Source organism: Ruminococcoides intestinale (assembly GCF_040095935.1).
Taxonomy (GTDB): Bacteria; Bacillota; Clostridia; order Oscillospirales; family Acutalibacteraceae; genus Ruminococcoides; species Ruminococcoides intestinale.
Window position 1 is genome coordinate 115343 of record NZ_JBBMFQ010000002.1, and the last position, 57671, is coordinate 173013.

51 protein-coding genes and 1 other annotated feature (2 of these 52 running past the window's edge) are annotated in these 57671 nt (G+C 42.7%); of the genes, 41 read left to right on the plus strand and 10 right to left on the minus strand.

Annotated features, from left to right (window positions below):
- The 4 genes from gyrB to WMO31_RS04310 all read left to right on the plus strand — a co-directional run.
- On the plus strand, positions 1-1763 hold the 3' portion of the coding sequence (gene gyrB / locus WMO31_RS04295) for a DNA topoisomerase (ATP-hydrolyzing) subunit B (RefSeq protein ID WP_242956377.1). It extends 169 nt beyond the left edge of the window; only the last 1763 of its 1932 coding nucleotides appear in the window; its start codon lies beyond the left edge, outside the window; its stop codon occupies positions 1761-1763.
- A gap of 41 nt (positions 1764-1804) precedes the next feature.
- Positions 1805-2236 (plus strand): acyl-CoA thioesterase, encoded by a 432-nt coding sequence (locus tag WMO31_RS04300; protein ID WP_021883881.1) that lies wholly within the window; start codon positions 1805-1807, stop codon positions 2234-2236.
- 96 nt (positions 2237-2332) lie between these two features.
- Entirely contained in the window at positions 2333-4903 is a 2571-nt protein-coding gene (gene gyrA, locus WMO31_RS04305; RefSeq protein ID WP_367999268.1) for a DNA gyrase subunit A, read from the plus strand.
- A gap of 69 nt (positions 4904-4972) precedes the next feature.
- Positions 4973-5728, plus strand: a complete 756-nt coding sequence (locus WMO31_RS04310) for a hypothetical protein (protein WP_367999269.1) — start codon at positions 4973-4975, stop codon at positions 5726-5728.
- 78 nt (positions 5729-5806) lie between these two features.
- Here WMO31_RS04310 and WMO31_RS04315 read toward each other — a convergent pair whose 3' ends face one another.
- On the minus strand, positions 5807-8620 hold the full coding sequence (locus tag WMO31_RS04315) for a hypothetical protein (RefSeq protein WP_367999270.1): 2814 nt from the start codon (positions 8618-8620) through the stop codon (positions 5807-5809).
- A 268-nt stretch (positions 8621-8888) separates the two neighbouring features.
- On the opposite strand from WMO31_RS04315, the gene WMO31_RS04320 reads away from it, so the two are divergent.
- Both WMO31_RS04320 and WMO31_RS04325 read left to right on the plus strand, forming a co-directional pair.
- A complete protein-coding gene (locus tag WMO31_RS04320; protein ID WP_367999271.1) occupies positions 8889-9122 on the plus strand; it encodes a hypothetical protein in 234 nt (77 codons plus the stop codon).
- Between the two features lie 89 nt (positions 9123-9211).
- Entirely contained in the window at positions 9212-10630 is a 1419-nt protein-coding gene (locus WMO31_RS04325) for a hypothetical protein (RefSeq protein WP_367999272.1), read from the plus strand.
- Positions 10631-10736: 106 nt separating this feature from the next.
- Here WMO31_RS04325 and WMO31_RS04330 read toward each other — a convergent pair whose 3' ends face one another.
- Entirely contained in the window at positions 10737-12626 is a 1890-nt protein-coding gene (locus tag WMO31_RS04330) for a glycoside hydrolase family 13 protein (RefSeq protein ID WP_367999273.1), read from the minus strand.
- A gap of 289 nt (positions 12627-12915) precedes the next feature.
- Between WMO31_RS04330 and WMO31_RS04335 the strand changes: the two genes are divergently transcribed.
- The 18 genes from WMO31_RS04335 to hydF all read left to right on the plus strand — a co-directional run bounded on the left by WMO31_RS04335 (position 12916) and on the right by hydF (position 33581).
- Positions 12916-13560 (plus strand): cell division protein ZapA, encoded by a 645-nt coding sequence (locus WMO31_RS04335; protein ID WP_367999274.1) that lies wholly within the window; start codon positions 12916-12918, stop codon positions 13558-13560.
- Positions 13557-15620 (plus strand): U32 family peptidase, encoded by a 2064-nt coding sequence (locus WMO31_RS04340; RefSeq protein ID WP_367999275.1) that lies wholly within the window; start codon positions 13557-13559, stop codon positions 15618-15620. Before WMO31_RS04335 ends, WMO31_RS04340 begins: the two co-directional genes overlap by 4 nt.
- Positions 15621-15789: 169 nt before the next feature.
- Positions 15790-16230 (plus strand): dUTP diphosphatase, encoded by a 441-nt coding sequence (gene dut, locus WMO31_RS04345; protein ID WP_015523026.1) that lies wholly within the window; start codon positions 15790-15792, stop codon positions 16228-16230.
- 110 nt (positions 16231-16340) lie between these two features.
- The gene (locus WMO31_RS04350; RefSeq protein ID WP_015523027.1) at positions 16341-17351 is read left to right on the plus strand and encodes a rod shape-determining protein; all 1011 of its coding nucleotides are present in this window, start codon (positions 16341-16343) and stop codon (positions 17349-17351) included.
- A gap of 74 nt (positions 17352-17425) precedes the next feature.
- Positions 17426-18247: a rod shape-determining protein MreC gene (gene mreC / locus WMO31_RS04355; protein WP_304013129.1), complete on the plus strand. Its 822-nt coding sequence runs from the start codon at positions 17426-17428 to the stop codon at positions 18245-18247.
- Positions 18244-18747: a hypothetical protein gene (locus WMO31_RS04360; protein ID WP_303675296.1), complete on the plus strand. Its 504-nt coding sequence runs from the start codon at positions 18244-18246 to the stop codon at positions 18745-18747. Before mreC ends, WMO31_RS04360 begins: the two co-directional genes overlap by 4 nt.
- A gap of 23 nt (positions 18748-18770) precedes the next feature.
- Entirely contained in the window at positions 18771-20792 is a 2022-nt protein-coding gene (locus WMO31_RS04365) for a peptidoglycan D,D-transpeptidase FtsI family protein (RefSeq protein WP_303675295.1), read from the plus strand.
- A 297-nt stretch (positions 20793-21089) separates the two neighbouring features.
- The gene (locus WMO31_RS04370; RefSeq protein WP_015523031.1) at positions 21090-21830 is read left to right on the plus strand and encodes a septum site-determining protein MinD; all 741 of its coding nucleotides are present in this window, start codon (positions 21090-21092) and stop codon (positions 21828-21830) included.
- A 72-nt stretch (positions 21831-21902) separates the two neighbouring features.
- Positions 21903-22298, plus strand: a complete 396-nt coding sequence (gene mgsA / locus WMO31_RS04375) for a methylglyoxal synthase (protein ID WP_015523032.1) — start codon at positions 21903-21905, stop codon at positions 22296-22298.
- Positions 22299-22414: 116 nt separating this feature from the next.
- Complete coding sequence (hisS, locus tag WMO31_RS04380) at positions 22415-23707, plus strand: histidine--tRNA ligase (RefSeq protein WP_117519533.1); 1293 nt, start codon at positions 22415-22417, stop codon at positions 23705-23707.
- Between the two features lie 68 nt (positions 23708-23775).
- Positions 23776-25554: an aspartate--tRNA ligase gene (gene aspS / locus WMO31_RS04385; RefSeq protein WP_367999276.1), complete on the plus strand. Its 1779-nt coding sequence runs from the start codon at positions 23776-23778 to the stop codon at positions 25552-25554.
- A 16-nt stretch (positions 25555-25570) separates the two neighbouring features.
- Positions 25571-26356, plus strand: coding sequence for a zinc ribbon domain-containing protein (locus tag WMO31_RS04390; protein WP_367999277.1), 786 nt, complete (start codon positions 25571-25573; stop codon positions 26354-26356).
- Between the two features lie 217 nt (positions 26357-26573).
- A complete protein-coding gene (locus WMO31_RS04395) occupies positions 26574-27815 on the plus strand; it encodes an SPFH domain-containing protein (RefSeq protein WP_304005100.1) in 1242 nt (413 codons plus the stop codon).
- A gap of 77 nt (positions 27816-27892) precedes the next feature.
- On the plus strand, positions 27893-29017 hold the full coding sequence (locus tag WMO31_RS04400) for a TFIIB-type zinc ribbon-containing protein (protein WP_367999278.1): 1125 nt from the start codon (positions 27893-27895) through the stop codon (positions 29015-29017).
- Positions 29014-29832 (plus strand): TPM domain-containing protein, encoded by an 819-nt coding sequence (locus WMO31_RS04405; protein WP_294440362.1) that lies wholly within the window; start codon positions 29014-29016, stop codon positions 29830-29832. Before WMO31_RS04400 ends, WMO31_RS04405 begins: the two co-directional genes overlap by 4 nt.
- Before the next feature lie 89 nt (positions 29833-29921).
- Positions 29922-30974, plus strand: coding sequence for a [FeFe] hydrogenase H-cluster radical SAM maturase HydE (hydE, locus tag WMO31_RS04410; RefSeq protein ID WP_367999279.1), 1053 nt, complete (start codon positions 29922-29924; stop codon positions 30972-30974).
- On the plus strand, positions 30967-32394 hold the full coding sequence (gene hydG, locus WMO31_RS04415) for a [FeFe] hydrogenase H-cluster radical SAM maturase HydG (RefSeq protein WP_367999280.1): 1428 nt from the start codon (positions 30967-30969) through the stop codon (positions 32392-32394). Before hydE ends, hydG begins: the two co-directional genes overlap by 8 nt.
- 11 nt (positions 32395-32405) lie before the next feature.
- On the plus strand, positions 32406-33581 hold the full coding sequence (gene hydF / locus WMO31_RS04420; protein ID WP_367999281.1) for a [FeFe] hydrogenase H-cluster maturation GTPase HydF: 1176 nt from the start codon (positions 32406-32408) through the stop codon (positions 33579-33581).
- 834 nt (positions 33582-34415) lie between these two features.
- On the opposite strand, the gene WMO31_RS04425 is transcribed toward hydF, so the two are convergent.
- Positions 34416-36062, minus strand: a complete 1647-nt coding sequence (locus WMO31_RS04425; protein WP_367999282.1) for an AMP-binding protein — start codon at positions 36060-36062, stop codon at positions 34416-34418.
- Positions 36063-36521: 459 nt separating this feature from the next.
- On the opposite strand from WMO31_RS04425, the gene WMO31_RS04430 reads away from it, so the two are divergent.
- The 13 genes from WMO31_RS04430 to fliB all read left to right on the plus strand — a co-directional run bounded on the left by WMO31_RS04430 (position 36522) and on the right by fliB (position 48143).
- Complete coding sequence (locus WMO31_RS04430) at positions 36522-37589, plus strand: D-alanine--D-alanine ligase family protein (protein ID WP_046431080.1); 1068 nt, start codon at positions 36522-36524, stop codon at positions 37587-37589.
- 12 nt (positions 37590-37601) lie between these two features.
- A complete protein-coding gene (locus tag WMO31_RS04435; RefSeq protein ID WP_367999283.1) occupies positions 37602-38954 on the plus strand; it encodes a UDP-N-acetylmuramoyl-tripeptide--D-alanyl-D-alanine ligase in 1353 nt (450 codons plus the stop codon).
- 58 nt (positions 38955-39012) lie between these two features.
- Positions 39013-39262: a binding site (T-box leader), on the plus strand.
- Positions 39263-39322: 60 nt separating this feature from the next.
- Positions 39323-40783 carry an anthranilate synthase component I gene (gene trpE, locus WMO31_RS04440; RefSeq protein WP_117846962.1) on the plus strand — a complete coding sequence of 487 codons (1461 nt, stop codon included), beginning with the start codon at positions 39323-39325 and terminating at the stop codon, positions 40781-40783.
- On the plus strand, positions 40780-41352 hold the full coding sequence (locus tag WMO31_RS04445; RefSeq protein WP_117846963.1) for an anthranilate synthase component II: 573 nt from the start codon (positions 40780-40782) through the stop codon (positions 41350-41352). The genes trpE and WMO31_RS04445 overlap by 4 nt, the downstream gene beginning before the upstream one ends.
- 21 nt (positions 41353-41373) lie before the next feature.
- Positions 41374-42384, plus strand: coding sequence for an anthranilate phosphoribosyltransferase (gene trpD / locus WMO31_RS04450; protein ID WP_101028288.1), 1011 nt, complete (start codon positions 41374-41376; stop codon positions 42382-42384).
- Positions 42385-42394: 10 nt separating this feature from the next.
- Positions 42395-43177 carry an indole-3-glycerol phosphate synthase TrpC gene (gene trpC / locus WMO31_RS04455; RefSeq protein WP_367999284.1) on the plus strand — a complete coding sequence of 261 codons (783 nt, stop codon included), beginning with the start codon at positions 42395-42397 and terminating at the stop codon, positions 43175-43177.
- A 116-nt stretch (positions 43178-43293) separates the two neighbouring features.
- On the plus strand, positions 43294-44478 hold the full coding sequence (gene trpB, locus WMO31_RS04460; protein ID WP_021883852.1) for a tryptophan synthase subunit beta: 1185 nt from the start codon (positions 43294-43296) through the stop codon (positions 44476-44478).
- On the plus strand, positions 44471-45241 hold the full coding sequence (gene trpA, locus WMO31_RS04465) for a tryptophan synthase subunit alpha (protein ID WP_117522397.1): 771 nt from the start codon (positions 44471-44473) through the stop codon (positions 45239-45241). The genes trpB and trpA overlap by 8 nt, the downstream gene beginning before the upstream one ends.
- Complete coding sequence (locus WMO31_RS04470) at positions 45238-45963, plus strand: NAD-dependent protein deacylase (RefSeq protein ID WP_021883850.1); 726 nt, start codon at positions 45238-45240, stop codon at positions 45961-45963. Before trpA ends, WMO31_RS04470 begins: the two co-directional genes overlap by 4 nt.
- A 206-nt stretch (positions 45964-46169) precedes the next feature.
- Positions 46170-46430: a 30S ribosomal protein S20 gene (gene rpsT / locus WMO31_RS04475; protein WP_015523051.1), complete on the plus strand. Its 261-nt coding sequence runs from the start codon at positions 46170-46172 to the stop codon at positions 46428-46430.
- Between the two features lie 152 nt (positions 46431-46582).
- Positions 46583-46738 (plus strand): hypothetical protein, encoded by a 156-nt coding sequence (locus WMO31_RS04480; protein ID WP_015523052.1) that lies wholly within the window; start codon positions 46583-46585, stop codon positions 46736-46738.
- 92 nt (positions 46739-46830) lie between these two features.
- Positions 46831-47109, plus strand: a complete 279-nt coding sequence (locus WMO31_RS04485; RefSeq protein ID WP_367999285.1) for a hypothetical protein — start codon at positions 46831-46833, stop codon at positions 47107-47109.
- Positions 47110-47111: 2 nt separating this feature from the next.
- Entirely contained in the window at positions 47112-48143 is a 1032-nt protein-coding gene (gene fliB, locus WMO31_RS04490; protein WP_367999286.1) for a flagellin lysine-N-methylase, read from the plus strand.
- Positions 48144-48184: 41 nt separating this feature from the next.
- On the opposite strand, the gene WMO31_RS04495 is transcribed toward fliB, so the two are convergent.
- Both WMO31_RS04495 and WMO31_RS04500 read right to left on the minus strand, forming a co-directional pair.
- On the minus strand, positions 48185-49756 hold the full coding sequence (locus WMO31_RS04495) for a sensor histidine kinase (protein ID WP_117882540.1): 1572 nt from the start codon (positions 49754-49756) through the stop codon (positions 48185-48187).
- Positions 49743-50426: a response regulator transcription factor gene (locus tag WMO31_RS04500; RefSeq protein WP_015523055.1), complete on the minus strand. Its 684-nt coding sequence runs from the start codon at positions 50424-50426 to the stop codon at positions 49743-49745. Before WMO31_RS04500 ends, WMO31_RS04495 begins: the two co-directional genes overlap by 14 nt.
- A 388-nt stretch (positions 50427-50814) precedes the next feature.
- Between WMO31_RS04500 and WMO31_RS04505 the strand changes: the two genes are divergently transcribed.
- Positions 50815-51660, plus strand: a complete 846-nt coding sequence (locus WMO31_RS04505) for a fumarate hydratase (RefSeq protein WP_412567497.1) — start codon at positions 50815-50817, stop codon at positions 51658-51660.
- Positions 51661-51672: 12 nt separating this feature from the next.
- On the plus strand, positions 51673-52224 hold the full coding sequence (locus WMO31_RS04510) for a Fe-S-containing hydro-lyase (protein ID WP_367999287.1): 552 nt from the start codon (positions 51673-51675) through the stop codon (positions 52222-52224).
- Between the two features lie 122 nt (positions 52225-52346).
- On the opposite strand, the gene WMO31_RS04515 is transcribed toward WMO31_RS04510, so the two are convergent.
- The 4 genes from WMO31_RS04515 to lexA all read right to left on the minus strand — a co-directional run bounded on the left by WMO31_RS04515 (position 52347) and on the right by lexA (position 55196).
- Positions 52347-53252 carry a DNA-methyltransferase gene (locus WMO31_RS04515; protein WP_296665812.1) on the minus strand — a complete coding sequence of 302 codons (906 nt, stop codon included), beginning with the start codon at positions 53250-53252 and terminating at the stop codon, positions 52347-52349.
- A gap of 9 nt (positions 53253-53261) precedes the next feature.
- Positions 53262-54146: a HindIII family type II restriction endonuclease gene (locus tag WMO31_RS04520; RefSeq protein WP_367999288.1), complete on the minus strand. Its 885-nt coding sequence runs from the start codon at positions 54144-54146 to the stop codon at positions 53262-53264.
- Between the two features lie 186 nt (positions 54147-54332).
- Complete coding sequence (locus tag WMO31_RS04525) at positions 54333-54569, minus strand: hypothetical protein (RefSeq protein WP_296665815.1); 237 nt, start codon at positions 54567-54569, stop codon at positions 54333-54335.
- 36 nt (positions 54570-54605) lie between these two features.
- The gene (gene lexA / locus WMO31_RS04530) at positions 54606-55196 is read right to left on the minus strand and encodes a transcriptional repressor LexA (protein WP_118128484.1); all 591 of its coding nucleotides are present in this window, start codon (positions 55194-55196) and stop codon (positions 54606-54608) included.
- A 702-nt stretch (positions 55197-55898) separates the two neighbouring features.
- On the opposite strand from lexA, the gene fic reads away from it, so the two are divergent.
- Positions 55899-56501: a protein adenylyltransferase Fic gene (gene fic, locus WMO31_RS04535; protein WP_367999289.1), complete on the plus strand. Its 603-nt coding sequence runs from the start codon at positions 55899-55901 to the stop codon at positions 56499-56501.
- 381 nt (positions 56502-56882) lie between these two features.
- On the opposite strand, the gene WMO31_RS04540 is transcribed toward fic, so the two are convergent.
- The gene (locus WMO31_RS04540) at positions 56883-57158 is read right to left on the minus strand and encodes a hypothetical protein (RefSeq protein ID WP_015523061.1); all 276 of its coding nucleotides are present in this window, start codon (positions 57156-57158) and stop codon (positions 56883-56885) included.
- A 140-nt stretch (positions 57159-57298) separates the two neighbouring features.
- Here WMO31_RS04540 and hrcA point away from each other — a divergent pair, with 140 nt between their 5' ends.
- Positions 57299-57671: the 5' end (the start) of a heat-inducible transcriptional repressor HrcA gene (gene hrcA, locus WMO31_RS04545; RefSeq protein WP_295182339.1), read on the plus strand. Its footprint extends 731 nt past the window's final position; 373 of the gene's 1104 nt are visible here — the first part of the coding sequence; the start codon lies at positions 57299-57301; its stop codon lies beyond the right edge, outside the window.

Genomic DNA, 57671 nt, shown 5'->3' on the forward strand with positions numbered 1-57671 from the left:
CAGGTTATTGTACAAAAATTGATGTTGTCATCGAAAAGGGCGATATAATCAGAGTAACCGATAACGGCCGTGGTATTCCTGTCGGTGTCAACAGCAAAACAGGACTCCCTGCCGTAACGGTTGTATTCACAGTTCTCCACGCCGGCGGAAAATTCGGCGGAGGCGGTTACAAGGTTTCGGGCGGTTTGCACGGCGTAGGTGCGTCTGTTGTAAACGCACTTTCCGAGTGGCTCGAAGTCAAGGTTTGTGACGGCGAGGATGTTTACTTCCAGCGTTATGAAAGAGGAAAAATTGTAACCGACCTTCAAAAAATCGGCAAGTCTGATGTTAAGGGTACGGAAGTACGCTTTAAAGCCGACCCTGAAATTTTTAAAGAAACCACGGTTTACGATTACAGCGTTTTGGAAAGAAGACTTCGTGAACAGGCATTTCTCAATGCAGGTGTTCACATTGAGCTTCGTGACGAGCGTGACCTTGAAAATATTATTCAGAATAACTTTGTCTATGAGGGCGGTATCAAGAGCTTTGTTGAGTATATTCACAAAAAGCGTTCTCTTGAAGTTATTCATCCCGATGTAATTTACTTTGCGTCAAGAAACGCAGATGATACGATTGCGGTTGAAATTGCACTCCAGTACAACGAAAGCTACAACGAAAATCTGCTCACTTTTGCAAACAACATTCATACAACCGACGGCGGTACTCATGAAGAAGGCTTCAAAAGAGCACTCACCTATGTTATGAATGACTATGCAAGAAAGTTCGGAAAATTGAAGGACAATGATAAGAACCTCAGCGGTGAAGATGTCCGTGAAGGACTTACCGCAATTGTCAGTGTAAAGCTCAAAGAGGCTCAGTTTGAAGGACAGACCAAGGCAAAACTCGGTAATACCGAGGTAAGAGCTATGGTTGACCGCCTTATGAGGGATAAGCTTTCTGTTTATCTCGAAGAAAATCCTGCTGTTGCAAAGGTAATTTTTGAAAAGGCGCTTGCGTCGTCAAGAGCAAGAGAGGCTGCAAGAAAAGCAAGGGAAAATGCAAGAAGAAAATCTCCGCTTGACTCCGCACAGCTTCCGGGTAAGCTTGCCGACTGCCAGTCAAAAGACAGCAGCGAAACAGAAATCTTCATAGTCGAGGGTGATTCTGCGGGCGGTTCAGCAAAAGGCGGCCGTGACAGAAGAATTCAGGCTATCCTCCCTCTTTGGGGTAAAATGCTCAATGTTGAAAAAGCAAGAATTGACAGAGTTTACGGAAATGACAAGCTTATGCCCGTTATCACTGCGCTCGGCACAGGCATAGGTGATGAATTTGATATTGCAAAGCTCAGATACGACAAGGTTATCATTATGGCGGATGCCGATGTTGACGGTTCGCACATCAGAACCCTTCTTTTAACTTTCTTTTTCAGATATATGCGTCCGCTTATCGAAGAGGGCCATGTTTACATTGCTCAGCCGCCTCTCTTTAGAATTTCAAAGGGCAAAGAGCATAAATATGCGTATTCGGACCTTGAGCGTGACCAAATTCTGGCTCAAATTGAGGGTAAAACCGAAGTTCAGCGATACAAAGGTCTTGGTGAGATGGACTCCGAGCAGCTTTGGGAAACAACAATGAATCCCGAAACAAGACTTATGCTCCGTGTTGATCTCAGCGATGCAGAACAGGCAGACGAAACCTTCACAATTCTTATGGGTGACAAGGTTGAGCCGAGAAGAGATTTCATTGAGAAAAATGCAAAGTATGTACAGAATCTCGATGTTTGATATATTACGATAAACCAAAATTTTAAAAACGGGGTGATTTTATGCACGCAAGAACAAAAGTTACAGTTCGTTACGCAGAAACGGATAGAATGGGAATTGTACACCACTCAAATTATCCGATTTGGTACGAAATAGCTAGAAATGACTATATCAAAATGTTCGGAATCAGCTACACAGACATGGAAAATGCAGGTGTAATGACTCCCCTTTTGAACCTGAGTTGTCATTTTGGAATTCCTGCTCTTTATGAGGACGAGCTGATTATCCGCACTTGGGTGCAGACTATCACAGCCGCAAGAATTATTTTTACATACACGGTAAAGCGTATTGAAAAGGACGGTTCGGAAACCGAACTTGGCTACGGTACAACCGAACACGGTTTTGTAGATTCCAAAACATTCCGTCCCACAAGCATCAAAAAACGCTTTCCAAAACTCTACGAAGATATTTCAGCCGCAGTAAAACACTTCTAACAGCGAGTTGACAGCAGCGTGTCGCTGCACCCAAAATAACATTATTATAAATTATTGAACAGACAGTAACAAGAGCTTGAAAAGCGAGGAAAGAATATGGATAACGAACAGAATCAGAACAAGAATTCGAGAATTATTGATGTCGATCTGCAAAATGAAATGAGAAAAAGCTTTTTGGACTACTCCATGAGCGTTATTGTTTCCCGTGCGTTGCCCGATGTCAGAGACGGTTTGAAACCTGTTCACAGAAGAATACTCTATACAATGAATCAAATCGGTCTTGATCCGTCAAAGCCGTACCACAAGTGTGCCGACACGGTAGGTCAGGTGCTTGGTTCGTATCACCCTCACGGTGACGCCTCGGTTTATGACGCAATGGTTCGTCTTGCACAGGACTTTTCCATGAGATATATGCTTGTTGACGGTCACGGTAACTTCGGTTCGGTGGACGGTGATCCGCCTGCCGCTTACCGTTATACAGAGGCAAGAATGAGTAAAATTTCTCTTGAAATGCTCACGGATATCGAGAAAAACACGGTTGACTTTATGTCAAACTACGATGACCGTCTTAAAGAACCGACTGTTCTTCCAAGCCGTTTTCCAAACCTTCTCGTAAACGGTTCAAGCGGTATTGCCGTTGGTATGGCAACCGAAATTCCGCCCCATAACCTCGGTGAAACAATTGATGCAGTTTGTACTCTCATTGACAATCCCGATGCCGAGCTTGCAGAGATTATGGAGTGTATGCCCGGACCCGACTTCCCGACAGGCGGTATTATCATGGGCAGAAGCGGTATTCGTGCCGCCTATGCAACAGGTCGAGGAAAAATTACCGTAAGAGCCAAGACTGAAATTATCGAAGCTAAAAACGGCAGATATAAAATTATCGTTACGGAGCTTCCGTACAAGGTCAACAAGGCAAGACTTATTGAAAACATTGCCGACCTCGTAAAGGATAAGAGAATTGAGGGAATTTCAAATATCGAGGATCATTCCGACCGTAAGGGTATGCACATTGAAATTGACATCAAGAGAGATGCCTCACCTCAGATTGTTCTTAACCAGCTGTTCTCATACACGCAGTTGCAGACAACCTTCGGTGCAATTATGCTTTCTATCGTTGACGGCGAGCCTAAAATTCTTTCACTCAAGGAAATGCTCCAATGCTATATTGAATTCCAGGCTGAGGTTATTCGCCGCCGTACTGATTTTGACCTCAAAAAAGCCCGTGACAGAGCCCACATTCTTGAGGGCTTGAAGATTGCTCTTGACTTCATTGACGAGGTAATCAAAATTATCAGAAACAGCAAGGATACTGCAAGCGCAAAAGCAGGTCTTATGGAGCGTTTCGGTCTTGATGATGTTCAGGCTCAGGCTATCGTTCAGATGCGTCTCGGACAGCTCACAAATATGGAGCAGACTAAGATTGAGGATGAAATTGCAGCCCTCCACGCAAAGATTGAAGAATATCTCGAAATTCTTGCAAGCGAGCCAAGACAGCTTGAAATCGTAAAAGAAGAAATTATGCAGATTCGTAATAAATATGCCGACCCGAGAAGAACTGAAATTTGTGCTGTCAGCGGTGAGGTTGATATTGAGGATCTTATTCCGCAGGAGGAGTGCGTTCTTACACTTACACAGTTTGGATATGTAAAGCGTCTTTCTGCCGATACCTACAAAATTCAGCGCAGAGGAGGTCGTGGTGTATCGGGTATGTCACGCCGTGAAGAAGATATTGCTGCTGAAATGTTCGTTATCAATTCACACGATTATGTTCTGTTCTTTACCGACAAGGGCAGAGTTTATCGTCTTAAATGCTATGAAGTTCCCGAGGGAAGCCGTCAGTCAAAGGGTGTGAATATTGCAAATCTGATCCCGATTTCACCTGATGAAAAGGTAACCTCAATGATAAGAGTGCCTGAATTTGACGAGGAAAAATACCTTGTTATGGTCACTCGTCAGGGCATTATCAAGCGTATTGAACTCAATGCATACAATACCTCAAGAAAGGGCGGTCTTATTGCTCTTGAACTTAACGAGGGTGACGAACTTGCGTGGGTAAGAATGACCGACGGCAACAGTCAGGTTATTATTGCTACCAAGAAAGGTATGGCTATCCGCTTTAACGAAACCGATATTCGTGCAATGGGCAGACAGGCTCGAGGTGTTAAGGCAATGGCTCTCAAAGAGGGCGACTGCGTAGTCGGAATGAGTGTTGTCCGTGAGGGCGGTCTTGTTCTCACAGTTTCCGAAACAGGCTACGGCAGACTTTCAAGTCCCGATGATTACCGTGTTCAGAGCCGTGGAGGTAAAGGTCTTACAAACTACCACACAGAAAAATACGGCGATGTTGCCGCTATCAAGGTGGTTAACCTTGACGATGATATTATTATCATCTCGGAAGAAGGCATTATTATCAGAATTGCCGCCGAATCAATCCGTGTTTGTGCCCGTCCTTCAAAGGGTGTAACCGTAATGAAAGTAAACGGTGACGACAGGGTTGTAACAATCGCCCGTGTTCCTCACATTGACGGTGAAGATGATGAATCAGCCGAGAGCGAAGATAACGCAGAAAACGGCGAACCGTCAGAAGCGGCTACAGAAGAAGTTTCCGAAAATAACGAGGGTGAAACTTCTGATTCAACCGAAGAAAATACGGAAGAATAATTGATAAAAATAAGAAAACTCCACTTTTTTAAGTGGAGTTTTTGACACATATGAAAATCTGGTGATTTGATGAAAAAATCTTTAGTTCTGATTGTAGCGGTAATCCTCATGCTTTCACTTTTCGGCTGTTCTGACAAGAAGAATGCCGATGTTTCGGGTGTAGTAGATGCGCCCGATAAATTTTCTACTCTTGATGAGGCAAAGGTAACAGAAAATCCGAACATTCGCAAAGAAAGTGAAAATGTAAACGGAATGTGCTACGCAATCACTCTTGAAGAATTTACATATAATTACAACGAAATGCTCAAAGAGGCGGGTAATCTTGATATGATTAATCCAAAGGGTTGGAAAATGCTCGGCAGTCCTCAGAATGATGCAAACGGAACGGAGTATCAGTATTATTACTACGATGCCGATAAAATCAGCTTCACAGCCTCTGTTGAAACAAAGACAAATTATATTATGAATATCGGTCTAGGAACAACAATGAGCAACTTTGTTTCGATTGAAAACGAGAAAAATAACAGCGATACAATCCTGATGAAAAGTGCCGTAATGGCTGCCGCAGTAAGCGGAATGGGCATTAATAGGGTTGACACAATTCAGGATATTTTCTATCTTACAACCTTTGAAAATACAAATGAGCTGTGGTACAACGGCAATGTCTATGCCCTCAGCACCAATGAGGATAAGGCAGACAGTGAACGCAGTACAATGCTGTTTCGCACCTTTCCTATCTCTGATGAAGTAAAAGAAAACTGGGGCATTGACGAGTATGAAAGCTATGTGGCAAACGCAACTCAGGTAACAACAAACGCAAATTAAAAATGAATTTTGCAAAAAGACAAGGCGACTATCGTTTTCGATAGCCGCCTCATAGTTTAATCTCTTCTGTTATTTGTTTTACTTTTTCTTTCTGTCAACAGCCGTTGCGGTAATGAATGCACCGCCGCCGGCAATCAGCAGGACAATCCACAAAATCATATTATCAGTATTGCCTGTTTTCGGCGAGGCAGTATTTGCCGTGTTGTTTAGTTGGTCAGCAGAACTGCTTTCGGAAGAAACGGTGTTTGTCGGCTTATTTGCTTCGTCATCCGAACTGCTTCCAAAACCGATTGCAGGAATATCAACGGCAGTCTTTTTGTAACCGCAGACGGTGCATTCTTCATGCTTTGAGCCTTTTTCGGTAGCCGTGGCTTCTTTGTCAACAATCCATTTATAGTTGTGAGCCGTTATGTCGGCCTTGTTGCCGCATTCACATTCGTGCCAATGATTTGTGCTGTCATATTTCCACTCTGTGCCGTAGTTGTGGTTGTGTGAATCAATTTTCGGAATGTCAACGGCAGTTTTTTTGTAACCGCAGACGGTGCATTCTTCATGCTTTGAGCCTTTTTCGGTAGCTGTGGCTTCCTTGTCAACAATCCATTTAAAGTTGTGAGCTGTTATATCAGCCTTGTTGCCGCACTCACATTCGTGCCAATGATTTGTTTCATCATACTTCCATTCCGTACCGTACTTGTGTGTATGTCCGTCTGCGGCAGGAGTCATTGTCAGATCAGTGAGAACCCACATAGTACTGTCAGAACCATCGCTGGCATCGCCTTCATAGCGCTTATAATTCACAAATTCGCCGTTGATCTTCAGCTTGGTGTTGGGTCCGAATACATAAGTGGTATTTTCGCTTTCAACATAGCCCACAGCTTTCACATACACACCGTAATGATAGGTCTTCCCGGCTTCAAAAGCGGTGATTTTGTTTTCATAAGCACCGCTGAAGAAATCTGCGGAAATCGCACCGGTTTTGCTGTCCAGTTCCCACCACTCGCAATTGTATGCATACTTCACGCCTTCGGGACTCTTGCCGGTAAAAACGGGCTTGTCGCCGTCCTTGAAGCTGACAGTGGCGTCATTGATCTCCACCACATCAATAACTTTCACGGTGGTCGGTGTCATGGTCAATACATTCATGAACCAAATGGTTTCGCCGTTATCGTCTACATTGATCTGATCGGGTGTCAGGGTGATTTCTTCACCGTTGATATAGAGCTTTGTGTTCTTATCAAAGCGGTAGCCCTCTTCCATGCCCAAGTCGGAAATCTTGAAATATACGCCATAGGTGTAACTCTTTCCGGCTTCAAATTCCGTAATGAGCTTGCCGTTGTAACGCTCGTTCCAGTAGTCGCTGGAGGTAATGCCATAGCCACTGCCGTCATTGGCGTCCCAACGCTCATGGTCGAGATCAATAAACGGATCCACGGCGCTGGTCATAAAGCTCGGTTTGTCGCCGGCAATAAAGTTGATACGAGCATTAAAGTCAATTTTCTCTACAGCCTGACCGGGGCGCAGCTCTGTTCCATATTGAATGAGGCAAGTTTTTCCATCATCCATCACCATGACCCACGAACCGAACGACGGCAGACTTGCTCCGTTCAATGTGACATTTTCTTTGTTTGTCAAATTACTGTCGAAGGTATAGCCGTCTTTCGCCTGAAGTTTCACGGAATATCTGTATCTTCCGCCCTTTTCAAAGGTGCTGAATCGAACATCGCCGTCCGAATAGCAGCTTTCATCGGAATACCAATAGCCAACAGTGTTCATGGTGTCATTGGCATCCTTCTCCCACTTTTCCCAGCACTCGTAGGAAATATCATATTTGTCCTGATTGGTGCCTGTCTTCTTGGCCGACGCCCGCGGGGCATCACCCGGCTGATAGTCGAGTTTCACATTCTCAACATCGATGGCAGTGAGCGTGCTGTTTTGTTTTGTCGGTGTAATCGTTTTAACAGCAGGGAGATACAGGAATTCTCCGCTCAGACTTGACTTTACGCTTTCCCCATTCACTGTAACGGTGGTTTCGCTGTTGAAGGAATATCCATCCTTCGGCTTCAGCATAAGGGAATACACATAACGTTTGCCGCTTTCAAATTCTGTGATGGTCGGCAGAGAGCCATGTGAGCCGTTATCGGAATACCAGGCGGCAACGGGTTCGTTGTTTTCGAATTCCTGCCAGCATTCATAGTCAATTTCATATTTATCGGCATCGGCATTATATACCTCGGCGGTTGCCTGTGGGGCATCACCCGGCTGATAGTTGAATTTCGCATTCTCAATCGTCGCCACAGGGATGGTGTTCGTCGGCTGGCTGTTTTCCTGCACGGTCAGGTCATAGGTATAATCATATATTTGATATTGGTGAACATCCCAAATCACTGTGAAAGTACCGGTCGCATCCGAGTGCTCATTGAAATACTGCTTTGCCGCTTCTAAATCCGAACTAAAATCAACAGGATTGCCGGATGTGGGCGTAAAAGTATAAAGAGAGGCACTCTCAAAATGATCAATAATCGGCCCCGCACTCTCATTTTCACTTGTAACGGTTCCCCTAGCTTTGTACGGTGTCTCAATCTCGGTCTGAAGATTTCCCACTGCTGTCTGCAGCACTTCGGCACTTGGGAATCCTTCTGTGATAAAATTAAACTCACCGCTGCTTTTACTTACTTGTGTGGTTTCAACCACTGCGCCATTGGAATCCTTAACGGAGACATTGGCTGTTACATTGACTTGTGTGTGATATGTGTGCTTGAAGTCATTAAGGTATGTTACTCCCTGCGGAAGGAATTCGATCTCGGCCGCAAACGCCGTAATCGGCACAATCGACAGCACCATGCACAGAGCCAGCAGAACAGTCAACAGTTTTTTTGGTTTTGTTTTTTTCATATTCATCTTCTCCTTTCAACGGCTAATGCCGCATAAAATGTTTTTTGGCTGTATCCGTTTGGTATTATTACCGTCCGTTACCGCCATATTGGCAGGTTGGCTGTGATGAACACAACCCCGTATACCTGTCAAAGATTTCACCATTATTTTAGCATATTTTACGCACAATTTTACCATAATTCCAAAAAAGTCAATTGACTATTTTGGAATTATTCTGTAATATACTCTTATAACATTGTTAAAAACAAACTCGTTTGGAGTGATATCTATGAAATTTTCTGAAAAATTAAACGATTATATTGAGCAGTTGTCCTGTACGGGAAAAGATATCTGTAATTTATCCGGCATTTCTGCGGCATCTCTCAGCCGATATAGAAACGGCGAACGAGTACCCGAGCTTGGAACAAAGCCTTTTGAGGATTTATGCTGTGCGCTGGCACAGATTTCCGCAGAAAAAGGAGAGTTGCAAATCACCGCTGAAGCTGTAAAAAAGCGTTTGTAAGCTGCGATGATTTTGTATCCACAGACAAGGAGTTACTGCGGAAAAATTTCAACACACTCCTCTCTGCACTCAATGTCAATCTGACGCAGTTGTGTCAGTACACAAATTATGATGCGTCTGCTATTTTTCGCATTCGTAACGGCTCAAGAAAGCCCGGTGATGCCGAGCGGTTTGCATCTGCGGTTGCTTCCTTTGTTACAAGAACAATGCAGACGCAGTCCGAAATCGGTGCCGTTGCAGAATTGATTGGCTGTGATATTGATGAAATTTATGATTTGTCGGTTCGATACGCAAAAATAAAAAGCTGGCTTTTGAAACAGCCTGTGCAAAAAGCCGAAGGCAACAGCGTTTCAAAATTTTTAAGCAAGCTGGATGACTTCGATTTGAACGAATATATCAAGGTTATCAAGTTTGATGAGCTGAAAGTTCCGTCCGTACCGTTTCAGATTCCGTCCTCCAAGACATATTTCGGTATAAAAGAAATGATGGAGAGCGAGCTTGATTTTTTGAAATCAACCGTGCTTTCAAAATCATCAGCCCCTGTGATAATGTACAGCGATATGCCGATGAAGGAAATGGCAAAGGATCCGGAATTCCCAAAAAAATGGATGTTCGGTATGGCGATGATGCTAAAAAAAGGACTGCATCTTCATCAAATACATAATCTTGACCGTTCTTTTGATGAGATGATGCTTGGTCTTGAAAGCTGGATACCGATGTATATGACAGGGCAGATTTCTCCTTACTATTTCAAGAATGCTCCGAATGATGTCTTTCTGCATTTTTTGAAGGTGTCGGGAATTGCCGCACTTTCGGGCGAAGCTGTTGCCGGATACCATGCCGACGGTAAATACTATCTGACAAAGGTAAAGCGTGAGGTGGAATATTACCGAAAAAGAGCCGAGGAAATGCTGAAAAACGCCTATCCTTTAATGGAAATTTACCGCAGTGAACGAAAAAATGAGTTGAATGCCTTTCTTCTTGCCGATACAAAAACAGCAGGCAAACGCCGCAGTATTCTGTCCTCTTTGCCGTTGTACACAATAAGCGATGAACTTCTCAACCGTATTCTTACACGGAACAATATTAATGCAGAGCTAAAAGAAAAGATAAAAGAGTACGCAAAAACACAAAGACAGCGAATGAAAATAATTCTTGAAAATGAAAGAATTGAAGATGAGATACTTGATTTTGTACAGGAAAATTTTACGAAAAGTCCTCCCATGCTGGAACTTTCAGGTATATTTTGTGAAGAGGATATTCCGTATAACGAAGAGGAATATACTGCCCATTTGAAAGAATCAATGGCTTTTGCGGAGCAGAACCCGAATTACACATTAAAGTGCAGTACGGTGCACGCATTTCATAATCTGAAAATTATAATTCACGAGGGACAATGGGTGATGGTGTCCAAAGGAAAAACGCCTGCAATCCATTTTGTCATTCGTCATCCCAAGCTTCGCAGTGCGATAGAATGCTTTATTCCGCCGATAACGGAAGATGAGTAAGTCGGCAAATCAAATATAACAAACATATAAATACCGCAACAAAACAAGCGACAGTTTAATTTCTGTCGCTTGTAATTATATTTTATTCTGTTTTATACTATATACATCATTTACCGAGTTCAAGAACTACAAATTCTGCGGACATAGGCGGAATTGTGAGTATACCGTTCTCAAGCTTTGAACCGAAAACAGGTTTGCCGTCTGCATATCCGGGCGGCATTTTTGCCTCGACTTCATAATCATAGAGATTGAATGTGCAGAAAATAGCGGAATCTTTGTCGTGGCGGATGTATGAAATTCTTCTTTCCTCCGAAAGAACATTTATAAAATCGCCGTCCCACAATGCCGAACAGCTTTTTCTGACATCGGCAAGTTTTTTGTGCCATTCAATGAGTTCCTTATTTTCTTTGCCCCACGGATAACAGCAACGGTTGAACGGATCATGATATCCCTCCATTCCTGCCTCGTCACCGTAATAAATACACGGAAATCCAGGGAGAGTAAACTGCATTGCACTTGCAACCTTTAAAAGCTTTACACCGAGTTTTTTATGCTCGTCATCAAGCTTAGTGTCAGCCTGCCATTCTCTGTCCTTGCCGTCAAGCGGTTCGCCTGCCATAACTGTGATTGCTCTTTCGGTATCGTGAGTCGAAAGTGAATTCATCAGCACTCTGAGAACAGGACGGGGATAATTTTCGATTACGCTCATAATCAGATCCATTGTGTATTTGCCGTGCTGACCTTTGCAGAAGTTGAGAATTGCATCCCTGAACACATAGTTCATAACGGAGTCAAACTGTTCGCCGAGCAAGAACTTTCTTCTTGCACCGTAGCTTTCCTTGTTGCTTGCGTCCTCCCACACTTCACCTACAAGAAAGGCGTTCGGATTTTCGTCCTTAACTGCTTTGCGTAGATTTTCAATGAACACATCGGGAAGTTCATCTGCAACATCAAGTCGCCAACCCGAGTTACCGCATTTCATCCATTTTCTGACAATGCCGTCTTTGCCGTTGATATATTCGTTGAATGACGGAGTTTCCTCAATAACCTCGGGCAGAGTATCAAAGCCCCACCAGCTTTGGTAATTGTTCGGCCATTCGTTGAATTTGTACCAACTGAAATACGGTGAGTTTTTGTCATTATACGCACCGCCCTTGCCGTATCTGCCGTAACGGTTGAAGTAAACGCTGTCACTTCCCGTATGAGAGAACACACCGTCATTTATGATGTGTATTCCCCTCTTTTTAGCCTCTGCGCAAAGGTGCTTAAAATCTTCCTCCGTTCCGAGAATCGGATCAACCTTTGAGTAGTCGCCAGTATCATAGCGGTGGTTTGAGTATGCCTCGCTGATAGGATTAAGGTAAATACAGCTTACACCGAGGCTTTCAAGGTAATCAAGCTTCATCGTAATTCCCTTGAGGTCGCCCATAAAGAAATCATTGTTCTTAATCATTCCGTTTTCATCGGGTTTCCATTCGGGAAGAGCATACCAATCCTTGTTGCGTTTGAAGTCGGTACGCTTTATATTCTTTTCTTCACCGCTGAAATAAAAACGGTCGGGAAAAATCTGATACATAATTCCACCGACAAGCCAGCCGGGAGTTTTAAAGCCTTTTTTGTAGCAGGTAATCTGCCAGCTTCTGCCCATATAGTCTTCAATGGTGCTGACCTTATACGGATCGGACGGAATAACATATCTTGTTTTATCAATGGCAGTAAGCTTAAAGTTATACCAATAAAGTCCGATTTTTTTCGGGGTAAAATCGCACTCCCAAATTTCGGTATCCTCGTCAAATTTACCGCACCAGATAAGCTCGGTAAATTCCCAATTGCAGTCATAATCATACTTTACACACAAGTGTGCTTTTTGTGTATGCTCCGCCTTAGGCAAAAGAATTCTGAAATGAATCTTGGTACCCTCTTCAACCGCACCAAACGGCGAACGATAGTAAATTTTTCGTGAATCAAACGGTACGGGCATATAATCACTTCCCATAATAATATATTCCGAAATGTCAATGCGGTTATGCCCTGTTATTCGGAAATTAAGACAAATCCGCCAAAATGACGCAAAGATTATTTTATCATAAGAGAATAAATATTTCAACCGATATAAGTTGTAAACAGCATAAAATCGCCAAATTTGTCTACAAATGAAAAAATATTTAAACAATATTCTCTTTGCTCTTTTATTATTTCCAATTTTATATTATAATGTAAAATGATTATGTATGCAAAGAAGTCAAACGAGGACGAAAAAGCTATAAAAGGGAGATGCATTTCCTATGGAGAAAAAGAGAGTAAGCGTTCAGATTGAGGGAAGAAGTTATTCACTTATCACAACAGATGATGAAAAGTATGTTCAAAAGGTAGCAAACGAGGTGCTTTCTCACATAAGAAAGGCCGCCCAAAGCACAAAGCAGCTTGATACCCGTGATTGTGCGGTTCTTGCGGCACTTAACTTCTGCGATGACCGCAACAAGGCTCTTAAAAAGAACAAAGATTATGTTGAAAAAGCCGACAAAATTATTCAGCAGACAAATGATCTTAACAGGCTTTGCAAGGAATACAGAGAAAAGCTTACGGAGGCCATGAACGATAACACTCGACTTATAAATAATAATAAAGAGCTTGAAAAAAGACTTGCTGTTCTCGGACACGAGGTTTCACAGCTTAAAGAAAAGCTCGAAAGTGTTGAAAAAAGCAAAGAAAAAGCCGAATCGGAAAAATCAAAGCATGAAAAAGATTCAATTCCAAAGGAAAAAAAGACTTCAGATGAAAAAAATAATATGACAGAGCAGTCAGATGATATACCCGTGAATGTTCTGTCAAACGAGGCTAAAAAAACAGAACAGGAATTGCGTAATGAAAAACTTCTCGGTTATGTTCCAATGACGCAGTTCTCTCTGTTTGATGAAGATAAGAAATGAAAAAGATAGAAATACTTGCTCCGGCGGGAAGCTTTGACAGTGTAATTGCCGCCGTAAGGAGCGGAGCAGACGCAGTGTATCTTGGCGAAAAGGCATTTTCCGCCCGTTCATCTGCCAAAAATTTTGATGATGAAGAACTAAAGAAAGCAACGGCATACTGTCACATTCACGGTGTAAAGGTGTATGTCACAATCAATACGATTGTGTTCGATGACGAGCTTGAAAAGCTGAAAAAAGCCATAATTTCAGCCGCAGAGGCTGATGTTGACGCACTCATTGTTCAGAATATGGGTGTAGCAAGGCTTTCGCACAGGCTTGTTCCCGACCTTGCACTTCATGCGTCAACCCAGATGAGCATTCATACCGCATCAGGTGTAAAAGCACTTTATGAAATGGGTTTCAAGCGTGTTGTTCTTGCCCGTGAAATGAGCAAAAAAGAGATTGAAAAATGCTGTGAAATTCCGGTTGAACTCGAAGTTTTTGTTCACGGTGCATTGTGTATGTGCGTTTCGGGACAATGTTACCTCAGCGCAATGATTGGTGCAAGGAGCGGAAACCGTGGTTCCTGTGCCCAGCCGTGCCGACTGCCGTTTTCCGTAAACAATCAAAAAGGCAGTCACGCTTTAAGTCTTAAAGACAACAGTATTGTAAATTACCTTGATGAACTTCAAAATATGGGGGTTGCCTCGGCTAAAATTGAGGGCAGAATGAAACGCCCAGAGTATGTTTCAGCCGCAGTAAGAGCGTGTGTTGAACAGCGTGATTTCGGCTTTATCAGCGACAAAACTCAGAAGATGCTCAGAGGGGTTTTTTCACGAACAGGCTTTACAGACGCTTATTACATCGGCAAAACGGGAAGTCATATGTTCGGCACAAGAACAAAATCGGATGTTGTTTCTGCCGATGAAAAGCTGTTTTCGGCAATCCGTTCTTCCTACAAGGACGAAATCGGAAATGTAGAAATAACCTTTGATTTTACGGCAAAACTCGGCGAAAATCCCGTTTTAGTCGCCTCTGACGGAGTTCACACCGTCAAAAAGATTGCAGATACCGTAACCGAAAAAGCAATCAACAGACCGATTGATGCGGAAAAGTGCAGAAAACAGCTTGAAAAAACAGGCTCAACGGCATATAATCCCACCAATGTGAACATAAATATTGATGATGACATTTCTATTCCGCTTTCAATTATCAATTCCTTGCGCAGAGATGTTCTTGACGAACTCGACACGGCGAGAAGTGTTGTTCACAACTACAAAATCAACCGTGATTACGAAATAACTTTTCCAAAATTCACACCGCCTGTGGAAAAATCCACTCGTGCAAGAGTGCCTCAGACAAAGCTTTCCGATGCTTTTAAAAAATGCGAGCTTGTTTTTGTTCCTCTTTTTGCCGACAAAAGGGAGCTTGTAAGGCTCAAAAACGAGGGCTTTAGCATCGGTGTTGAAATTCCGAGAGGAATGTTCGGACGGGAAGATACGATTGCAAAAAAGCTTTCCGAGATGAAAGAAATCGGCATATCCGATGTGTTGTGCAACAATCTCGGAGCATTATACATTGCAAAAAATCTCGGTCTCACACTTCATTCGGGTTTCGGAATGAATTTTGTAAATACTCTCGACCTTTTGTGGGCGGAGGAATACGGAATCAAGGACGCAGAACTCAGTTTTGAACTCGATTTTAAGCGAATTAACGCACTCGGAGGCAACATCCCGAGGGGAATTATCAGCTACGGCTACCTTCCTCTTATGCTTTGCAGGAGTTGCCCTGTCAAGGGTGCAGGTATAGACTGCAAAACTTGCAAAAATCATTCAAAAATGAAAGACCGACTCGGTAAACAATTTTTACTGAAATGCGACGGAAACTGTACCGAGGTTCTGAATTGTGACTTGCTTTTCGTTCCTGATAAACAAAATTTAACACTTTTAACATCTTTCAACATTTTAAGATTTAGTGTTGAAAACTATGTGGAAACCGTGGAAAGTCTTAACGAATCAAGCCTTTATCCGATGTTGAAAGATAAATTAACATATGGACTGTACCGCCGAGGTGTTAATTAGATTGTTGAAAATGTTAAAATAATCATTATTGTTTTGTGGAAAAAGTGATTTTTCCGTTTAACAGAGATTTATAATTACATTTTTGCAATAAATAATTTTTTTAGAGAAAAATAAAAACAGTAATGAATAATTCCTGCAAATTTTTGCAGGAAATGAAGGATGGTAAACTATGACTGTTAAAATAAAAAAGGTAAAAGACAATGCAAAAATCCCGAAAAGAGCCACAAACGGTTCTGCCGGTATGGATTTATATGCTTGCATTGACGAAAAAATCACAATCAATCCGGGTCAGCTTGTGCTTGTTCCTACAGGTATAGCAATTGAACTTCCCGACAACAGCGTTGCCGCATTTCTCTATGCAAGAAGCGGTCTGGGAATCAAGCACGGCATCTGCCTTTCAAACGGTGTGGGTGTTGTTGACAGCGATTACCGTGGAGAAATCTGTGCAGGTCTTTGCAATGTTTCGGACAAGCCTTATGAGATTGAGCCGTTTGAAAGAATCTGTCAGATGGTCATCGCTCCTGTTGTTCCGTGTGATGTTGAAGAGGTTACGGAGCTTGGCAACACAGAGCGTGGCGAGGGCGGTTTTGGCTCAACGGGTAAAAAATAAAAGAATTTCGACAATTTATCATTGCCCTTATTTGTGAAAAGATATATGATAAAAGTATACTGCCTGAGTAAAATACATTTGGGTATTACAGCGTAAAAGGAGGCTGTGGGATGTTTTCGTTTTCAAAGGATATAGGAATTGACCTTGGAACTGCAAACACTCTTGTTTGTCTTAAAGGAAAGGGAATAATTTTGCGTGAACCGAGCGTTGTCGCAGTTGATATGCGTACTGACGAGGTTCTTGCAGTCGGCTCACAGGCAAAAGAAATGATTGGCAGAACTCCCGGTTCCATAGTTGCGGTTCGACCGCTCAAGGACGGTGTTATTGCCGATTTTAAAATAACCGCAAAAATGCTTCAGCACTTTATCAAAAAGGCGGTGAAACCCGGAATTTTCAGCAAGCCGAGAGTTATAATCTGTATGCCTTCGGGTGTTACCGAGGTTGAGAGAAAGGCTGTTGAGGATGCCGCATATCAGGCAGGTGCAAAGCCTCCCGTTGTTCTTATCGAAGAACCGATGGCTGCCGCAATCGGCGCAGGTATGCCCGTTGACGAACCGTGCGGAAGTATGGTTGTTGACATCGGCGGAGGCACAAGCGAGGTTGCCGTAATTTCTCTCGGTGACATTGTAACAGCCTGTTCTGTAAGAGTTGCCGGAGATAAGTTTGACGAGGCGATTTCAACCTATGTCAAAAGAAAATATAATCTTCTCATCGGTGAAAGAACTGCCGAAGACATCAAAATGAAAATCGGCTCCGCATATCCGGGTGAGGAAGAAAAAAACCTTGTTGTCAAGGGCAGAAACCTTGTTGACGGACTTCCCAAGGACATTACAATTTCCTCAGCCGAGGTCAGAGAGGCTCTTGCCGATCCGCTTGCAACAATTGTTGAGGCAATCAGAACCACTCTTGAAAAAACTCCGCCTGAGCTTTCTGCCGACATAATCGACCACGGTATTATGCTCACGGGCGGCGGTGCGTTACTCAAGGGACTTGATATGCTTGTTATGCAGCAGACGGGTATGCCTGTTCACATTGCCGAAAGACCGCTTGACTGTGTTGTTGACGGTGCAGGCAAAAGACTCGGCAAACCGCTCGGTGTTCAGTACAAGCACGACAGATAATAAAAATCGACAAAGTAAGGTCGGGCAGATTGAAAAAACACCGCCCGACCGTATTTGTAATATAAATATGAGATATGAGAAAATTTTTACATAATAAAAACTCAAAAATTTTGATAATTACACTCGTCATACTAACTGTGATGAGTGTTTTCTCTCATAACGGCAGTAACATTTTTTCGGGTGCGGTAAACACGGTTACAAAAGGACTTTCAACGCTGACCGCAGGTGCGGCGTCTTCCAATAAGTCAAAGGAAGAACTTGAAAAAGAAAACGAACAGCTTAAAAAGGAAAATGCCGAACTTCGTGAACAGCTTGTTGACTACCTTGACGCCAAGGAAGAAAATGCAAAGCTGTGGAAATATTATGAGCTGAAAAAAGAAAATCCGTCATACGACATTCTTCCGGCAGGTGTGCTGAGAAGGGATGCGAACGATGATTTCTACTCGTTCACTCTTGACAAGGGTTCAACAGACAATGTGGAAAAAAATGATCCCGTAATCACGGAAAACGGTCTTATCGGCTGGGTGAGTGATGTTGAACTCACAACCTGTCGGGTAAGAACAATTCTTTCGCCCGACACCAAAGCGTCTGCAATTGACAAAAAGACTTCCGACAACGGAATCATAAGCGGAAACGCTGAATATTGTGATGATAATCTCACCTGTCTGACAAAGATTGCAGAGAACAACAAAATCAAAGTAGGCGACATTGTTGTAACCTCGGGAACAGGCGGAGTTTATCCGAAAAATCTCATAATCGGCAAGGTTAAAGAACTGAAGTTCAATTCCTATGACACAACCCGTTATGCTGTTGTTGAGCCGTATGAGGACATCCGCACCGTGACTTCTGCCGCAATTATTACCGATTTTGACGGCAAGGGCGAGGTTAAAAAATGATGAGAGCTTCAAGAACTTTTTTTCGATTTTTCGGTTATTCCCTGCTGTTAATAATTCTGTATGTTTTTCAGGGCTCGGTTTTTGCAATTCCCGAAATTTTCGGCGGCAGACCGCTTATGTTGATTTCACTTGCACTCTGCATTGCTTCTTTTGAAAACACTTTGCCGTCGGTAATTTTCGGTGCGTTGTGCGGTGTGCTGACGGATATTTCATTTGACGGCAGTATCGGCTATTTTGCCTTTGCACTTACGATTGTCTGCTATGCGGAAAACTTTGTATTCAGCAAATATTTTGTACCGTCATTTGTTACCGTTATCGTGTTTTCGTTTGCGGCGGTGATGACGGTAATGTTGGTTTATTATCTGCTGTTCGTTTTGATTGCAGGGCTTGACAGCGGTTGCGTGTTGTTTGTACGGCACTACATTTCAAGAATACTTTACACATTCGCCGTGACAATTCCGCTGTATTTTCTCACGGCATTTTTAAACAAAAATCTTTAATCTTTGTGAAAGGGAGGTTCGGTATGAGATTCGGCAAAAGCAGAAAAAACGGCAAAAAAAGTAAAAAGAGCAGAACAACAGTCTGCATAATAATAACAGCCGCAATTTTTGCAGGCTTTGCAATCAGGCTTGTCGATTGGCAGCTTGTACAGGGAAAAAGCTACAAGAGTCTTGCCGCAAAATCAACGGGATATACCGAAAAAACCGACGCAACAAGGGGCGAAATCGTTGACCGCAACGGTGTAGGTCTTGTTGTAAACACCACAAAGTATAAAATAGTCCTCAACAAGCCTTATATTGAGGAGGACAGGCTTGACGGAATTTTACTTGAACTTGCTGATATTCTCACAAAAACAGGAGATGCAAGAACAGATTCATTGCCGATTTCGGTCGGCTCGGACGGCAGTTGCGTTTATAAAACAAGCCGTGAAGAAGATGCGGAAAAACTTCTGTCATCGGATTTTCTTGACATGGACAGGAACACAAGTGCCGATGATTGCTTTGACGCACTTTTAAAACGCTACAAAATTTCCGACAGGTTAAGTCTAAGTCAAAAAACAACGCTCGTTTCAATTCATTACAATATGGAACTTGAAAATTATTCAAATTCAAATCCGTATGTTTTTGCCGAAAATATCAGCCGAAGTGCCGTGAATGCCGTCAGCGAAAATACTCAGGGTGTGAGCGGTGTTGAAATTCAGACCTACCTCACACGAGGTGCTTCGGATCCCGACCTTGCACCGCACATTCTCGGCGCACTCGGTTCGTTGTCGGAGGATGAATACAATGAGCTGAAAAAACAGGGCAAGAGCTATTCCTATGATGATAAGATAGGCAAATTCGGAATTGAACTTGCCTGTGAAGATGACCTCAAAGGCAAGGGCGGAACAAGGGTTATTCAGCGAAATGCCGACGGAACTCTTGTTGAAAGCATTGAAACCGAGAGTGCAAAACCGGGTAACACGGTCTACCTTACAATTGATTCAAAATTGCAGAAAACCGCTGTAAAATCGCTTGAAGAAAATGTCAAAGCGGCAAAACAGGCAGGCAAGGAATCGGGACAGAAAAATAACGGTGAGGACTGTGAAACAGGTGCAGTTGTAATGCTGTCGGTCAAGGATTTTTCGGTACTTGCGGCGGCAAGCTATCCTACATATGATTTGAACAGGTACAGCGAATACGGCTCGTACTATGTCAAACTTTCCGAAAACAAAAATTCTCCGATGTACAACCGTGCAACAGTCGGAACATTCGCCTGCGGTTCGGTGTTCAAGCCGTGTGTTGCGGGTGCGGCTCTTGAGGAGAAAATCATAACCGATAAAACGAAAATCTACTGCAAACAGGACTATGATTTTTACCCTACCAATGTGGTAAGATGTATGCACTATCATGGCAGTCTTGATGTAACGGGCGCAATTGAACAATCGTGCAACTACTTTTTTGCCGACACGGGCAGAAGGCTCGGAATTGAACCGATGTATCTGTATGCGCAGAAGTTCGGGCTCGGCGAATATACGGGTGTTGAAATTGAGGAGTCAAAGGGAACTCTTGCAGGCAGAGACAGCACAGATTGGCAGGTCGGCAACACGGTTTCAGCCGCAATCGGTCAGTCCGACAACGCATTTACTCCCGTTCAGCTTGCAACCTATGTTGCGACAATCGCCAACAACGGTGAAAGACTCAAAACACACATTGTTGATAAAGTTACAAATTATGAGCGGACGAAAACCGTAAAATCGACAGCTGTTGAAAGCTACGGTGATTGCGGAATTTCAAAGAAGAATCTTGATATTGTTCGCAAGGCTATGCTCGGCGTTACTCAGGACGAAAACGGCACGGCAAATTATATGTTCGGTGATTATAAAGTTAAGGTTGCCGCCAAAACAGGTACGGCTGAAAACTCGGGCTCAGACCATACAACATTCATTTGCTATGCTCCGTATGAAAAGCCCGAGGTCGCAATTGCCGTTGTAATCGAACACGGTGCAAAGGGCAGATATTCAATGCAGGTTGCAAAGGATTTGCTGGACGCATATTTTAATTGAAAATTGAAAATGGAAAATTGAAAATTATGGTCGAGAATACGATATGTTAAAAGATAAAACAAAAATCCCGACCGTATAATGGCTGAACGACCAAACATAAAAACCAAACATAAAAAACTTATTTTTTGCTTTTAGCATTAAAAATCAATGAAATTATTGTGCAAACCGTTAAAAATGAAGAATAATTTTATTAACTATCACTAAAATATCAACAAAAATTTTGGCTGATAAAAATAATGTTCGTTTCTTGCTCTTTAACGGATTTTGTGATAGAATATAGCAGAGGTAGAATTTATTATGGATAATGTTATAGTTGTAGCGTCGGGAAAAGGCGGAACGGGTAAATCAACCGTCTGCATTTGTCTTTCCGTTGCTCTTGTAAAGCAGGGCAAAAGAGTCTTGCTTATTGATTGTGACTGCGGAATGCGTGGTCTTGACATTATGCTCGATATGGAGCAGGACATAATTTTTGATGCGTCGGATGCCGTATGCGGCAACTGTACATTCGGTGAGGCTGTTTACAAAAGCAAAAACAATGAGAACCTCTACCTTATGGCGGCTCCCTTTGACACCGAAAACGAACTCAGTCCCTCGGTGTTTACTCAACTTGTCAACTCAGTAAAGGACAGCTTTGATTTTGTCCTTATCGACTCCCCTGCCGGAATCGGTTCGGGCTTTGAAACTGCGGCGGCTCCTGCCGACAGAGCCTTGATTGTTACCAATGCAGAGCCGACGGGTGTGCGTGGTGCGGTTAAGGTGAGAAGAAAGCTTGAGTCAATGGGAAAAACAAATATTCGACTTGTTATCAACCGCTTTGACCGAAAGCTTTTTACACAGCTCGGTTTTTATGAAGACCTCGACAGCGTTATTGACGCAACACAGACACAGCTTATTGCGCTTGTGCCGTTTGACATCCGTATTTCGGTGATTGTTCAGCGAGGTGTTGCCGGACTTAACTGGAGTGCGGCGGCGTCCGTTTTTGACTGTCTTGCACAGAGGCTTGAGGGAAAACATATTCCCCTTGCGTTCAAAGGGTAGTTTGTGCGGGGTATTTTGAGTTAAAGTTTTGAAACTAATTTGATATGAAATAAATGTCTGGAGGAAATATATATGAATATAGCCCTTATAGCTCATGATGAAAAAAAGGAACTGATGGTGCAGTTCTGCATTGCTTACTGCGGTGTTCTCAGCCGCAACAACCTTTGCGCCACCGGCACAACAGGCAAAATGGTGTCAGAGGCAACAGGTCTTACAATTCAGAAATTCCTTGCAGGCTCTCAGGGCGGAAGTCAGCAGATTGCGGCAAGAATTGCGTGCAATGAAATTGATATGCTTCTCTTTTTCAGAGATCCGCTCAATCCAAAGCCGAACGAGCCTAACGATATGAATATGCTCCGTCTTTGCGATATGCACAACATTCCGGTTGCAACAAATATTGCAACTGCCGAGGTGCTTATCCACGGTCTTGAAAGAGGCGACCTTGACTGGAGAAATATTCTCAAATAATTTAATTATTTTCGCTTTACATATCGGGTGGTGTAATACTGCCCGATTGTTGTGTTTTTTAGGGAAATTTTTTCGTTTCCCTTTTCTATAAAAGATTGTAATTTTCGGAGGGAAAAATGGCACTTATAACCAAGAAAATCAAGGGTACGGAAGATGTTCTTCCGAAGGAAAGCTACAAATGGCAGTTTGTTGAAAAGATTATGCGTGAGGAGGCTCGCTCCTACGGTTTCAGAGAAATCAGAACTCCCGTGTTTGAACACACAGAGCTTTTTGCCCGCGGCGTTGGTCAGACAACCGATGTTGTTCAGAAAGAAATGTACACATTCGACACAAAGGGCGGCGAAAGCGTAACACTTCGCCCCGAGGGTACATCCGGTGCGGCAAGAGCCGTTCTTGAACACGCTCTTGAAAACGAAGGACTTCCGATTAAGGCAAGCTACTTTGTTTCATGCTACCGATATGAAAAGCCACAGGCAGGCAGACTTCGTGAGTTCCACCAGTTCGGTATTGAGGAGTACGGCACACAGGACCCTGTTGCCGATGCAGAGCTTATCAGCCTTGCAAGCTCCGTAATCAACAGACTTCAGCTTGACAGCGTTCATCTTCAGATTAATTCTATCGGCTGTCCGACCTGCCGTGCGGAATATCACAAGGCTTTGAAATCATATTTTGAGGGTTATAAGGACAAGCTGTGCGACACCTGTCTTTCCCGTCTTGACAAAAACCCGATGAGAATTCTCGACTGCAAAAGTCCTATCTGTTCCGAGATTGCAAAGGACGCACCTAAGATTACAGACTATCTTTGTGACGAGTGCAGAAACCACTTTGACGCAGTTCAGAAATATCTTGATGACGCAGGCATTGAATACACGGTTGATCCCACAATTGTAAGAGGTCTTGATTACTATACAAAGACAGTATTTGAGTTTGTAACCGATTGTATCGGTGCTCAGGGTACTGTTTGCGGCGGCGGTCGTTATGACGGTCTTATCGAGGAGCTTGGCGGTAAGCACCTTCCCTCCCTCGGTTTCGCAATGGGTATGGAAAGACTTCTCATGGTAATGGATAAGCAGGGCATTGAGATTCCCGACAATGACGAGTGTATGCTCTACATTGCAACAATGGGCGATGCCGCAAAGGTTAAGGCTTTTGAGCTTATCAAACAGGTTCGCAGCTGCGGAATGATTGCCGAAACCGATGTTATCGGCAGAGGACTTCGTGCTCAGATGAAGTATGCCGACAAGATTGACGCAAGATATTCAATCGTTTTGGGCGACAACGAAATCGAGCAGAACACAGCCAAGGTCAAGAATATGGAAACAGGCGAAACAGCCGAGGTTACTCTTGACGGGCATTTCATGGAGAAGTTCATCGAAATTCAGCTTTCCGACGAACAGAAAAACAAGTAATAAAAGAAAATTTTCGGTCGGTCAGGCATTGTGAGATGCCGACCGATTCATATAAAGGAGCATATACAATGGCAGAATTTATGACAGGAATGAAGCGTACCGATTATTGCGGAGATCTGCGTATCGGTGATGTCGGCAGAGAGGTAACTGTCTGCGGTTGGGTACAGCGTTGCCGTGACCTCGGTCAGCTCATTTTCATTGACTTGCGTGACCGCACAGGCATTGTTCAGCTTGCATTCAATGACAAAACAGACAAAGAAATTTTTGATAAGGCATTTTCATGCAGAAGTGAATTTGTTCTTGCCGCAAAGGGTGTTGTTTGTGAAAGAAGTTCAAAAAACAGCGAAATCCCCACAGGCGATATCGAGGTTGTTGTAAGCGATATGCGTGTGCTTTCAAAGGCACAGACGCCGCCTTTTGAAATTGTTGACGATACAAATACAAACGAAGAGTTAAGACTTAAATACCGTTATCTTGACCTTCGCCGCCGTCCTCTTCTCAACAATCTTATGATGAGAAGTAAGATTGCAAAGGTTGCAAGAGATTATTTTCACGACAACGGCTTTGTTGAAATTGAAACTCCTATGATGATCAAGTCAACTCCCGAGGGCGCAAGAGATTACCTTGTTCCGTCAAGAATCCACAACGGCAAGTTTTATGCTCTTCCTCAGTCACCGCAGATTTACAAACAGCTCCTTATGCTTTCGGGCTTTGACCGTTACATTCAGCTTGCAAGATGTTTCCGTGACGAGGATCTTCGTGCAGACCGTCAGCCTGAATTTACACAGATTGATATGGAGCTTTCATTTGTTGATGTTGATGAAATCCTCGAAATCAACGAGGGCTTTTTCAAAAAGCTTTTTAAAGAGGTTTTAAACATTGACCTTGAGGAGCATTTCCAGAGAATGACCTACAAAGAGGCTATGGAAAGCTACGGTTCGGACAAGCCCGATATCCGTTTTGACATGAAGATTCAGGACATTTCGGATCTTGTTAAGGACTGCGGTTTCAGCGTATTTACAAGCGCAATTGAGAATGGCGGTTCTGTAAGAGCAATTGTTGCCAAGAATGCGTCGTCGGTTTACACAAGAAAAGAAATTGACAAGCTCACAGAATATGCAAAGGGCATCGGCGCAAAGGGACTTGCCTATGTAAGGTGGGTTGACGAGCCTAACGCATCATTCAAGAAGTTTATGAGTGAAGAAGAGCTTTCGGCAATTTACGAAAGACTCGGTGCGGAAAAGGGCGATGTTATCCTCATCGTTGCCGACAAGAACAGCACGGTTCTTTCAACACTCGGCGCACTCCGTCTTGCTGTTGCAAAGCGTCTTGACATTATCCCCGATGTATTCAAGTTCCTCTGGATTGTTGACTTCCCGTTCTTTGAATATGATGAGGAAAGCGGCGAATGGCTTGCAATGCACCATCCGTTCACAATGCCTAAGGAAGAGTGCCTGCAGTACCTTGACACAGATCCGTCAAAGGTTATTGCAAAGGCTTATGACCTCACACTCAACGGTGTTGAGCTTTCAAGTGGTTCAATGCGTATCACAGATTACGAACTCCAGCAGAAGATGTTCAAGGCTTTGAAGCTCACCGATGAAGAAATCGAAGCAAAGTTCGGATTCCTTGTTGAAGCCTACAAATACGGCGCACCGCCGCACGGTGGTATGGGCATCGGTCTTGACCGTGTTACAATGCTTATGTGCAAGGCTGACAGCCTCCGTGATGTAACAGCATTCCCGAAGGTTCAGAATGCAAGCGAGCTTATGTCTGCGTGTCCGGCAGAAGTTGATGATGAAAGCCTTGAGGTTCTCGGAATCAAGGTTGTCAACAAAGAAGACTGATTAAGGGTACAATTATATGAGTCCGGATACAATTGCAATAATCATCTCTGTGTCGATAGTCGTACTTGCAATAGCAATTATAGTTACGGTAATTGTCAGTAAGATAAGACATCTTTCAAGAACATTGTTCGGTACAAGCTCCCTTATTGAGGGCATTCAGGGCGTTAAAGAGGATCAGGAGCAAATGCGTGAAACTCCCCGTTCGCTTCACGGAATGACCTCGGTTTATATGCCAATGATAAAAAAGGATTTTCCCGAGCTTGATGTTGAGCAGTATATGAACAAAACCCGTTCACTTTTGCGAAACTACTTTTCGGCGGTTGAGTCAAAAAGGCTCGGCGTTATTGCGGAGGAGGTCACTCCGAATTTTACAAACTATGTTCAGGGAATTATTGACCAGCTTTCATCTGTTGCAAATACACAGCACTATGAGGATGTCAATATTTACGATGTTCAGATTGCCCGCTATATAAAAAACGGTGCAACGGTAACGATACTTTTTGAGGCGTCTGTCGGTTACTTTTCGTATGTTACCGATATGAACAACGAGGTGACCTTCGGCAGCAGAGAGGACAGAATGCAGACAATCTATGAGGTTGGGTTGATGTATGTTCAGGACGCTGACCGGCTTCATAACAGAGCAACCGCTCTCGGAGTGAATTGCCCCAACTGCGGTGCTCCCGTAAAAACGCTGGGAGAAAAATTTTGTCAGTTCTGCGGAACTGCAATAAAAGAAATTAACATTCGTTCGTGGAAGTTTAATTCCGTAAACGAACAGACACTTCAACAGAGAAAATTCTGAAAGTTTGACGGTCGGGTTGTCAGAGCCAAATGCCCTCTTCCCGACCGTCTTTTTGCATTATTTATGATGGCAAAACATTGGAACAATAAAAAAACATATGCCATTCAGCCTGTTTTTTAATAATAGTATTGAAATTTTTCTTCAAACATATTATTATTAGTGTAACAGCAATATCTGAAAAATCAGCTATAAGCTACAAAAATTAAGGAGTTAAATTATGGGTATTATTAAAGCAGCGATAAATGCAGTCGGAGGCGGACTCGCAGATTCATGGCTCGAGGTCATTGAACCGTCCCCCATGGGCGACAACACCCTCATCTGTCCCGGTCAGCTTGTTTCGCAGAACGGCAAAAGTCAGAACAAAAAGGGTTCTGAAAACATCGTATCAAACGGTTCTGTAATTCATGTTTACGATAACCAGATGATGATTCTTATTGACGGCGGTAAGATTGTTGACTTTACTGCAGAGCCGGGTTATTTTAAGGTAAATAACAGCTCAATGCCGTCACTTTTCTGCGGTCAGTTCGGTGATTCGATCAAGGAAACTTTTAACCGTATTAAGTACGGCGGAATCCCCTCACAGGCTCAGAGAGTTTTCTATATAAATCTTCAGGAAATCAAGGGTATTCCTTTCGGAACATCAACTCCCGTAAACTACTTTGACAATTTTTACAATTCAGAGCTTATGCTCCGTGCTCACGGTACATATTCAATCAAGGTTGTTGAGCCGTTCAAGTTCTATCAGGAGGTTATTCCGAGAGAGGCTGTTACGGAAAACAAGTCTGTTGATTTCGCAGATGTAAGAGCACAGTATAACGAGGAGTTCGTCGGCGCTCTCGGTTCTGCAATCAACCAGTATTCCGCCGACGGTGAGAGAATCAGCTTTATCAAGTCAAAACAGCGTCTTATCGGTCAGTATATGGCACAGACGCTTGATGAGGAATGGACACAGGCTCGTGGTATGGAAGTCTTTGCCGTTGGTATGGATGTTTCCTACACAGAGGACAGTCAGGAACTCATCAATATGCGCAACAAGGGCGCAATGCTCTCGGACGCAGCAGTTCAGCAGGGCTATGTTGCAGCCAATATTTCAGAGGGCCTTAAAGATGCCGGCTCAAATGCAAACGGTGCAATGGCAGGCTTTATGGGCATGGGCATGGGTATGAATGCCGGCGGAAATATCATGGGCGGTTATCAGCAGAATCCGCAGTACCGTCAGCAGCAGCCGACTCAGCCACAGCAACAGGCTCAGCCGCAGCAGACTCCCGCTCCGCAGGCAGGCGGTGCAGCCGCAGGCTCATGGACTTGCTCATGCGGTGCGGTAAACACAGGCAAGTTCTGCTCGGAGTGCGGTTCAAAGAAGCCCGAGGCTCCAAAAAAGCGTTTCTGCACAAACTGCGGATATGAGCTTTCTGCAAATGCAAAGTTCTGTCCCGAGTGCGGTACAAAGGCAGAATAATCTGAATTTTAAGTACAAACAATCCCTCTTCTCAAACGGAGGGGGATGTTTCAGAATTTAATTATAAGGGGTAAGTTATGGCAACTGTAAACTACACCTGTCCGAACTGCGCCGCTCCGCTGAAATTCAATCCCGATAAGCAGATGTTCAGTTGTGAATACTGTATGTCCGATTTTACGGAAAAGTATGTTCAAGATTTTTTTGCCAAGAAGGAGCAAAAAGAGAACAGCGCAGAAAAGCAGGAGAAAAAGGAACAGGAAAAGGCTAAAGAGAATGCCGCCAAGCAGGCGCAGAGCAATGACAGCGCACAGGCAGAAAACAAAACTGAGGAAGAGGCTGTTATCTACAACTGCCCAAGCTGCGGTGCTCAGGTTGTTACAACAGCGTCAACTGCGGCAACAACCTGCTTCTATTGTCAGAATCCTGTTGTTCTCGGCGGCAGACTTTCGGGTGAATTTAAACCCGACCGTGTGATTCCGTTCAAGCTTTCAAAGCAGAAGGCAATTGACAAGTTTCTTGAAATGTGCAAAAGGAAATGGTTTTTGCCGAAGAATTTTGTCAGCGAAAAGCATTTTGACAAACTCACGGGTGTGTATTTTCCGTATTGGTATGTTGACGAACAGCGTAGCGCACAGATGGTTGCAAAGGGCGAAAAGGTTCGTTCGTGGACTGTCGGAGATGACCGTTACACGGAAACAAAGGTTTTTGAGCTCCACAGAGCAGGCAATCTGATTGTAAATAATGTTTTTGAAAGAGCGTTAAAAGGTCAGGACAGAGATATGCTCCAATGCGTACACCCTTACGATTTGGGCGAGGCTCACCCGTTTGCAATGTCCTATCTTTCGGGTTTTCAGGCAGAAAAGCGTGACATTGAGCAAAATGAGGTTGCACAGGCAGTTCAAACAAGAATCAACGGATACTGTCAACAGCTTATGAAAGACACGGCAAGTGGATACAGTGCCGTTCAGATTCAGAACTACAACGATAAAATCGACCTTGAAAATTGGAACTATACCCTCTTGCCCGTTTGGGTTGTAACCTATAAATACAGGGGTAAAATTCTGCCGTTTGCAATTAACGGTCAGACGGGCAAAACCTACGGTGAGCTTCCTACCTCCGCAGGAAAGCTTATTGCTTTCGCTGCAATTATTGCCGCAGCGCTTATGGCACTCGGCTTGTTGGGAGGTCTGTTGTTCTTATGATGAATGTGACAAAAAGACTTTCCGCAATACTTGCGGCTATGATTATGGTTTTCTGCACTCCGCTCTTTGTTTTTGCGGCGGGACAAACAGAACTCCGTGATGACGCCGAACTGTTTACCTCGGAGGAAGAAACACAGCTTCAGGCGGAACTTGACGCTTTTGCTCAAAAAACCGGCTGGGTTGCGGTTATCTATACTAACAACGAGGGCAAAACCGAGGACGATATCAAACCGTTTGCAAACCGTTATTATGCCGACAAATACGGCAAAACTACGGCGGGCGTTATACTCACGATTGATATGAAGGGCAGAGCAATCGACTTCAGAACAAAAGGCGATGCGATGTATTATTTCGGCGATGGCCGTGTTAATACTCTTCTTGATGATGTTCAGCGTGATATGAAGCAAGGCAACTATTACAGTGCTGCCGAACAATTCCTCTATTATGTTGACCACTACTATGACGAGGGTATTGACGATGACGAGTCAAACGAAAATATTGATTTGCAGGAAAAAGAGGATAACAAATTCCTCTATGTCGTAAAGCATTACGGCATTGTCATTGCAGGCGGTTCAATTATTGTTGCCGTTATTGTTGTTATTGTAGTGAAAAATCGTTACAAGCACAACGGCAAAGCAGGAACTTATGACCTCAAGAAAAACAGCAAGACTATGCTTACCGACAAGAAGGATATCTTCCTGACAAAGCATGTTTCCGTTACGAGAATCCGTAGTGATTCCGACAGCTCGGGTGGTTCATCAAGCAGCTCCTCCGGTGGCGGCGGTTCATCGGGCGGCGGAAGCAGAAGCTTTTAATGCTGAAAACTATTAGAATTTTACGGAGAATGCTGTATTCTCTGTTTGGGGGCGGCAGAAATGCCGTCCTCTTTTAATGTGAAAAAATTATGAGGAATATTGAAATTATTCAAAAACTGAATACCATGCACACAGCCTGTGAAAGCGAAATTTTACAGCTGATTACAACTTACGACGAAAAAGATTTTGAATATCTTCGCAAATGTGCAAGAGATACTGCCGACAGAATTTTCGGCAACAAAATCTATATCCGTGGCTTGATTGAATTTTCGAGTATATGCAAAAATGATTGCTTTTACTGCGGACTTCGCCGTTCAAACGGGAATGCCGTGCGTTACCGACTTTCAAAGGATGGAATTCTCTCATGTTCCCAAAACGGACACGAACTCGGATTCCGCACATTTGTGTTGCAGGGCGGTGAGGACGGATTTTTTACAGATGATGTAATGTGCGGCATTGTGTCGGAAATAAAAAATAGATTTCCAGATTGTGCCGTAACGCTATCGCTTGGCGAAAGGTCGTATGAAAGCTATCAAAGACTTTTTGACAGCGGCGCAGACAGATATCTTCTCCGTCACGAAACAGCCGACAAAAAACACTATTCCATGTTGCATCCGCCCGAAATGTCACTTGAAAACCGAATGCAATGCCTGTATAATTTAAAGAGAATAGGTTATCAGACAGGTGCAGGATTTATGGTCGGCTCACCGTTCCAAACTCCCGAAATGCTTGTCAAGGATTTAAAATTTATTGAAAAATTAAGTCCCGAAATGTGCGGAATAGGTCCGTTTGTACCGCACAAAGACACAAAATTCAAAAATGAAAAACGTGGCGATGTAAGCCTTGTGCTTATGTTGCTTTCAATAATAAGGCTTTTAAAGCCGAACATTCTTTTGCCGGCAACAACCGCCTTAGGTACGGTCGATCCGCTTGGTCGGGAAAAGGGCATTCTTCACGGTGCAAATGTTATAATGCCCAACCTTTCACCCGTTAAGCACAGAAAAGATTACTCGCTCTACGATAACAAAATCTGTACGGGAGACGAAGCGGCACAATGTATCGGCTGTCTTGCAGACAGAATGAAAAAAATCGGCTACGAAATCGTAACTGACAGAGGAGATTATACAGAGAATTATGATTAGATACGATAAAAATTCGCTGAAAGCGGAGGAGTTTATCAATGACGGGGAGATTCTTGATTCCCTGAAATTTGCCGATGAAAATAAAAATAACCTTGAACTTGTCGATAAAATAATCGAAAAGGCAAGGCTCAAAAAGGGTATCAATCACCGTGAGGCAAGCGTTCTTTTAGCTTGTGAAGATAAAGAGAGAATCGAAGAAATCTACAACCTTGCCCGTCAAATTAAGAAGGATTTTTACGGTGACAGAATTGTTATGTTCGCCCCTCTCTATCTTTCAAACTACTGCGTAAACGGCTGTGTCTATTGCCCGTATCATGCAAAGAACAAGCACATCTGCCGTAAAAAGCTCACACAGGATGAGGTCAGAAAAGAAGTTATCGCACTTCAGGATATGGGACACAAGCGTCTTGCAATTGAGGCAGGCGAAGATCCCGTAAACAACCCGATTGAGTACATTCTCGACTGCATAAAGACCATTTATTCGGTCAATCACAAGAACGGTGCAATCAGACGGGTTAATGTGAACATTGCCGCAACAACCGTTGAAAATTATAAAAAGCTCAAGGAAGCCGGAATCGGCACATACATTCTTTTTCAGGAAACCTACAATAAAGAGAGTTATGAACAGCTCCACCCAACAGGTCCCAAGCATAACTACAATTACCACACCGAGGCAATGGACAGAGCTATGCAGGGCGGTATTGATGATGTGGGAATCGGTGTGCTTTTCGGGCTTGAGCTCTACCGCTATGAACTTGCAGGACTTCTTATGCACGCAGAACATCTTGAGGCTGTTCACGGCGTCGGTCCACACACAATCAGCGTTCCCCGAATCAAGGCGGCAGACGACATAAATCCCGATGATTTTGACAACGGAATTGACGATGAAACCTTTGCCAAAATAGTCGCAATTATCAGAATTGCAGTTCCCTACACGGGTATGATTATTTCAACCCGAGAGAGCGAAAGCGTTCGCAAAAAGGTGCTTGAACTCGGCATTTCTCAGATCAGCGGAGGCTCACGCACAAGTGTAGGAGGATATGACAAACCCGAATCGGAAGAAGAAAATTCGGCTCAGTTTGATGTTTCCGACAACCGCAGTCTTGATGAGGTTGTAAGGTGGCTTATGAATCTCGGCTATATTCCGTCATTCTGCACCGCCTGTTACCGTGAGGGCAGAACGGGCGACCGCTTTATGTCGCTTTGCAAGAGCGGTCAGATTCAGAACTGTTGCCACCCCAACGCCCTTATGACGCTTGAAGAATATCTCGTTGATTATGCAAGCGATGATACAAGGAATGTCGGTCAAAAACTCATTGAACAGGAACTCGAAAAAATCCCCAACGAAAAAGTCCGCACCATTGCAAAAGAACATATTTTTGACATAAGAAACAACAATAAAAGAGATTTCAGATTTTGACGGAGGGCGTAATGGGAATGAATGATACACCGTCGTCGGAACGACTGCACATCGGATTTTTCGGCAGACGAAATGCAGGAAAATCAAGCGTTGTGAATGCGGTCGCAAATCAAAATATGTCGCTTGTATCGGACAAAAAAGGCACAACAACCGATCCTGTGGAAAAGACAATGGAGCTTCTTCCGCTCGGTCCTGTTGTGATAATCGACACGGCAGGCTTTGATGACGGAGGAACTCTCGGCACAATGCGTGTTGAACGCACAAAAGCCGTGCTGAACCGTGTTGACATTGCCGTGCTTGTGGTTGACGGAACAATCGGAATGACCTCGATTGAAAACGAACTTGTATCGCTTTTTGAGGAGAAGAAAATTCCGTATCTTATTGTGTTCAACAAATGCGATTTGCTTGACAATACTACTGACGGTAAAATTTTTGTAAGTGCAAAAAACAACACGAATATCGAACTTTTAAAGGATAAAATCGCAAAAGTTGTAAACGCACAAAAATCCGATAAAAGGCTTTGCGGTGACCTTGTTAATAAAAATGACTTTGTTGTGCTTGTAATCCCGATTGACTCCGCCGCCCCGAAGGGCAGAATAATTCTTCCGCAGCAGCAGGTTATCCGTGATTTGCTCGACAGCGGAGCAATCCCTGTTTGTGTGCGTGAAAGCGAACTTGCCGATACTCTGAAAAATCTCGGTACAAAACCAAAGCTCGTCATAACCGACAGTCAGGTATTTAAGCCTGTTTCGGAGATTGTGCCGAACGATATCAAACTGACCTCGTTTTCAATTCTTATGGCGAGGTACAAGGGGTTTCTGAAAACTGCCGTAAACGGTGCAAGGGCAATTGAGTCGCTTAGTGACGGTGACAAAATTCTCATCAGCGAGGGCTGCACTCATCACAGGCAATGTGATGACATCGGCACGGTAAAACTTCCACGATTGCTGAAAAATTACACGGGTAAAAATTTTGAAATCGTGACAAGCTCAGGCAAAGACTTCCCGAATAATTTGTCGGAATTTTCACTTGCAATCCATTGCGGTGCGTGTATGCTCAATTCAAGAGAGATAATCAGCCGAATGAACCGTTCGATTGAAAGCGGAGTTCCGTTCACAAACTACGGAATCGCCATAGCCTATATGCGTGGAATTCTCGACCGTTCAATTGAAATGTTTGATGTATAAAATAAAAATTCGGTATGTAAAAATACACACCGAAACAGATTGACATATTAAAAAATTGATGTTAATATATAAGTAAGGAAACGGCTTTAGCTGTTTCGCAATTGGGATTTATTATTTCAAAATCGCTCTGTATTGCAGTACAGGGCGGTTATTTCTTTATGCATAAAACTATAATAGTTACTAACAAAGTAAAACAGATTATGTATTCCACGCAAACACCCCCTTCCATGAGGGTAGTCTTGCGACCGCCGCCAGTGGCGGAAAAAGGGAGCATAGCGCTGTCTGAAATAACGAGTATAAGGAAGTGCATTTATGCACAACGAGATACGACTATATTTCAGACTGGACAGCCGCCGCCATTTCCTTACAGAGTTATTTTAACAAATATATTGTTTGTTTTCAAGACGGAAGTTTGTGTTTTGTAAAATAAAATCGGCATGCAAAATCACACACCGAAACAGATTGACATAATTAAAAATTGATGTTAATATATAAGTAGGGAAACGGCTTGAGCTGTTTCGCTAGTACAGTTTAATTGTTTTTCAACAACCGTCTTGTGCTGCAACACAGGGCGGTTATTTCTTTATATTCTTAATGACTTCATTAAAAGCCACAAAAACAATTGCAAGTACAAATAAATATGTAATCTCTGCCATTGGAATATACACCTCCTTTCCAGAGGTGTCGAAACAGCCGCCGCCGTTTCCTTACAAAGTGATTATATCAAATATATTGTTTATGTTCAAGTGCCGATTGTATATTACATAGCATCTGTAAATTTGCAATATTATTCTAATAAAGGCAATCCTACTTTACCGTAAGATTGCCTTTATTTTATGCTTTGTGATTTTCTCTTAAATCCGTTCTCTTGATTTTTCCGCTGATTGTTTTTGGGAATTCATCGACAATTTCAAGGTGCTGAATCCACTTGTAGCTTGCCATACGCTTGTTGCAGAATGTTTTGATTTTGTTTTCAAGCTCCTTATCATGCGGTGCGCCGTCTGTCATCTTGACAATCGCCTTAATTGCCTGACCTCTGTCTTTGTCCGGAACACCTATAACCGCACATTCAAGCACATTCGGATATTGCATAAGAACATTTTCAACTTCAAACGGACCTACTCTGAAGCCTCTTGTTTTGATAAGGTCATCGGCTCTGCCGACATACCAGAAATATCCGTTCTCGTCCTTATATGCCGTATCGCCCGTGTGATATACACCGTGTCGCCACACCTTTTCATAAAGATTTTCGTTGTTATAGTATGTGATGAAAATTCCGTGCTGTTTTCTGTCCTTTGGAGGGAATACAACAACTTCGCCGACCTCACCCTGCTTAACCTCGTTGCATTCATCGTCAACAATTCGTACATCATAAAGCGGAGTAGGCTTGCCCATTGAGCCTGCAATCGCCTTGTCCCCTTTGAGATTTGCAAGCATAAGAACCGACTCGGTCTGACCGAAGCCCTCGCAAAGTTCAATTCCCGTCTGCTTAAACACCTCTTCAAAAACTTCATTGTTGAGTGCCTCGCCTGCTGTTGTAAGGTGAGAAAGTGCGGAAAGGTCGTACTTGTTCATACCTCTTTTAATGAAGTATCTGTAAACTGTCGGCGGTGCGCAGAAGGTTGTAACCTTGTACTTTTCCATTATACGCAACAGCTTGCCCGGAGAGAATTTGTCAAAGTCATAGACCATAACAGCTGAACCGCAGAGCCATTGACCGTAGATTTTGCCCCATGACGCTTTTGCCCAGCCTGTTTCGGCAACGGTGAGGTGAAGTCCGCCGTCTTTTACACATTGCCAGTATTTTGCCGTGATAATGTGTCCGAGTGTGTAGATATGATTGTGTTCAACAGCCTTAGGATAGCCTGTTGTGCCTGAGGTAAAGTAAATTACCATAGGCTCTTCTGCTTTTGTTTCAACTCTTTCAAGGGTATCGGGAGCGTTTTCAACTTCTTCGGTAAAATCAATCGCACCGAAAATTTGCTTTCTCGGAACAAAAACGGTTTCAAGCGTGTTCGGCTGAGATGCAACCGCAAGCACATCTTCGGCGGTAGTTTCATCGGGAGTGCAGACAGCTGCCTTTATCCCTGCCGTTTTAACACGATACGAAATGTCGCTTTGAGTCAGAAGATTTGTTGCGGGAATAATAACCGCACCAAGCTTGTGGAGTGCAGGGGCAACATACCAGTATTCGTAGTTTCGTTTCAGAATAACAAGAACCTTGTCGCCCTTTTTAATGCCGTGATTTCTGAAAACATTTGCAGCCTTGTTGCTCAGTCTGCTGATGTCGGAGTATGTGAAAATCTTTTCCTCTTTTTCGGGATTTGTCCACACAACTGCCGTGTCATTCGGCACAAGTTCTGCCATTTTGTCAACAACATCATAGCCAAAATTATAGTTTTCGGGAAACACAAGTTCAAAGCTTGTAAGCTTTCCGTTTTCGTCGGTAGTTTCTTTACAGAAATTTTTGTATAACTGCATTTTTTACATCCTTATTTAAGTCGTTTTTTTGGTTTGCCTTTTCAATTAATATTGTATAACACAAACCCTTTTCTATACAATACCGCCCATTATGAAAAAACACGGACTAAAATTTATAATTATTCATCCACGGAATGTAGCTATCCAAATTTGCATAACACTATCCGCATATCGGTATATTGTGGATAACAGGAGCAAATTATTAACATTTTCAACACATTTATTCACATATTGTTTCAAGGAGTTGAAAGCCGTAAATCTGAATATTATACAGTTTTTGAACGGCAGAACGGTGTGATGATACCCTGTTCTACAAATTTGCTTTTTTGCTTGCAATCGGATAAATAAAATATTATAATATAGGTTACAGTCTTGTTTCAAAAAGGTAACAGACTGACAGAGTTAAAGAGAATAAAGAAATAAAAATAGAAACAAAACATTTCAGAGGGAGAAATATATATGAGAATAGTTGTTCTTGCAGGCGGACTGAGCACAGAGCGTGAAGTTTCAATTTCATCAGGCACACTTGTTGCCGAGGCTCTCAGAAGCAAGGGACACGAGGTTGTTTTGCTTGATGTATTTATGGGCTATGAGGAAAACATCTGTGACATTGACGCACTTTTCAAGCAGAACTACAGCTTTACCGACGGAAATTCAATCGGTGACGATGTTGAAAATACAATCACAAATATCAAAGAGGCAAAGGAAAATCGCCTTGACAAAACATCACGCTATATCGGCAGAAATGTAATTGAAATCTGCGCCGAGGCAGACATCACTTTCCTTGCACTTCACGGCGGTGAGGGTGAAAACGGTCAGTTGCAGGCAACGCTCGATTTGTTCGGAATCAAGTACACAGGTTCGGGATATCTCGGTTCTGCGCTTGCAATGAACAAAGGTCTTACAAAAAGCGTATTTATGCAGAAGAATATCAACACTCCGTCAGGTGAACTTTACAAGAACGAAAAGGACGCTCTTGCATGGAATATGTTCCCGTGCATTGTTAAGCCCTGCTCGGGCGGTTCAAGCGTAGGCGTTTCAAAGGTTGAGAATGCAGATCAGTATAAAAAGGCTGTTAAAGAGGCCCTCAAATATGAGGACGAAATTGTTGTTGAGCAGTTCGTAACAGGCAGAGAATTTTCCGTCGGTCTTATCGGCGGCAAGGCACTTCCGCCGATTGAGATTGCTCCTAAGTCGGGAATGTACGATTATGCCGCAAAATATCAGGCAGGCGCGACAGTTGAAACCTGTCCGGCAGACATTGACGAAGAAACCGACAAAAAGCTCCGTGATGCTGCAACAGAGGCATACGAGGCACTTCACCTTGAAAGCTATGCACGAATAGACTTCCTTCTTGACAAGGGCGGTTTTACATACTGCCTCGAGGCAAACACTCTCCCCGGCATGACTCCCACAAGCCTTCTTCCTCAGGAGGCGGCTGTTGAGGGCATAAGCTATCCCGATTTGTGCGAAAAGATTATTGAAATTTCACTTGCAAAATATCCCAAAGAAAAATCTGATTTTTAATAAGAGGTTAGTATGAAAGACTTTACTCTTGCCGAAATCGCAAAGGCTTGCAACGGCGAATATGTCGGCGACGAATCGCTTAAAAACGCAAAAATAACCTCTGTTGAGCGTGACAGCCGACAGGTGAAGAACGGAAGTCTGTTTCTTGCCATAAAGGGCGAGCGTGTTGACGGTCATGATTTTATCGAAAAATGCTTTGCGCAGGGTGCTGTGTGTGCATTGTGCGAGAAAGCTCCCGAAAATGCGACAAAGCCTTGCATTGTCGTTCCATCAACACTTGATGCCGTTAAGAAAATCGGCAGGGCATACAGAGAAAAATTCGACATTCCCGTTATCGGAATTTCGGGCAGCGTCGGAAAAACCTCTACAAAAGAAATGCTCTATGCCGTTCTTTCACAGAAATTCAAGACCCACAAAACACAAGGCAATCTCAATAACGAGCTCGGTGTTCCGCTAACGCTTCTTTCAATGCCCGAGGATACCGAGGCGGCTGTTATAGAAATGGGTATTTCCGATTTCGGTGAAATGACAAGACTTTCCGAAATGGTTCAGCCCACAATCTGCGTGCTTACAATCATCGGCGAATGTCATCTTGAAAATCTCGGCAACCGTGACGGTGTTCTCAAGGCTAAAACAGAAATGTTCAAAAATGCCCGTGAAAATGCAGATTTCATTCTCAACGGCGATGACGATAAGCTTTCAACCGTTAAGACCGTAAACGGCAAAAAGCCTGTTTTCTTCGGACTTGACGCAAAGAACGATTTTTACGCAAAGAATATAAAAAACAGCGGTGACGGCAAGGTTCTTGCAACACTCTGTTTTGACAATAATAATATTGATGTTGAAATTCCTGCAATCGGCACATATATGGTGACAAATGCTCTTGCGGCTGCTGCCGCAGGCAAGCTTCTCGGACTTACCGATGAAGAAATTGCAAACGGTGTCGCCTCGTACAAAACAGTAGGCAGTCGTGCCAATGTTATCAATACAGGCAAAATCAAAATCATTGACGATTGCTACAACGCAAATCCGACATCCGTCAGAGCATCTCTTGACACACTTTCCAACCTTGACGGCAGAAAGGTTGCAATCCTCGGCGATATGAAGGAGCTCGGAAGTGAGGAATTGAAACTCCACTTTGACACGGGTGTTTATGCAAAATCAAAGGGCATCGGTACGGTCATAACCGTAGGCGAGCTTGCAAAGGAGCTTGCAAAGGGTGCAGACGGCAAAGCGTTTGACACAATCGAAGATGCAAAACCCGAAATTCTTAAAACGATTAAAAGCGGAGATGTTGTGCTTGTTAAGGCATCACATTCAATGCAGTTTGAAAACATTGTTGAGTTTCTCAAACAGAATTTTTGATTTACCACAAAAAAATGTTGACAAATCAAAAATACAGTCATATAATTGTCTTATAAAGAAAAAACCTGTGAGCAAGAATAGTAGGTTTTTCCAAAGCTTTCAGAGAGTCAGCGGTTGGTGTAAGCTGACAGCAGAGGACTTGCCGAATGGACTTGTGAGGGCGGGCCGAAAGCCTTTTGGCAAGTAGTTTCCGACGGAGCTCAACCGTTAAAGTGAGAGGCATATGTTAGTATGCTGTTAAAGCGGGCGTTTATCGTCAATTTGGGTGGTACCGCAGAAGTTGATTTTTCAAGACTTTTGTCCCTTGTGGGGACAAAGGTCTTTTTTGTTTATGTTTAAAACTTTTACCAAAGAAAGGTTGGTGTACGATGATTAAACCGTCTTACGATGAGGTGCTGAACCTCAAGGACAATTACAGCGTTATTCCGATTTACAAGGAAATCTACGCTGACGCATTCACCCCGATTAACCTGCTCAGAAAAATTGCAGGAAAATCCGACAAATTCTTTCTTCTTGAAAGTATCGAGGGCGGTGAAAAGTGGGCAAGGTATTCATTCATCGGATTCAACCCCAAGGCAAGGCTTTCGTACAAAAACGGAACTCTCACAGTTACGGGCGAGGGTGCAAGAGTTGTTAAAACAGCAAAGCCGTATGACGCTCTCCGTGAGTATCTTGCCGATTACAAAACTCCGCATTTCAAAGACATTCCACCGTTCACAGGCGGTCTTGTCGGCTATTTCGGTTACGCAATGATTTCTGTTGCAGAGCCTGTTTTAAAGCTCAAAAGAGGAGATACAAACGATTTTGATATGATGCTTTTCGACAAGATTATAGCCTACGATCATCTTAAAGAAAAACTCATTATCATTGTTAATATGAAAACAAACGACACCAAGGCGCAGTATGAACTTGCCAAAAAGGATATTGCAGAGATAATTTCGACAATCACATCTCCCGAACCCCTTCCAAAGCTTGAGAGTGACGGGAATGTTGAATTTACAAGCACATATTCAAAAGAAGAATTCTGCAAAATGGTTGAGAAAACCAAGGAGTACATCTTTGACGGTGACATCTTCCAATGTGTTGTTTCAAGAAGATTTGAGGCGGATTACAAAAATTCCCTCATCAATGCATACAGAGTGCTGAGAAGTACAAACCCGTCGCCTTATATGGTTTATATGTCAATTGACGGTGACGAGATTATAAGCACCTCTCCCGAAACACTTGTAAAGCTTCAGAACGGAGTGCTTAACACATTCCCGATTGCAGGTTCTCGTCCGAGAGGTAAAACAGATACAGAGGACAATGCCCTTGCAGACGAGCTTATTCACGATGAAAAGGAGCTTGCAGAGCATAATATGCTCGTTGACCTCGGACGAAACGACATTGGAAAAATCTCCGAATTCAATTCGGTTAAGGTTACAAAATATCAGGAGGTTCTCCGCTATTCAAAGATAATGCACATTTGCAGTGAGGTTGAGGGCAAGCTAAAGGACGGACTTGACGCTTTTGACGCAATCGAATCCCTACTCCCTGCCGGCACACTTTCGGGTGCTCCGAAAATCAGAGCCTGTGAAATCATTGAAGAGCTTGAAAGAACTCCCCGAGGTATATACGGCGGAGCACTCGGATATGTTGATTTCAACGGCAACCTCGACACCTGTATCGCTATCAGAATGGCGGTCAAGAAAAATGACAAGGTTTATGTTCAGGCAGGCGCAGGCATTGTAGCCGACAGCGTTCCCGAAAGCGAATACGAGGAAACCTACAACAAGGCTCTTGCTGTTATGAATGCAGTTAAAAATGCAGGGGAGGTAAACGCTTTATGATACTTTTTATTGATAACTATGACAGCTTTACCTACAATCTTGTACAGTTCTGCGGCAGCGTAAATCCCGATATCAAGGTTGTAAGAAACGATGAAATAACAGTTGACGAAATCAAAAAGCTTGCTCCATCCCACATCATCCTTTCACCCGGCCCCGGCTATCCGAAAGATGCCGGAATATGTGAGGAGGTTATAAAGGCGCTTGCGGGACAGTTTCCGATTCTCGGTATCTGCCTCGGTCATCAGGCAATATGCGAGGTTTACGGTGCAACAATCGCCCACGCAATAAAGCTTATGCACGGCAAAAAGAGCGATATCATTGTTGACACGGACAAGAAAATTTTTAACGGACTTCCAAAGGTTGTTGAGGGTGCAAGGTATCATTCGTTGATTGCGAAAAGAGATACGGTTCCCGACACACTCGAGGTAATCGCAGAAGACCGTGACGGCGAGGTTATGGGAGTTAAGCACAAGGATTTTGAGCTTTACGGATTGCAGTTTCACCCCGAATCAATTCTCACCTCACACGGTATGGAAATGATAAAGAATTTTATTACACTTTGCAAATAACACGGAAAGGATTGAAGTTTTATGATTAAAGAGGCAATAAAAAAGTTGGTTGCAGGCAATGACCTCACTTTTGATGAGGCGGCACAGGTTATGGACGAAATGTTCTCAGGCACAGCAACTCAGTCGCAGATGGCGGCATATCTCACAGCCTTGAGAATCAAGGGTGAAACAATTGACGAAATTACCGCAAGCGCACAGGTTATGAGAGAAAAAGCACTCCACATCAAGCCTAACCGTGATGTACTCGATATCGTCGGCACAGGCGGCGACGGTACAGGCACATTCAATATTTCAACAACAGCGGCATTTATAATTGCCGCCGCAGGAATCCCCGTTGCAAAGCACGGCAACCGTTCAATGTCAAGCAAAAGCGGTTCGGCAGACTGTCTTGAACAGCTCGGAATCAACATCAACATCACTCCCGAAAAGAGCGAAGAGGTTCTTAACAAAGCAGGCATCTGCTTTATGTTTGCACAGGGCTACCATTCATCAATGAAGTATGTAGGTCCTGTCCGTAAGGAAATCGGAATCAGAAACATTTTCAATGTTCTCGGACCTCTCACAAACCCTGCAGGCGCAGACCTTCAGGTAACGGGTGTGTATTCTGAGGCTCTTGTTGAGCCGATTGCACAGGTTTTTTCAAACCTCGGTGTTAAGAAAGGCTATGTTTTCTACGGCATGGACGGCATGGACGAGGTTACTCTCACAACAACAACAAAGGTGTGTGAGATTGACAACGGCAAGTTCAACACATTCATTCTCAATCCCGAAGATTACGGTCTTAAACTTTGTGCACCCGAGGATCTTGCAGGCGGTGACGGCAAAGAAAATGCTGAAATCACAAAAGAAATTCTCAGCGGTGAAATTAAGGACGCAAAGCGTGATATCGTTGTTCTCAATGCCGCACTCGGACTTTGCACAGGCGGCAAGGCAGATTCAATTCAGGACGGCATAAAGCTTGCAAACGAAATTATCGACAGCGGCAAGGCTTATGCAAAGATTGAAGAATTTGCAAAGGCTTCCAACGAATAAAGGTGACACAATGATACTTGAAACAATTGCAGATGCAAACAGAGTAAGATATGAAGAAATCGAAAAGCAAGTTCCGCTTGAAGTGATAAAGCAAAAAGCACTTTCAATGGGAACAGACAATGAATTTCCGTTTGAAAAGGCGCTTGCGGGCAAGGACATTTCATTTATATGCGAGGTCAAAAAAGCGTCCCCGTCAAAGGGAATTATCGCAGAGGATTTTCCCTATGTTCAGATTGCTAAGGATTATGAAAATGCAGGCGCAAGTGCAATTTCCGTTCTGACAGAACCGAAGTGGTTTAAGGGCGAAAATGCTTTTCTTGAAGAGATTTCAAAGAATGTAAGTATTCCGCTTTTGAGAAAAGATTTCACAGTTTGTGAATATCAGATTTATGAGGCAAAGACAATCGGTGCGTCAGCCGTACTGCTTATCTGCTCGCTTCTTGACACGGACACAATCAGAAGATGGATTAAGCTTTGCGACTCTCTCGGACTTTCGGCACTTGTTGAGGCTCACACAGCCGATGAGGTGTATTCCGCAATTGCCGCAGGAGCAAGAGTTATCGGTGTAAACAACCGAAATCTTCGTGACTTCACGGTGGACATAAATAACTGTACAAAGCTCCGTAAGCTTGTTCCCGACAACATTATTTTTGTTGCCGAAAGCGGAATCAAAACACGGGATGACATCAGGGTGCTTGAAAACGCAGGAGTAAACGCAGTTCTCATAGGTGAAACCCTTATGAGAAATCCCGACAAAAAAGCTGCACTTGACGAATTGTCGGGCAGAAAATAAAAAATTGATTTATAAGCCGTGTGCAAAGCACACCAATTAAAGTGTAGGGGCGGTCATCGGCCGCCCGCTGTGTGCAACGCACACCAATGATATAAAAGTAATTAAGGGGAATCAAGATGACAAAAGGAAAATTCGGTATTCACGGCGGACAGTTCGTTCCCGAAACGCTGATGAATGCAATTAATGAATTTGAAGAGGCATACAACAGGTATAAGGACGATCCCGAGTTTGTTGCAGAACTCGACACACTTATGCGTGAATACGCAGGCAGACCGTCACTTCTCTATTATGCCGAAAAAATGACAAAAGACCTCGGCGGTGCAAAGATTTATCTTAAGCGTGAGGACTTGAACCACACAGGTTCACACAAGCTCAATAACTGCCTCGGTCAGTGCCTTCTTGCAAAGAGAATGGGCAAAACAAGAGTTATTGCCGAAACGGGCGCAGGTCAGCACGGTGTTGCAACGGCAACCGTAGCCGCACTTTTAGGACTTGAATGTGAAATCTTTATGGGCAAAGAGGACACAATCCGTCAGGCTCTCAATGTTTACAGAATGAAACTTCTCGGTGCAAAGGTCAATGCCGTTGAAACAGGCACAATGACTCTTAAAGATGCCGTAAACGAGGCAATGCGTGAATGGACAAACAGAGTTTCCGACACACACTATGTTCTTGGCTCGGTAATGGGACCGCACCCGTTCCCGACTGTTGTCCGTGATTTTCAGAGTGTAATCGGCAAGGAAATCAAGTCACAGATGCTTGAAAAGGAAGGCAGACTTCCCGATGTTGTTATGGCTTGCGTAGGCGGCGGAAGCAACGCAATGGGCGCTTTCTATGAGTTTATCAAGGATGAAAATGTAAAGCTTATCGGCTGTGAGGCAGCAGGCCTCGGCACAGATACTCCAAAAACTGCCGCTACAATCGCAACAGGCACACTCGGCATCTTCCACGGCATGAAGTCGTACTTCTGTCAGAACGAATACGGACAGATTGCTCCCGTATATTCAATTTCGGCAGGTCTTGACTACCCCGGTATCGGTCCCGAACACGCAAACCTTGCCGACACGGGCAGAGCAAGCTATGTTCCCGTTACAGATGAAGAGGCTGTAAACGCATTTGAATATCTTTCGAGAACAGAGGGTATCATCCCTGCAATTGAAAGCGCACACGCAGTTGCACATTGTATAAAAATTGCCCCGACAATGGACAAAGACAAGATTATCGTAGTCAACCTTTCGGGCAGAGGCGACAAGGATGTTGCGGCTATCGCAAGATACAGAGGGGAGGATCTCCATGACTGATATTAAATCTGCATTCCAAAACGGCAAGGCGTTCATCCCGTTTGTAACAGCGGGTGATCCCGATCTTGAAACAACAGAAAAGCTTCTTATTGAAATGAGCAAAAACGGTGCCGATATCATCGAAATCGGTATTCCGTTTTCAGACCCGATTGCCGAGGGTGTTGTAATTCAGGAGGCTGACCTCCGTTCTCTTTCGGCAGGCACAACAACAGACAAAATCTTTGATATGGTAAAGCGTATCCGTCCGCAGATTGACGCCGTTCTTGCCGTTATGACATATATGAATCCTATTTTCGTATATGGTACGGAAAGGTTTATGGCAAAGTGTCAGGAGTGCGGAATCTCCGCAGTTATCGTTCCCGACACACCGTATGAAGAAAAGCACGAGCTTACCGATTACAGCGGAAAATACGGCATTGATGTAATTTCTCTCATCGCTCCTACATCTCATGAGAGAATCAAGATGATTGCAAAAGAGGCGGAGGGCTTTGTTTACTGCGTTTCATCAATGGGCGTTACAGGCGTAAGAAGTGAAATCACAACCGATGTAGGCGAAATGGTAAGACTTGTTAAGTCAGTAAAGGATATTCCGTGTGCAATCGGTTTCGGCATTTCAACTCCGGAGCAGGCAAAGAAAATGAGCGAAAGTGCAGACGGTGTTATCGTTGGTTCTGCAATCGTGAAAATTGTTGCAAAGTACGGCAAAGACAGCGTTAAGCCTGTTTGCGACTATGTTAAAAGTATGAAGGAAGCGATTTCGTGAGTACACTTGAAGAACTTCAAAGCGTAATTGACAAAAGCAAAAGAATAGTATTTTTCGGCGGTGCGGGAGTTTCGACAGAAAGCGGAATTCCCGACTTCCGAAGTGTTGACGGTCTGTACAATCAAAAGTACGATTATCCGCCCGAGCAGATTCTCAGCCACACATTTTTTGTTCACAAAACAAGCGAGTTCTTCCGCTTTTACCGTGACAAAATGCTCTGCCTTGACAAAAAGCCGAACAAGGCGCACTATAAGCTTGCAGAGCTTGAAAAGGCGGGAAAGCTTTCGGCTGTTGTTACCCAGAATATTGACGGACTTCATCAGGCAGCAGGCAGTAAGCGTGTTTATGAGCTGCACGGAAGTGTTCTTCGCAACTACTGCACAAAGTGCGGCAGATTCTATGATGCAGAGTTTATCAAGAACTCTGCCGATATTCCCAAATGTACTTGCGGAGGTATCATAAAACCCGATGTTGTGCTTTATGAAGAGGGACTTGACGACAGCACGGTAACGGGTGCGGTCAACGCAATTTCAAAGGCTGACACGCTGATTATTGCCGGCACAAGCCTCACGGTCTATCCGGCGGCTGGGTTTATCCGTTATTTCGGCGGCGATAATCTTGTGCTTATCAACCGTGATCCCACCCCAATGGACAAGAACGCAAACCTTGTGTTCCGTGAAAAAGTGGGAGAATTGCTTGACAAAATTACCGTAAACATATAAAATTTATGCGGCGGGGAAATTTCTGTTATTTTTCTGTTACAGCATATAGATAAATGAAAAAATCAATACACAAGATGTTGTTGCGAAACAGAGAAAACCGATAAAATCCGCATAAAATCCAACTTTTTTTGTAAAAAGACTTGATTTTTGCACATTCTTGTGCTATCATAATTCCTATATGACCGATACTTTAAGGAGGTGGGACAATGCCAAACATCAAATCTGCTAAAAAGCGTGTTAAAGTTATTGCTACAAAGACTGCTCGTAACAAGGCTACAAAATCTGCTCTCAGAACAGCTGTAAAGAAGGCTTATTACGCAGTTGACACTAACGCTGACAACAAAACAGAGGCAGTTCGTCTTGCTATTAAGAAAATTGACCAGGCAGCAGCTAAGGGTATTCTTCACAAGAACACTGCAGCAAGAAGCAAATCATCACTTGCTAAAAGACTTAACGCATCAGCATAAGTGCAATAAATCTTACAGGCTTAAAAGCAGAGAATATTCTCTGCTTTTTTATTTTGTTCTGTTGACATTTTTGTAAAAACTGTTAGAATATAAATAAAGATACGGCAGATACTACTGCCATACAAGCATACAAAATTTGGAGGCGACAGAATATGAAAAATCATAAGTGCAGATGGGCTTTAATTATCGGTATCATCTCTGCAGTTGCAGCTCTTTCTGCTGCTCTCACAGCGTTCTTTATTGTTAAGGATAAGCAGAAAAAAGATGACGAGGAGCTTATGGAATACCTCGACAGCTCAATTGAGTAATTATTGAGTAAATCTTAAAAGCCGAATGCGGACCGTTCATTTTTTGGGCGGTCCGTTTTTATGAAACTTCATTTTATTTTCGTGGTGATTTTATGATACGGGAAGAACTTGACCGACTTCTCTGTGACGCCAAAAGCAACGCAGAACTCAAAGAAAAACTTCTGAAAACCGAACAGAGCGAAAATCCGATTGATAACTTCTGTTCCCTCTGTCGGTCGCACGGGTACAAAATCAGTGCAGGCGAACTTTTTGCACTCGGACTTGATGAAATCGACACCAAGCTTCGCAGTGTGAACGGCGGCGGAGTGAACGCAATTGACGGCTGGGACGATGCCTACGAGCAATTTATTCTTACATTGAAATGGACATGACTATGAAACACTACTTCCCGAAATACTGCGAAAAATTCAGATGCATTGCGAACCTCTGTCCCGACAGCTGTTGCAGGGACTGGGATGTTGTTGTCGATGATACAAGCTTTGATTTTTATAATACCGCCAAAGGCGAGTTTGGCGACAGGCTCAGGTCGCTTATGACAATTGACGAGGACGGCGACAGAATTTTCATCAGGCAAGGTGAAAAATGCCCGTTCTGGAACAGCGATATGCTGTGTGACATTTACATCAACCTCGGTGAAAATCACCTTTGTCACACCTGTAAGGAATTTCCGAGAATCACTCAGGACTACACCGTTTTTTGTGAACATACGCTTTCGTTTGCCTGTCCCGAGGCGGCAAGGCTCATGCTTGAATCGGATTTTGACACAGGCTTTGCAACCGATATTCCGCAGGACTCACAGACCGATTACAGCACAACCGAGATGAATTTTCTGCTCTCTGCAAGAAAACGCACTTTTGAAATTCTCTCAGACTGCAAAATGTCCTTGTCCGAAAGATTGTGCAGACTTCTTGCCTTCAACGAGCGAGTGCAGAATATGCTTGACGATGAAATTTTTGATATCACGGCTATGCCGACAGATGAATATAAAAAGCAAAGCTGCAAAGCTGCGTCATTCATTTTTGATTTGCACAAAACCCTTGATATCATGAGTAAGGATTGGCTATGTGAGCTTGAAGCAACCGCCGATTTTGCAAAAAATAATACGCTGTCAAACCGTTTTGACAAACCGCTTACCGCCTATCTTGACTACTATGTCCGCAGATATTACCTTTCTGCAATAGACAGTTTTAATGTCATATCCACAATCAAGCGAATGGTCTGTGCATACATAGTGACCGCTTATGAACTCGAAAGGCCCAACAATCCGACTCAAACCGAAGTTGTGAAAATTCTGCAGGGATATTCAAAAGAGGTTGAACATTCCTATGAAAACGGCGAACTCCTCGAAGATGCATTTATCTTCAATCCACTTTTTTCAACCGACAATTTAATAGGCATTTTATAAATAAATCCCGAACACATTTTACTGTGTTCGGGATTTGTTGTTTATTCTTTATTTTCGTCAGAATTCTTTTTGTTTCGTTTTTTCACGGAAACAATGTCGAGTTCAAACCAGAATGTACTGCCTTTGCCGAGTGTACTGCGAACGCCGTACCTTGCTTTGTGGCTGTCAAGAATACCCTTGACTATTGACAAGCCGAGTCCCGTGCCGATAACGCCACGCTTATGCTCCTTGTCAACCTTGTAGTAACGATCCCAGATGTACTCAAGCTTTTCGGGAGGAATGCCGTCACCGTGATCCGTTACCTCAATGAGAACCTTTTTGCCGTTTACCTTTTGCGTTACAATAACAGTTTTGTCTTCGCCGACATAATTGACTGCATTGTTCACAAGATTATAGATTACCTGTGAAATTTTCAGTTCATCGGCAAAAATGTAAACATCTTCGTCACTCTCAAACAGAATGTTGTATCCGTCCTGTTCCTTTAGCTTTGCGTACCTTGTGAAAATATTTTTGATGCTGTCGGTAAGACAGAACTCCGATTTTTCGGGTTGAATTGAACCCGATTGAATCTTTGAAAGGTCAAGCAAATCGTTGACAAGTGTTGAAAGTCTTGTTGCCTCGTCAATAATAATCTGAATATTTTCGGGAGTGTTTTCACCGGGCAGGTCACGCATAACCTCGCCGTAGCCCGTAATCATTGTCAGCGGTGTTCTCAAATCGTGTGAGATGTTGGCAATAAGTTCTTTTTGCAACTTTTCGGTTGCGGCAAGCTCTGTTTTTGCGTAGTTCAGCGTTTCGTTGAGTTCCTCAACCTCAAGATATCCTCTTGCGTTAAAGTCAACATCATAGTTTTTTTTTGCAAGCTCCTTTGCCGCCGTGTTTGTCTTAGAAATCGGTTTCGCAATTCTGTAGCTTGCGTAAAGCGAAATTATAACGGCAAGAAGCACAAACACAACCGAAACGATTGCAAGCTGGTCACGGACGATTTCAACCGTGTTAGTCAGCGGTGTGATTGACGATGTTACAATCAAAAAGCATTCGCTGCCGTCCTGCAGATTGATAATGTCGGTGTAGACCATATTTTGAACATTTTTATCGGGAGCGGAAGCATACCGAACAGTATTCCTCTCGGCTGTGTCGGATGAAGAATATTCATTAAAAAACTGTCGCTCAAACTTGCCTTTAATGCTGTCCTCTTTGTAGTTACTTGTGATGAACATATAATGTCCGTCATTTTCCTCTGCCAGCTTGTAGTATGAATAGACATCGTGATACTGAAAATTCAGGTTTGAAACGGGGTTGTCATATTCGCAACAATACTTCAATGTGAAAAGAGAAGTTGAATCGTAAACATATACCGAAAGTGAATTGTAGCTTGCAACATTTTCAATTGTTCCGAGAGCGTTTTTGTTTTCTTCAATCGACTTTGAAATAACCTGTGCGTTCTTTTCAACCTGTGAAGATTTTGTTGCCGTGTAGAACGATTCAAGAAAAAAGGTCTGGAACACCCACAACACGATCACAATTGCAAATCCGAACAGAAGAAAATAGCATAACAGCTTAAAATTCAACGGCAGATAATGGCGGTCAAATCGTTTGTTAGATTGTTTCAAAACGGTAACCCACCCCTCGAAGCGTTACAATGCATCTGCTGTATTCGCCAAGGCTCTTTCTGAGAAGCTTAATGTGTGTGTCAAGCGTTCTTTCGTCACCGAAGAAGTCGTAGCCCCAAACCTCGCTTATAAGCTTTTCACGGGTGAGTGCAAGTCCTTTGTTCTTTACCATATAGAAAAAGAGTTCGTATTCCTTTGGCGTCATCTCAATTCTTTTGCCGTCAATTGTAACGATTCTGGCTGAGAAATCAACCGAAAGACCTTCGTATGTAAATACATCCTTCTTCACATTCTCTTCGTTCTGAGCGCCTTGTGAACGCTTGATTACGGCATTAACACGCATCATAAGCTCCTTTGGCGAGAACGGCTTAACAACATAGTCGTCACTGCCAAGCTCAAAGCCGTGAATTTTATCGTACTCCTCGCCTCTTGCCGAAAGCATAATGATAGGTGTTTTCTTGAATTTTCTGATTTCCCTGCAAGCGGAAAAGCCGTCAAGCTCAGGCATCATAACATCCATTATGATAAGGTCAAAGTCCTCTTTACGGCAAATTTCAATTGCCTGCATACCGTCAACGGCTTCTTCAACCTCGAAGCCCTCAAATTCGGCATATTTTCTGATAATCTGTCTGATTCTTGCCTCATCGTCAACAACAAGTATCCTGCTCATTTTTGTACGCCCCTTTTATTAAAATTATAAGCGTCGGTTAAGACGCAGTGTATTCCGACTGTTACTCTATCATCCGAATGTGATAAAATTATGTTAATTTTCAATTTTGTTGGTGAAGTATCGCACGGCGAGCCGCCGTACCCTATTCGTGAAGATAGTATGATATTAAAAACACATATTATGCCCGAGCGTAATATCGTAATTCTTCGTACCACACTGTTGGGGCGAACACGGTTCGCCGCTGCACTTCAAATCACAACTGTTATAACAATCCGTTAAAATGATTATACCACATTTCATTTCTTATTGAAATACCGTTGAAAATAAATTATAATGTATAGTGTTAAAATTTGGTGCTAAATTCACATTAAGGAGTTCGGATATGGAAATAAGAAAAATCAAGGCGCAGACGGTATGCGATACGGTTAAAAAGCTGTTTACCGACTGCAACTATTTTATCGGCAAAGACATCATGTGCGCCCTTGAAACCGCAAGGGATAACGAAAGCTCGCCTGTAGGCAAAAGTGTACTTTCACAGATTATCGAAAACGATAAAATTGCGGCTCGTGAAGAAGTTCCGCTTTGTCAGGATACGGGTATGGCTGTTCTTTTTGTTGAATACGGTGACAGGGTTGTTATTGAGGACGGCAGTTTTGATGAGGCTGTCAACGAGGGTGTTCGCAGAGCCTATATTGACGGCTACCTTCGCAAGAGTGTAGTAAATGATCCTGTTTTCGACAGAATCAATACAAAGGATAACACTCCTGCAATTATCCACACAAAAATTGTCAGCGGAAATCAGATTAAAATTACCGCCGGCGGCAAGGGCTTCGGCAGTGAAAATATGTCGCAGATAAAAATGCTCACCCCGTCAAAGGGCATTGAGGGCGTTAAGCAGTTTATTCTTGATACTGTTTTTCAGGCAGGTCCAAATCCCTGCCCTCCTATGGTTGTCGGTGTCGGAATCGGCGGTACTTTTGAAAGAGCCGCCCAGCTTGCAAAAAAAGCAACCTTCCGTCCGATTGATTCCAAAAATGAAGATGAACGCTATGCACAGCTTGAGGACGAGCTCCTTACCGAAATCAATAAAATGGGATTCGGTCCTGCAGGACTTGGCGGCAATACAACTGCAATCGGCGTGAATATCGAAACTTCACCCACACACATTGCAGGAATGCCTGTTGCGGTCAACATCTGTTGCCATGCCGCAAGACACGCAAGTGCAACGATCTGAGGAGGAAAAGCTGTGGAAAAGAAAATTACACTTCCGATTACGGACGAAGATATCAAAAATCTTAAAGCAGGCGACAGCGTTCTGCTCACGGGTTCAATCATCACAGGCAGAGATGCTGCACACAAAAGACTTTATGAATTGATTCAGAAGGGCGAAAAACTTCCCGTTGACATCAAAGGCGAGCTTATCTATTATGTAGGTCCTGCTCCTGCAAAGCCCGGTTATGCAGTAGGTCCTGCAGGTCCGACATCAAGCTATCGTATGGATAAGTACGCTCCGTCATTGCTTGACCTCGGACTCAAAGGAATGATAGGCAAAGGCGCAAGAAATAAAGAAGTTGTCGATGCGATTGTTCGCAACAAGGGCGTTTATCTTGTCGCAATCGGCGGTGCGGCGGCGCTTATCGCCAAGAGTATCAAGAGCGAGGAGATTCTTTGCTATGAAGATTTAGGCACAGAGGCTGTTCGCAGATATGAGGTTGAAGATTTTCCGTGCATAGTTGCAATCGACAGCAACGGCAACAATGTCTATGAAATCGAACCGCCAAAGTATAGAAAATCGTAAATTCAGATTAAAAATAGGAATAGCAGTAATAACCAAAGGTCGGAAAGTTTAAGTGCTTTCCGACCTTTTCGTATGTAATTTGTTGAATTAAATGTAAAAAAGTGGTTAAATTAGTGTTTTCGCTATTCTTCATCATCTCTCATTCTTAACAAAATATTATTATAATATTCTTCGTTTTTTTCAAAACCAATATATTCTCTATTGAGTTTTTTCGCGGCAACTAATGTTGTTCCACAACCACAAAATGGATCTAAAACCGTCTGACCTTCCTTGGTGACTAATGATATTAATATTTCCATTAACTCAACGGCCTTTTGTGTTGGATGTAAACCTCGATCAGATTTTTGGGTTTTAACTTTCAATATATTAGAACATATTTCCAAACCTTCGTTTAATGAGGTCAATTGTTTTAATTTCTTTTCGTTAAAAGCTCCTACCTCATATTTTAAAATATTATCGGTTAGAGTGCTTCCTTGTGGATAAGGCTTCATAAACCACAGAATGGGCTCAAATAAAGGTCGGAGGTTACCTATTTTCCACCCTTCCCAAGCTGCACTATTAGTAATATCTCCTCGTCTGTCAAAAACACAGCTTACCCGTTGAGCCCTATATGCCGCAGAATCTTTTTCCCAAGAAAGCATGTCTTTAAAAATAAACCCAGAATCTTCCATCGCACATATACATCTATGAGCCATTCTTCTTCCCGCAAAAATAAAACAACTAGCACCAGGTTTTAAAACTCTAAACCAATCAGATGACCATGATGAACACCACTGATAATATTCTACTGGGATATTTCTATCTGACTGTGACCATCCATTTAAAGGTTTTCCTCGAGTTTTAAATATACTTCCTGATTTTTTTTGTGCTGGGCTTTTTCCTAAAAGTGAGCGGTTTGTATTGTGATGGATAACATCCCATTCTTCGTAATTTATTCCATATGGAATATCAGACAAAATTAAATGCACTGATTCGGTTTCTATACTTTTTATTAGTTCTATGGAATCTCCTAATTCAATTCTACCCATATATTTTTCTCACCTGCTCAATTTATCTAAATATAATGTAATTACATTTATTTTTTCTTGCAATTTTTTTGATTTAATTAATTCATCAATGGCTTGTTCTTTTGTATATTTTTTGATTTCAGCAATACAATTATTCCAATATTTTATTTCATCTTTTCCTCTATCTATAATGAATTCTTTATATTTAGACAGTATCTTGTCATAGCCGGATTTTGAAATCCCTGATTTCTTTGCGACATACATATCCATTTTTGGCAAAAAGCATTTTTTAGCATTTGCAAAACATAGGGATTTGTCTCTAGCAATCATAGAAGAAGCATCCCATAAAGATTCTAATTTGAAAGAGGTTGTTTCTTTTACATTCCGTTCAAGCATAATTGATATGTGTTCCCATGATAGTAAACAAACATTATTATCAAGTGCATTTGAATAGATTTGGCTTGTTGATTGAGGATACTGAAAGTAAGGTGCTACTAAAACGGCATATTCATTTTCAGAACCTCTCCAGTTACTTAGATTGCTTATCTTAAAATCTTTTTGATTTTTTGCAGTTCTACTTAAGCGAAAACATTTAGCATCAGCGACTAAACTATAGTTATATCCTGAAATACTTTCGGCTAAGATATCTGCACTATCAGCTCGTTCGTCTAACGCTTTTGATGCTAAACCAAGCATTCTAAAACATCGGGCTAAAACTATGTCCGATGTTTTAGAATACAATTTTTCCTCAGTGGAGTCATGCGGGATATTTTCTGGTATGATTCCTATTTGCTTAACTATTGCTTTAAATTCATCATCAGGTATTTGATTTATAAATTCTTGTATTTCAATGGTTGCCTGTTTAAATTCACCGTCAGAAAGTGTTTTTATTTTATTTATAAGTTGTTCAAACATATTGAAACCACCTTGTGTTTATAACATTGTTAAAAAAATTATTGAAAGTAAGTTAATCCTTTGCCATTATTATATTCTATAAATTCAATAATATCAATCTTTTTTGAGACTAATTGCATTCATAAAAAATATAACAAAAATGGAAAAACACAGCTGAAAATGTTTCCTGATTGACTTTATATTGATTTAGGCACTCAGTCTATACAGCTTGCAATCGCCGATTTCTATAGCTCTTTCGAGGGTGTCGGTAAAATGTGTGACTTCTTCGGGAATGTCGCAGTAGAGGTACTGCTCGTTCACGGCAAAATCCTCCGCCTCTCTCGACTGAACACACACTTCATACATTCCGTTCGGGTGCTTATAGACCTCGTAACGAAACATTCTGTCATCTGTGTACATATCGTAAATCACATAGTCACGCATTTTATCACTTCCTCTCAAAGCTGTATGCTAATCCTTTTACTCAAAATATCTTACAAGCGAGATCACCTTGCCGAGCAAAGCGACTTCGTCAACTATAATCGGTTCAAAATTGTCGTTTTCAGGCTGAAGTCTGAAGTGACCGTTTTCCTTGTAAAAACGCTTTACGGTCGCCTCGTCACCGACAAGCGCAACAACGATTTCGCCGTTCTCCGCAACAGGTGTGCGGTGAACAATTAAAATATCGTCAGGGAAAATGCCTGCGTTAATCATACTTTCGCCCTGAACACGCAGAGCAAAAAGCTCTCTGCCCCTTTTTAAGCTGTCGGGAACAGGCACATAACATTCAATATTCTCAACGGCAAGAATCGGATAACCTGCCGCAACTCTGCCCAAAACGGGAACATCGGTGTTTTTCTCCATGCCGTTAATCTGAATACAACGGTTCACGCCGTGTTCTCGTGAAATAAGACCTTTTTCTTCAAGTGCCTTGAGGTGGTGGTGAACGGTTGATGTTGAACTCAGTCCCGTTTCTTCGCAGATTTCACGAACTGACGGAACTCTGCCCTCGCCTGCACATTCTTTTAGATAATCGAAAATTTTCTGTTGGCTTTTGCTTAAAGGTTTCATATCGCAACGCCCCTTGTTTGTAATTACAGTATGATTGTACCATATATTTTCGGAAAAATCAAACATTTGTTTTATATTTTTAAAAAAATTTTTTATTTCGTCGAATAAATAAAGAAATTATTTGAGTTTTGATTGATTAACAGAAAAAACAGATGCTTTTCATTCCGATTTCAAAAAGGGTTCACACAGTTTTCATATTTGCATTGTTTAATATAAGCGTACTCAAAAAGACGGAACCGCATCCGTCAGAGTATAATTGTTCTACCCTCCTCAATGCGAGTCTGAACAAAGACTCGTAATTGTACCCCTCATTTTTTAAAGAACATAAGAAAGCACCGGGTCGCCGCAAGCCCGGTGCTTTCGTCGTTTAAGGACAAATTAATTGCAACACTGCAGCGGTGAACAATTACAAAGCCACGCTCGGGCATAATAGTTTTTAATATTGCAAACTATCTGCACGAACTAAAATAAACACGAACCGAACAATTGCAATGCCACGCTCGGGCATAATAGTTTTTTAAATATTGCAAACTATCTGCACGAACTAAAATAAACACGAACCTGACAATTACAAAGTCACGCTCGGGCATAATAGTTTTTAATATTGCAAACTATCTACACGAACTAAAATAAACATAAACTAAAAAATTGAATTATCATCTGCACTATGATACAATATATATAGTAAAGTGAGGTGCTTGTATGCTTGAGAACAAACTCGGATTGACTTCTTCTGCGGAGCTTGCTCGTGAAGAGGAGCGAATCAGTAAGAAAAAGGCGGCAATGCTTTTTGAAAATCACATTCTTGACAACCTTGAAAGCGGAAAGTTTTCAACATTACAGACAATCCACAAGTACCTTTTTGATGAAATCTACGATTTTGCGGGAAAGTTGAGAACCGTAAACATTGCAAAGGGCAATTTCAGATTTGCACCTTTGATGTACATTGAATCAGCTTTGAAAAATATTGATGAAATGCCGCAGAGCAATTTTGATGAGATTATAGAAAAGTATGTCGAAATGAACATTGCGCACCCATTCAGAGAGGGCAACGGTCGCAGTGCACGAATCTGGCTTGGCCATATGTTGAAAACGGAAATCGGCAAGGTTATCGACTGGAGCAAGGTTGACAAGGAAGATTATCTGCTTGCAATGGAGCGCAGTCCCATACGGGATATCGAGATAAAATATGTTCTGAAAAACGCATTGACCGATGAAATTGACAGCCGTGAGATGTACATGAAAGGCATTGACCACAGCTATTATTATGAGGGCTACACAGCGTTTAAAGCGGACGAACTTTAGTAAAATTGAAAGTTGAAAATTTAAAATGGAAAATTATGGTCGGGTAGCAAGTTTGCAAAATGCAAAACATTGTTGCCCGACTTTTTTAGTTTATATGGGAGTAAATGTTTGATTGTAGCGGCGAACGAGGTTCGCCACTACAGAATAACGGTAACTTTGTTTTATTTATATAATTTGATTTAACATAAATATTGTGCCGTTAGTGGCGGGCGTCCAATGAACGCCCCTACAGAATTGTGCAAACAGTTACAATGCCACGCTCGGGCATAATTGGTTTTTAAACATTGCAAACTATCTACACGAACGAAAAAATATGAACATAAAAATAATGGACAGCAGAAATAAAATCTGCTGTCCGATTTGTTTTTTATACATATATAGTTATTTTCTTTTTCTTATAAACCAATATATCAAACCAAGCGCAACGAGGAAACCGCCGAGGATGCAACGGAAGATGATATTAAGCGTACCCTCAAACATTGGGTAGCCTGCAAAGGTTCGCAGTCCGTACCATACGGTCATGAAGATAAAAAACACAGCCATTAAAACTGCAAGCAAGCCCTGATGTTCGTGGCGATATTTGATTCCTACGATAATCATTAATATTGCAAGAGCCGCCCAAAGCCATACATACATATTCTGAAGAAATTCGCCCATAAAATTCACCCTTAAACATTACTGATAAGTAGATTATAGAGTATCCTCGGCACAATGTCAAACCGTGTTATGTGAAGATTTTCTGAAAACGAAAAATTTTTTCAAAAACGCTTGACTTTTACTGACTTTGGTATTATATTATGAGTATAGCAATTAGCACTCACCTATTGAGAGTGCTAAAACAGCAAAAACCGACACGAAATGAGGTGAACGGTATGGAGCTGGCTGAAAGAAAAAAGAAAATATTATCGGCAGTAATCGAAAGCTATATCAACACAGGCGAGCCGATTGGTTCAAAAGCGTTGATTAACGAAACGGGACTTGAGGTTTCATCGGCAACGGTGCGAAATGACCTTGCAGACCTTACAAATAAAGGCTACTTGGTTCAGCCGCACACCTCGGCAGGACGAATTCCAACGCTGCAGGGCTACAGATACTACATCGACAATTTGATGAAAATTACCCCCGTAACCCAAGGCGGACGGGAATATGTTGAATCCGAGCTTTACAAAA

Bases quoted from the DNA above. Each gene is read 5' to 3' on its own strand.
- WMO31_RS04315 (WP_367999270.1), bottom strand. From the start codon at position 8,620: ATGAAAAAAACAAAACCAAAAAAACTGTTGACTGTTCTGCTGGCTCTG.
- dut (WP_015523026.1), top strand. From the start codon at position 15,790: ATGACTGTTAAAATAAAAAAGGTAAAAGACAATGCAAAAATCCCGAAA.
- WMO31_RS04350 (WP_015523027.1), top strand. From the start codon at position 16,341: ATGTTTTCGTTTTCAAAGGATATAGGAATTGACCTTGGAACTGCAAAC.
- WMO31_RS04310 (WP_367999269.1), top strand. From the start codon at position 4,973: ATGAAAAAATCTTTAGTTCTGATTGTAGCGGTAATCCTCATGCTTTCA.
- hydE (WP_367999279.1), top strand. From the start codon at position 29,922: ATGAGGAATATTGAAATTATTCAAAAACTGAATACCATGCACACAGCC.
- WMO31_RS04520 (WP_367999288.1), bottom strand. From the start codon at position 54,146: ATGTTTGAACAACTTATAAATAAAATAAAAACACTTTCTGACGGTGAA.
- WMO31_RS04540 (WP_015523061.1), bottom strand. From the start codon at position 57,158: ATGGGCGAATTTCTTCAGAATATGTATGTATGGCTTTGGGCGGCTCTT.
- WMO31_RS04335 (WP_367999274.1), top strand. From the start codon at position 12,916: ATGGAGAAAAAGAGAGTAAGCGTTCAGATTGAGGGAAGAAGTTATTCA.
- trpE (WP_117846962.1), top strand. From the start codon at position 39,323: ATGATTAAACCGTCTTACGATGAGGTGCTGAACCTCAAGGACAATTAC.
- WMO31_RS04435 (WP_367999283.1), top strand. From the start codon at position 37,602: ATGAAAGACTTTACTCTTGCCGAAATCGCAAAGGCTTGCAACGGCGAA.
- WMO31_RS04320 (WP_367999271.1), top strand. From the start codon at position 8,889: ATGAAATTTTCTGAAAAATTAAACGATTATATTGAGCAGTTGTCCTGT.
- fic (WP_367999289.1), top strand. From the start codon at position 55,899: ATGCTTGAGAACAAACTCGGATTGACTTCTTCTGCGGAGCTTGCTCGT.
- WMO31_RS04370 (WP_015523031.1), top strand. From the start codon at position 21,090: ATGGATAATGTTATAGTTGTAGCGTCGGGAAAAGGCGGAACGGGTAAA.
- WMO31_RS04480 (WP_015523052.1), top strand. From the start codon at position 46,583: ATGAAAAATCATAAGTGCAGATGGGCTTTAATTATCGGTATCATCTCT.
- trpC (WP_367999284.1), top strand. From the start codon at position 42,395: ATGATACTTGAAACAATTGCAGATGCAAACAGAGTAAGATATGAAGAA.
- WMO31_RS04405 (WP_294440362.1), top strand. From the start codon at position 29,014: ATGATGAATGTGACAAAAAGACTTTCCGCAATACTTGCGGCTATGATT.
- WMO31_RS04360 (WP_303675296.1), top strand. From the start codon at position 18,244: ATGATGAGAGCTTCAAGAACTTTTTTTCGATTTTTCGGTTATTCCCTG.
- WMO31_RS04500 (WP_015523055.1), bottom strand. From the start codon at position 50,426: ATGAGCAGGATACTTGTTGTTGACGATGAGGCAAGAATCAGACAGATT.
- WMO31_RS04395 (WP_304005100.1), top strand. From the start codon at position 26,574: ATGGGTATTATTAAAGCAGCGATAAATGCAGTCGGAGGCGGACTCGCA.
- hydG (WP_367999280.1), top strand. From the start codon at position 30,967: ATGATTAGATACGATAAAAATTCGCTGAAAGCGGAGGAGTTTATCAAT.
- fliB (WP_367999286.1), top strand. From the start codon at position 47,112: ATGAAACACTACTTCCCGAAATACTGCGAAAAATTCAGATGCATTGCG.
- WMO31_RS04365 (WP_303675295.1), top strand. From the start codon at position 18,771: ATGAGATTCGGCAAAAGCAGAAAAAACGGCAAAAAAAGTAAAAAGAGC.
- trpD (WP_101028288.1), top strand. From the start codon at position 41,374: ATGATTAAAGAGGCAATAAAAAAGTTGGTTGCAGGCAATGACCTCACT.
- WMO31_RS04430 (WP_046431080.1), top strand. From the start codon at position 36,522: ATGAGAATAGTTGTTCTTGCAGGCGGACTGAGCACAGAGCGTGAAGTT.
- WMO31_RS04515 (WP_296665812.1), bottom strand. From the start codon at position 53,252: ATGGGTAGAATTGAATTAGGAGATTCCATAGAACTAATAAAAAGTATA.
- WMO31_RS04330 (WP_367999273.1), bottom strand. From the start codon at position 12,626: ATGGGAAGTGATTATATGCCCGTACCGTTTGATTCACGAAAAATTTAC.
- trpA (WP_117522397.1), top strand. From the start codon at position 44,471: ATGACTGATATTAAATCTGCATTCCAAAACGGCAAGGCGTTCATCCCG.
- aspS (WP_367999276.1), top strand. From the start codon at position 23,776: ATGGCAGAATTTATGACAGGAATGAAGCGTACCGATTATTGCGGAGAT.
- trpB (WP_021883852.1), top strand. From the start codon at position 43,294: ATGACAAAAGGAAAATTCGGTATTCACGGCGGACAGTTCGTTCCCGAA.
- gyrA (WP_367999268.1), top strand. From the start codon at position 2,333: ATGGATAACGAACAGAATCAGAACAAGAATTCGAGAATTATTGATGTC.
- WMO31_RS04525 (WP_296665815.1), bottom strand. From the start codon at position 54,569: ATGCGTGACTATGTGATTTACGATATGTACACAGATGACAGAATGTTT.
- WMO31_RS04300 (WP_021883881.1), top strand. From the start codon at position 1,805: ATGCACGCAAGAACAAAAGTTACAGTTCGTTACGCAGAAACGGATAGA.
- WMO31_RS04485 (WP_367999285.1), top strand. From the start codon at position 46,831: ATGATACGGGAAGAACTTGACCGACTTCTCTGTGACGCCAAAAGCAAC.
- WMO31_RS04340 (WP_367999275.1), top strand. From the start codon at position 13,557: ATGAAAAAGATAGAAATACTTGCTCCGGCGGGAAGCTTTGACAGTGTA.
- rpsT (WP_015523051.1), top strand. From the start codon at position 46,170: ATGCCAAACATCAAATCTGCTAAAAAGCGTGTTAAAGTTATTGCTACA.
- hisS (WP_117519533.1), top strand. From the start codon at position 22,415: ATGGCACTTATAACCAAGAAAATCAAGGGTACGGAAGATGTTCTTCCG.
- mgsA (WP_015523032.1), top strand. From the start codon at position 21,903: ATGAATATAGCCCTTATAGCTCATGATGAAAAAAAGGAACTGATGGTG.
- WMO31_RS04425 (WP_367999282.1), bottom strand. From the start codon at position 36,062: ATGCAGTTATACAAAAATTTCTGTAAAGAAACTACCGACGAAAACGGA.
- WMO31_RS04400 (WP_367999278.1), top strand. From the start codon at position 27,893: ATGGCAACTGTAAACTACACCTGTCCGAACTGCGCCGCTCCGCTGAAA.
- lexA (WP_118128484.1), bottom strand. From the start codon at position 55,196: ATGAAACCTTTAAGCAAAAGCCAACAGAAAATTTTCGATTATCTAAAA.
- WMO31_RS04445 (WP_117846963.1), top strand. From the start codon at position 40,780: ATGATACTTTTTATTGATAACTATGACAGCTTTACCTACAATCTTGTA.
- mreC (WP_304013129.1), top strand. From the start codon at position 17,426: ATGAGAAAATTTTTACATAATAAAAACTCAAAAATTTTGATAATTACA.
- hydF (WP_367999281.1), top strand. From the start codon at position 32,406: ATGGGAATGAATGATACACCGTCGTCGGAACGACTGCACATCGGATTT.
- WMO31_RS04390 (WP_367999277.1), top strand. From the start codon at position 25,571: ATGAGTCCGGATACAATTGCAATAATCATCTCTGTGTCGATAGTCGTA.